The organism is Sagittula salina, assembly GCF_017813235.1.
GTDB classification, from domain to species: domain Bacteria; phylum Pseudomonadota; class Alphaproteobacteria; order Rhodobacterales; family Rhodobacteraceae; genus Sagittula; species Sagittula salina.
The window spans coordinates 1-57671 of sequence record NZ_JAGISH010000013.1 but is presented as its reverse complement, the minus strand read 5'-3'; the positions used below and the strand labels follow the sequence as shown (position 1 = coordinate 57671).

The 57671-nt window shown below is 66.6% G+C and carries 41 protein-coding genes and 4 pseudogenes (1 of these 45 running past the window's edge); 20 read left to right on the top strand and 25 right to left on the bottom strand.

Annotation, left to right across the window (positions count from 1 at the left end; genetic code table 11):
* Nucleotides 1-1941 carry the 5' portion of a calcium-binding protein gene (locus J5474_RS18645; RefSeq protein ID WP_209362912.1) on the bottom strand. 231 nt of this gene lie to the left of the window's left edge, so only the first 1941 of its 2172 coding nucleotides appear in the window; its start codon is at nucleotides 1939-1941; its stop codon lies beyond the left edge, outside the window.
* A gap of 810 nt (nucleotides 1942-2751) precedes the next feature.
* Between J5474_RS18645 and J5474_RS18640 the strand changes: the two genes are divergently transcribed.
* Nucleotides 2752-2958 (top strand): hypothetical protein, encoded by a 207-nt coding sequence (locus tag J5474_RS18640; protein WP_209362911.1) that lies wholly within the window; start codon nucleotides 2752-2754, stop codon nucleotides 2956-2958.
* A gap of 313 nt (nucleotides 2959-3271) precedes the next feature.
* Here the strand turns inward: J5474_RS18640 and J5474_RS18635 are convergent, their stop codons facing one another.
* From J5474_RS18635 to J5474_RS18620, 4 genes are all read right to left on the bottom strand, one after another.
* Complete coding sequence (locus J5474_RS18635; RefSeq protein ID WP_209362910.1) at nucleotides 3272-3487, bottom strand: hypothetical protein; 216 nt, start codon at nucleotides 3485-3487, stop codon at nucleotides 3272-3274.
* An 8-nt stretch (nucleotides 3488-3495) separates the two neighbouring features.
* Entirely contained in the window at nucleotides 3496-5697 is a 2202-nt protein-coding gene (locus tag J5474_RS18630) for a glycosyltransferase (RefSeq protein ID WP_209362908.1), read from the bottom strand.
* Nucleotides 5698-5774: 77 nt separating this feature from the next.
* Nucleotides 5775-6788 carry a hypothetical protein gene (locus J5474_RS18625; protein ID WP_209362906.1) on the bottom strand — a complete coding sequence of 338 codons (1014 nt, stop codon included), beginning with the start codon at nucleotides 6786-6788 and terminating at the stop codon, nucleotides 5775-5777.
* A 226-nt stretch (nucleotides 6789-7014) separates the two neighbouring features.
* The gene (locus J5474_RS18620) at nucleotides 7015-8445 is read right to left on the bottom strand and encodes an AAA family ATPase (protein WP_209362904.1); all 1431 of its coding nucleotides are present in this window, start codon (nucleotides 8443-8445) and stop codon (nucleotides 7015-7017) included.
* A gap of 475 nt (nucleotides 8446-8920) precedes the next feature.
* On the opposite strand from J5474_RS18620, the gene J5474_RS18615 reads away from it, so the two are divergent.
* Nucleotides 8921-9958: a replication initiator protein A gene (locus J5474_RS18615; RefSeq protein ID WP_209362902.1), complete on the top strand. Its 1038-nt coding sequence runs from the start codon at nucleotides 8921-8923 to the stop codon at nucleotides 9956-9958.
* Between the two features lie 250 nt (nucleotides 9959-10208).
* Nucleotides 10209-11279 carry a DUF2793 domain-containing protein gene (locus J5474_RS18610; RefSeq protein WP_209362900.1) on the top strand — a complete coding sequence of 357 codons (1071 nt, stop codon included), beginning with the start codon at nucleotides 10209-10211 and terminating at the stop codon, nucleotides 11277-11279.
* A gap of 43 nt (nucleotides 11280-11322) precedes the next feature.
* On the opposite strand, the gene J5474_RS18605 is transcribed toward J5474_RS18610, so the two are convergent.
* The 6 genes from J5474_RS18605 to gmd form a co-directional block, all read right to left on the bottom strand.
* Nucleotides 11323-12231 (bottom strand): FkbM family methyltransferase, encoded by a 909-nt coding sequence (locus J5474_RS18605; protein WP_209362899.1) that lies wholly within the window; start codon nucleotides 12229-12231, stop codon nucleotides 11323-11325.
* A 59-nt stretch (nucleotides 12232-12290) separates the two neighbouring features.
* On the bottom strand, nucleotides 12291-13700 hold the full coding sequence (locus tag J5474_RS18600; RefSeq protein WP_209362898.1) for a mannose-1-phosphate guanylyltransferase/mannose-6-phosphate isomerase: 1410 nt from the start codon (nucleotides 13698-13700) through the stop codon (nucleotides 12291-12293).
* The gene (locus J5474_RS18595; protein ID WP_209362897.1) at nucleotides 13697-14686 is read right to left on the bottom strand and encodes a class I SAM-dependent methyltransferase; all 990 of its coding nucleotides are present in this window, start codon (nucleotides 14684-14686) and stop codon (nucleotides 13697-13699) included. The genes J5474_RS18600 and J5474_RS18595 overlap by 4 nt, the downstream gene beginning before the upstream one ends.
* Before the next feature lie 74 nt (nucleotides 14687-14760).
* Nucleotides 14761-15699 (bottom strand): hypothetical protein, encoded by a 939-nt coding sequence (locus tag J5474_RS18590; RefSeq protein WP_209362896.1) that lies wholly within the window; start codon nucleotides 15697-15699, stop codon nucleotides 14761-14763.
* Nucleotides 15696-18293, bottom strand: coding sequence for a glycosyltransferase (locus J5474_RS18585; protein WP_209362895.1), 2598 nt, complete (start codon nucleotides 18291-18293; stop codon nucleotides 15696-15698). Before J5474_RS18585 ends, J5474_RS18590 begins: the two co-directional genes overlap by 4 nt.
* A 10-nt stretch (nucleotides 18294-18303) precedes the next feature.
* Complete coding sequence (gene gmd, locus J5474_RS18580; RefSeq protein ID WP_209362894.1) at nucleotides 18304-19332, bottom strand: GDP-mannose 4,6-dehydratase; 1029 nt, start codon at nucleotides 19330-19332, stop codon at nucleotides 18304-18306.
* A gap of 410 nt (nucleotides 19333-19742) precedes the next feature.
* Here gmd and J5474_RS18575 point away from each other — a divergent pair, with 410 nt between their 5' ends.
* Both J5474_RS18575 and J5474_RS18570 read left to right on the top strand, forming a co-directional pair.
* Nucleotides 19743-22850 (top strand): hypothetical protein, encoded by a 3108-nt coding sequence (locus J5474_RS18575; protein WP_209362892.1) that lies wholly within the window; start codon nucleotides 19743-19745, stop codon nucleotides 22848-22850.
* 25 nt (nucleotides 22851-22875) lie between these two features.
* A complete protein-coding gene (locus tag J5474_RS18570) occupies nucleotides 22876-24231 on the top strand; it encodes a sulfotransferase domain-containing protein (protein ID WP_209362889.1) in 1356 nt (451 codons plus the stop codon).
* Between the two features lie 88 nt (nucleotides 24232-24319).
* On the opposite strand, the gene J5474_RS18565 is transcribed toward J5474_RS18570, so the two are convergent.
* Nucleotides 24320-24976, bottom strand: coding sequence for a sugar transferase (locus tag J5474_RS18565; protein WP_245216576.1), 657 nt, complete (start codon nucleotides 24974-24976; stop codon nucleotides 24320-24322).
* Nucleotides 24977-25246: 270 nt separating this feature from the next.
* Between J5474_RS18565 and J5474_RS18560 the strand changes: the two genes are divergently transcribed.
* Complete coding sequence (locus J5474_RS18560; RefSeq protein WP_209362887.1) at nucleotides 25247-26260, top strand: NAD-dependent epimerase/dehydratase family protein; 1014 nt, start codon at nucleotides 25247-25249, stop codon at nucleotides 26258-26260.
* Between the two features lie 348 nt (nucleotides 26261-26608).
* On the opposite strand, the gene J5474_RS18555 is transcribed toward J5474_RS18560, so the two are convergent.
* The gene (locus tag J5474_RS18555) at nucleotides 26609-28738 is read right to left on the bottom strand and encodes a GumC family protein (RefSeq protein WP_209362885.1); all 2130 of its coding nucleotides are present in this window, start codon (nucleotides 28736-28738) and stop codon (nucleotides 26609-26611) included.
* A 157-nt stretch (nucleotides 28739-28895) separates the two neighbouring features.
* A complete protein-coding gene (locus tag J5474_RS18550) occupies nucleotides 28896-30215 on the bottom strand; it encodes a UDP-glucose dehydrogenase family protein (RefSeq protein WP_209362883.1) in 1320 nt (439 codons plus the stop codon).
* Between the two features lie 229 nt (nucleotides 30216-30444).
* On the opposite strand from J5474_RS18550, the gene J5474_RS18545 reads away from it, so the two are divergent.
* Nucleotides 30445-31416 (top strand): UDP-glucuronic acid decarboxylase family protein, encoded by a 972-nt coding sequence (locus J5474_RS18545; protein ID WP_209362881.1) that lies wholly within the window; start codon nucleotides 30445-30447, stop codon nucleotides 31414-31416.
* 192 nt (nucleotides 31417-31608) lie between these two features.
* Here J5474_RS18545 and J5474_RS18540 read toward each other — a convergent pair whose 3' ends face one another.
* Nucleotides 31609-33612, bottom strand: coding sequence for an acyltransferase family protein (locus J5474_RS18540; protein ID WP_209362879.1), 2004 nt, complete (start codon nucleotides 33610-33612; stop codon nucleotides 31609-31611).
* A gap of 298 nt (nucleotides 33613-33910) precedes the next feature.
* Here J5474_RS18540 and J5474_RS18535 point away from each other — a divergent pair, with 298 nt between their 5' ends.
* Nucleotides 33911-34177 (top strand): hypothetical protein, encoded by a 267-nt coding sequence (locus J5474_RS18535; protein WP_209362876.1) that lies wholly within the window; start codon nucleotides 33911-33913, stop codon nucleotides 34175-34177.
* Between the two features lie 13 nt (nucleotides 34178-34190).
* On the top strand, nucleotides 34191-34394 hold the full coding sequence (locus J5474_RS18530; protein ID WP_209362874.1) for a hypothetical protein: 204 nt from the start codon (nucleotides 34191-34193) through the stop codon (nucleotides 34392-34394).
* A gap of 30 nt (nucleotides 34395-34424) precedes the next feature.
* On the opposite strand, the gene J5474_RS18525 is transcribed toward J5474_RS18530, so the two are convergent.
* The 4 genes from J5474_RS18525 to J5474_RS18510 all read right to left on the bottom strand — a co-directional run bounded on the left by J5474_RS18525 (nucleotide 34425) and on the right by J5474_RS18510 (nucleotide 38647).
* The gene (locus J5474_RS18525; protein WP_209362872.1) at nucleotides 34425-35048 is read right to left on the bottom strand and encodes a sulfotransferase; all 624 of its coding nucleotides are present in this window, start codon (nucleotides 35046-35048) and stop codon (nucleotides 34425-34427) included.
* A gap of 64 nt (nucleotides 35049-35112) precedes the next feature.
* Complete coding sequence (locus J5474_RS18520; protein WP_209362869.1) at nucleotides 35113-36225, bottom strand: glycosyltransferase family 4 protein; 1113 nt, start codon at nucleotides 36223-36225, stop codon at nucleotides 35113-35115.
* A gap of 32 nt (nucleotides 36226-36257) precedes the next feature.
* Nucleotides 36258-37067, bottom strand: coding sequence for a sulfotransferase family 2 domain-containing protein (locus tag J5474_RS18515; RefSeq protein ID WP_209362868.1), 810 nt, complete (start codon nucleotides 37065-37067; stop codon nucleotides 36258-36260).
* Complete coding sequence (locus J5474_RS18510; protein WP_209362867.1) at nucleotides 37064-38647, bottom strand: lipopolysaccharide biosynthesis protein; 1584 nt, start codon at nucleotides 38645-38647, stop codon at nucleotides 37064-37066. Before J5474_RS18510 ends, J5474_RS18515 begins: the two co-directional genes overlap by 4 nt.
* Nucleotides 38648-38992: 345 nt before the next feature.
* Between J5474_RS18510 and J5474_RS18505 the strand changes: the two genes are divergently transcribed.
* From J5474_RS18505 to J5474_RS18475, 7 genes are read left to right on the top strand one after another with little or no spacing between them, the layout of a single operon-like run.
* Nucleotides 38993-40174, top strand: a complete 1182-nt coding sequence (locus J5474_RS18505; RefSeq protein ID WP_209362866.1) for a glycosyltransferase family 4 protein — start codon at nucleotides 38993-38995, stop codon at nucleotides 40172-40174.
* Between the two features lie 22 nt (nucleotides 40175-40196).
* Nucleotides 40197-41345, top strand: coding sequence for a glycosyltransferase (locus J5474_RS18500; RefSeq protein ID WP_342454066.1), 1149 nt, complete (start codon nucleotides 40197-40199; stop codon nucleotides 41343-41345).
* A 4-nt stretch (nucleotides 41346-41349) separates the two neighbouring features.
* Nucleotides 41350-42270 (top strand): sulfotransferase family protein, encoded by a 921-nt coding sequence (locus J5474_RS18495; RefSeq protein WP_209362864.1) that lies wholly within the window; start codon nucleotides 41350-41352, stop codon nucleotides 42268-42270.
* Nucleotides 42267-43823: an O-antigen polymerase gene (locus J5474_RS18490; RefSeq protein WP_209362863.1), complete on the top strand. Its 1557-nt coding sequence runs from the start codon at nucleotides 42267-42269 to the stop codon at nucleotides 43821-43823. Before J5474_RS18495 ends, J5474_RS18490 begins: the two co-directional genes overlap by 4 nt.
* Nucleotides 43820-44488, top strand: coding sequence for a sulfotransferase family 2 domain-containing protein (locus J5474_RS18485; protein ID WP_209362862.1), 669 nt, complete (start codon nucleotides 43820-43822; stop codon nucleotides 44486-44488). Before J5474_RS18490 ends, J5474_RS18485 begins: the two co-directional genes overlap by 4 nt.
* Nucleotides 44472-45746 carry a glycosyltransferase family 4 protein gene (locus J5474_RS18480; RefSeq protein ID WP_245216575.1) on the top strand — a complete coding sequence of 425 codons (1275 nt, stop codon included), beginning with the start codon at nucleotides 44472-44474 and terminating at the stop codon, nucleotides 45744-45746. Before J5474_RS18485 ends, J5474_RS18480 begins: the two co-directional genes overlap by 17 nt.
* Nucleotides 45743-46537 carry a sulfotransferase family protein gene (locus tag J5474_RS18475; protein ID WP_209362859.1) on the top strand — a complete coding sequence of 265 codons (795 nt, stop codon included), beginning with the start codon at nucleotides 45743-45745 and terminating at the stop codon, nucleotides 46535-46537. The genes J5474_RS18480 and J5474_RS18475 overlap by 4 nt, the downstream gene beginning before the upstream one ends.
* Nucleotides 46538-46552: 15 nt before the next feature.
* Here the strand turns inward: J5474_RS18475 and J5474_RS18470 are convergent, their stop codons facing one another.
* Nucleotides 46553-47689, bottom strand: a complete 1137-nt coding sequence (locus J5474_RS18470; RefSeq protein ID WP_209362857.1) for a glycosyltransferase family 4 protein — start codon at nucleotides 47687-47689, stop codon at nucleotides 46553-46555.
* Between the two features lie 466 nt (nucleotides 47690-48155).
* On the opposite strand from J5474_RS18470, the pseudogene J5474_RS18465 reads away from it, so the two are divergent.
* Nucleotides 48156-48665, top strand: a pseudogene (locus tag J5474_RS18465) (IS5 family transposase); the annotation flags it as partial.
* Between the two features lie 41 nt (nucleotides 48666-48706).
* On the opposite strand, the pseudogene J5474_RS18460 reads toward J5474_RS18465, so the two are convergent.
* Nucleotides 48707-49639, bottom strand: a pseudogene (locus J5474_RS18460) (IS5 family transposase).
* 385 nt (nucleotides 49640-50024) lie between these two features.
* Here J5474_RS18460 and J5474_RS18455 point away from each other — a divergent pair.
* The gene (locus tag J5474_RS18455) at nucleotides 50025-52799 is read left to right on the top strand and encodes a DUF4214 domain-containing protein (protein WP_209362855.1); all 2775 of its coding nucleotides are present in this window, start codon (nucleotides 50025-50027) and stop codon (nucleotides 52797-52799) included.
* Between the two features lie 40 nt (nucleotides 52800-52839).
* On the opposite strand, the pseudogene J5474_RS18450 reads toward J5474_RS18455, so the two are convergent.
* Nucleotides 52840-52959, bottom strand: a pseudogene (locus J5474_RS18450) (IS481 family transposase); the annotation flags it as partial.
* A 190-nt stretch (nucleotides 52960-53149) separates the two neighbouring features.
* On the opposite strand from J5474_RS18450, the pseudogene J5474_RS18445 reads away from it, so the two are divergent.
* Nucleotides 53150-53293, top strand: a pseudogene (locus J5474_RS18445) (IS5/IS1182 family transposase); the annotation flags it as partial.
* A 24-nt stretch (nucleotides 53294-53317) separates the two neighbouring features.
* On the opposite strand, the gene kdsA reads toward J5474_RS18445, so the two are convergent.
* The 3 genes from kdsA to J5474_RS18430 all read right to left on the bottom strand — a co-directional run bounded on the left by kdsA (nucleotide 53318) and on the right by J5474_RS18430 (nucleotide 55969).
* Nucleotides 53318-54148, bottom strand: a complete 831-nt coding sequence (kdsA, locus tag J5474_RS18440; RefSeq protein WP_209362853.1) for a 3-deoxy-8-phosphooctulonate synthase — start codon at nucleotides 54146-54148, stop codon at nucleotides 53318-53320.
* A complete protein-coding gene (locus J5474_RS18435) occupies nucleotides 54145-54933 on the bottom strand; it encodes a 3-deoxy-manno-octulosonate cytidylyltransferase (protein ID WP_209362850.1) in 789 nt (262 codons plus the stop codon). The genes kdsA and J5474_RS18435 overlap by 4 nt, the downstream gene beginning before the upstream one ends.
* Before the next feature lie 70 nt (nucleotides 54934-55003).
* Nucleotides 55004-55969, bottom strand: coding sequence for a KpsF/GutQ family sugar-phosphate isomerase (locus J5474_RS18430; RefSeq protein WP_209362848.1), 966 nt, complete (start codon nucleotides 55967-55969; stop codon nucleotides 55004-55006).
* A 160-nt stretch (nucleotides 55970-56129) separates the two neighbouring features.
* Between J5474_RS18430 and J5474_RS18425 the strand changes: the two genes are divergently transcribed.
* Nucleotides 56130-57506, top strand: coding sequence for a phosphomannomutase (locus J5474_RS18425; protein WP_209362847.1), 1377 nt, complete (start codon nucleotides 56130-56132; stop codon nucleotides 57504-57506).
* Nucleotides 57507-57671 lie beyond the last annotated feature (165 nt).

Sequence of the window (57671 nt, the reverse complement as noted above, 5' to 3'; positions counted from 1 at the left end):
CACATCGTGGCCGTCGCCGCCGTCCACCGTCGCCGCACCCGTGGTCAGCACGAAGACGTCATCGCCCGCGCCGCCCAGCAGCGTATCCGCGCCATCCCCCGCCACGAGGTAGTCCTCGCCCTCGCCGCCATCGAGCAGGTCGTCGCCGTAGCCGCCCTTCAGCGTGTCGTTCGCCTCCCCGCCGCGCAGGATGTCGTTGCCGAAGGCGCCGATCAGCGCGTCCGCCCCGGTGCCGCCCAGCAGCAGGTCGTCGCCCGCCGTGCCGCGCTGCTCGACGCTGTGGTCGATCACGATGCGCACCATGTCGTAGGGCATCATGGTCAGCCCGACGACGCCCGCGCCCAGAAAGTCGCCCTCCAGCCGGGTGATCAGCGCATCCACGTCGGTTTCCGTGGCAAAGTAGTAATCCTCCACGCCGCGCGGGTTGGCGACCAGCGGCAGGATGCTGTCGAAGGTCGGCAGGTAGGTCTGGAAGGTGCCGTTGGCCATCTCGCGCAGGTGGTTCTTGTTGCCCTCCTCGAAGAAGGCCAGCGTGCGCAGCTGATCGGCCTCCTCCCGGTCGATGACGCGGCGCCCGATGCGGTTCAGCCCCGCCTCGTCCGCCATGTCCGACAGCCCGTCGGCGGTGCTGGTGTCGATCGTCACCTGATCCACCGTGACCGACAGCGCGTCGTCCAGAAAGGGCTGGATGTTCAGGTCGACGGTGGCGCGGTCGAGATCGCGCAGGCTGACGAAGAGCACGTCCTGGTAGTCGCTGCTGAAGACGTTGACCTCGACCTTGCCGCCGCTGCCGGTGCTGTCGGAGGCGATGCTCTCGAACTCCGTCACGCGGCCGGTCTCGCTTTCCTGGGGGCGCAGGCTCTCGGACATCATCTGGAAGGCGGTGCCGCCGATGGTCAGCTCGATCTCGTCCACCTGCCGGTTGCCCGCGATATTGGACCCGGTGCGGTGCTGCAGCGGCCAGACAAAGGCATCTTGCACCCCCGCCTGCACCATGAATTCGAACATCTCCAGCAGGATGCCGGTGCTGGCGGCGCCCAGCTGCTCGTAGTTGCTGGCCAGCACGTTCCATTCGGTGATGTAGAGATCGACGTCCCGGCCCAGCAGATCGCTGAAATTGTCGCTCCGGTAGTCGAGGCTGCGGTGCTCCTGCCAGCTGTGTTCAAAGGCCTGACCGTCCGAATGATCCTGATTGTAGTAGTAATGCGCCACGCCGCCGTCGATGGCATCGAGCGCGCGCTGGTCGAGTTCCGCGAGGATGGCGCGGCTGGCATCCTCGAAGGTGCCCGTGCCCTTGAAGCTGCTCCCCGGCCCCTGCGGTTCGCCGATCTGGACGAGGATCTTCGGGTCGGCATCGATGCCGCGCGCCTGCACCGCCGCCATGGCGTCGAGCGAGGCGTTGATCACCCGGTTGGCGGCGATGCCGTATTCCTCCTCCGACATGGAGGAGACGAAGTCGCCGTCGGGATTGTCCTCCGGGTGCGCGCTGCGGTCGGCCCCCGCCACGTAGCGCCCGATGGAGTATTCGTTGCCGATCTCCAGCGACTCGATGACATCGCCGTAGTCGGTCAGCACCTTCTCCATGAAGGCCTGCACCTGTTTCGGGGGGATATCGGTCTTGGTCGGCAGCACCAGCGTAACCTTGACCGGGCCGCCGTCGGTGCCGCCGGTGCGCGCCCAGTCGAGCACGCGGGCGACCTCGTCGCGGACCTGTCCGTTCTGCAGGCGGGTGATGTCGATGACATTCTCGGTGGCGCCGCCGGGATAGCGGATATGGTTGATATCCAGCGTCTCGATCGCGGACTGGAAGCCGTCGGTGGGGCCCGCGTGGCCATGTTCGTCGATGTTGACGGCCTGCAGGGCGTTCGCGGCGAAATGGTCATCCTGCACGTGGCGGCCGGTGGATTGCAGATCGGTCAGCGATACGTCGTAATGCGGCATGGTCGTCTCCTGTGCGAGCGCCTCAGCCACTACACGGGGAACGTTCTTCTACCGGGTGCGCATTGCGGCAAATCCGGGCCGTTTCGTTAAGGTTCTAACAAACTGCCTTACCGGCTGGAGGCCTGCGGCGACACTAACCTACGGGCTGGCGGGGATGGGTAGGCCGCCCTTCCTCAACACACCTATAGTCTATAGTCCCGATAACACTGAACGATACTCCATCATTAATTTTTTCGAAACTTTTCGGCGATCTAATAAAGCGGGGAAGAGGAATATGGATGCCGAACCACGACTGGATAATTGAAGTGCTCTCCGACATGGGGGACTACGCGCGGGAGAACGGGCTGACACGAATCGGGCCGGGCACGCGCCTCATACTCGAGCTTGCGCGGCTCGACCTGATCGACGCATCTCGGGCCCCAAGGGACCCAAAACCCGAGGCTCCCGCGAACATCGTCAGGATGAGATCCCTCCCTTCCGATACTCCGGGCTGAGCGCGAGCCCGCATTGGCTTTGCCCGTCTCGGACATCCGATTTGAAAGTTATTGCATAAACCTTTGGTCCATCGGGATGGTGGTTCGGGCGCCGGTGGACGGTAGCCAAGGTGCTCTGGGGCCGGATTGTGATAATGACGGCGCCAGCGCTCGTTCAGGATCAGCTTGTCGAGCATTAGATCCGAGACCTCTCTCTGAAGCTGGCCGTTTTCTTGTTCGATTTCCTTCAGGCCTTTGACCCGCACCCGTCCGACGGGCGACCACCCCGGACTGCGGCCTCTCTTCGGGACATGCAAGATCGACCATGGAGTGCAGAATGCCAGGATACGCCGAGACCCGCCATCGCCCCGCCTTCCCGGATCTCGGTCCGGCGGGAGTGGGCGGAGAAGCCCGTCAGAACGGTCCTGCGGAGGGACGTGCCGATGCGCGGCTCCCGCCGAGATGGTGGTTCACGCCCGGGATCATCCTGGGCCTGCTGCTCTGGGTGCTGTTCGTCAGCCTTGCCCTGATGCTCATCGCCTGACCGCGTTCCCGACCGCGTCACCGGCCATCGGGCGATATACATCCTCCGTGCTCTGTCGGTTTCGCGCGCGAAACCGCACGCGCGGCAGGCAGGGTCCGGGACAGGATACCGGGCAGGCGGCGGCGACGGCAGGCGCGGTCCATTTCCAGCAATGCCTCCATCACGGCGGCAACGGGCGCATCGCGAAGGGCATGCGGCCCGGCGGCCCGGGCAGGGCGCGGCAGGGCAGGCCCCCGGCCCGGGCGGCGCGATCGACCGCGTCACAGAGCACCGCGTGCAGGATGACAAGCTCTTCGGGGTCGTGCAGCCGCGCCTAGGGCGTGCGCAGCAGGTCGTGGTAGGGGGCCTCCCTGCGACCGATCCAGCCCTCGTGACAGCCGCGGCACCGCGCCGGGAGCGCGGCGAGATAGGCGATCCGACTGCCATCGGAGCCGCGCAGCACCGGGCTGGCCGAGAGCGCCGTCTGCAGCGCGGAGCTGCCGCATTTCGGGGCGCTCACATGCAGCAGGATGCGCGGCGGTGGCCTCATGTGGGCACTCACGCGACCTGGCGCGCGTCGGAGAGACGCGCGGCAAGCGACAGGAGGGCAGCCGGGTCATCGGCCCAGTCGAGCGGCAGAAGCGCGCCGGGGGCGCCTTGGGCCAAGGCAGCGCGCAGCGCCTCCGCCTGACCGCCAAGGTCGAAGGTCATCACCGGCAGGCCGGTGGCCAGCGCCTCGTGTGTGGTAAAGGAAAACGTCTCTGGCCAGAGCGAGGGGATCAGCCAGCAGGTTATGCCGTAGCGGGCGGTCAGCGCGGCCAGGTCATCGACCGCGTAGCGGCCGTGATGCCGGGCGGTGGCGGGCAGCCTGTAGGCAGGGTCGAGGTCGCCCAGCAGCACAAGGCCCGCGCCCGCACCGGAGCGCGCGCAGGCCCGCCCCAGCACTGCGGCCACCCGTGCGCCCTTGTGCGGCGCGAGGTTGCCCAGAAGGCCCAGAACGGGCCTGCCCGACGAAGGCCGCGACACGGCGGGGACCGGAACGGGCAGGGCATGGGGGCGCAGGGCACAGTGGGCCTGCGGGTAGGTCTGGGTAACCAGCGCCTGCGCCGCCGCGCTGAAGCAGGTGACCTCGTCGGCGGCCCGCAGGAGCCTGCCCCAATGCGCCCGCCAGTCCGCCAGGGTCACGCACGCGCCATCAGGGCGGTGGGTCGTATGACGGACGGAGGCCCGCGCCGGATCGGGCAACCCCTGCCAGCGCTCGCCCTCCTCCAGCAGGATATGGTTCGGCGAAAGCGGGAAGTAGTCGTGCATCAGCACCGTCAGGCTGTCACCGGCGCGGCGCAGTGCCAGAAAGAACCCCGGCAGCGTCACCGGGTCCGGGTCGCCCACGGCGCAGGAATAGACCAGCGCGCGGCGCGTCACCGGTGCCAGCAGGCAGACCACATCCGCCCAGTCCGCCGTCTGCACCGCCGTCACGCCCGCCGAGCCATCGGCCCGCACCCCATGCAGTTCCAGCAGGAACCGGCAGGGTCCGCCGACGCGGATCACCAGCGCCGCGCCGACCTGCTGGAGATCGCGGGCAAGGCGGCGCTGCAGGTCGATCTCTGCCCCGCCGCCCATGGAATGCGCCAGCGTGACGGGCAGGGGGCCGGCGCGCATGACCTCCGCCCGGGCAAGCCCCAGCGCCAGCCGCGCCGAGGCCAGAGGATCGCGTTTGACGAACCCCTGCACCTCTGCGTCGAAGCCGGGATAGCGGCGCGAGATGACTTCGGAATTGCGCTGGATCAGAGCCTGTTTCCGGGTCGAGCCAAAGCTCTGCCCGCCCACATGCGCCACGTAAAGCGCGGGCGTGTAGACATGGGAGAAGCCCGCCGCGCGGGTCCTCTGGCACCAGTCGACCTCTTCTCCGTAGCCCGGGGCGAAAACTTCGTCGAAGCGCGGCACGACCTCCAGCGCCTGACGCGACAGCGCCATGCAGAACCCCACGCCGGCGGGCGTCGGCACCCAGGCGCGGGCGTTCAGCCCCGCAGCGATGCGGTCGATGGCCAGCGCGGCCTCCGGCGTGATCGGACTGGCTGCGCCCGCCTCCGGGACGGAAGCGAGTTCCGCATCGTTCGACAGCGGCGTGACGGACCCCACGGAGGCATCCTCCCACAAGGGGCGCAGCAGGCGCGGCGCCCAGTCCGGCGGCAGCAGCGCGTCGGAGTTCAGGAGCACCACGGGATCGTCCCAGGTCCGCGCCAGGTCGAGCCCGCGATTGACGCTGCCGACAAAGCCGAGGTTGGCGGTATTCTCGATCAGATGCGCAGGGTGGCGGGCGGCCCAGTCGCGCAGGAAGGTCCGGGTGTCGGCATGCGGAGAGGCATCTTCGACCAGCACGATACGCCAGGTCAGGTCGGTCTGCGCGACCCGTGCCAGCGCCTGCTGCAACAGTGCCGCATTGCCACCGGGCGGCGTGTAGACCGGCATGACCAGCGTCACCCCGCCACCGCGCGGCGGGCGCGCGGGAAGTTGTGGTTCGAACAGACGGGGATCGAAGAAACGCGTGTCGCGGCCGTGCAGGCCCAGCACCTGCTTCACCCGCGCGCGCGCCACGGGATCGCGGTGGCGGACCCAGCGCAGCGCCTGCGGCAGGCAGCGCGTCGCGCGCCACAGGAACCCCGGCAGAAGGCGCAGCCGGTCATGGCGCCGCGCCAGCCGGTCGGCCGGCAGGTGCCAGGCGGCATAGAGGGCAAAGAGACGGCGGGCGCGGTGATACAAAGGGGCGGCTTTCGGTGGGTCCGCCCCAGTCCTAACCCGCAATTTACCAAGAAACGGTTGCCGTGCCCCCGATTGCGTTATGCTTTCTGACGTGCCGCCAGCCAGACTTCGAGATCCCCGAGGAAAGCGTCGTCGACGCCACGCCCCTCCAGCAGGATCTGGTGTGCGCCCTGACGGCGCAGGTGAATGGGGGCCGGGGGTTTGGGCGCGGGTTTCTCGGGCTTCGGCTTCTTCGCGGTCTTCGCCATCAGTTCCATGCGGATCAGGCTTTGTTCCGCCTCCGGGTCATTCGGCTCGCCCGCCTCGATCGCCGCGCGCAGACGATCAGGCAGTTCCGCCTCCGCCTCCAGCGCCTGCGCCAGTTGCAGGCCCAACCGCTCGCCGATGGTCGCCGGGAACCGCAGGATGCCGTCGAGATCGCGCACCAGCGCCATGAAGCTGCGGATCTTCGAGCGCTTCGCCTTCGAGGCGCTTTCGTAAAGCGCCGAGAGCGCCGCCCCCTCGTCCTCGAAGGCACCCTGCTCGACCGCCTTCAGCGCGATGCGGGCGCGCTCGAAATAGCTGAGGCCCACGCGGATCTCGTTCTCCTCGATCATGGCGAGGTAGGACTGCGCCTGCTCGGCGGGGCGGCGCAGGAGGCCCAGCACTTCGGCAAAGCGGTCGGCATCCGCCTCCCCGCGTTCCCGGTGCAACTCCTTCAGCGCCATCACACGCCGCCAGCCGGAGATCAGCCCGTAGCGCGGGTGCGCATCCTCGCCGAGGTCCACGAGTTCAACCGGCGTCTGCTGGCCGCGACGCGCGATGCTGTCCATCAGCGCGCCCTGCTCCTCGGTCGGGACGCCGACGCGGTCGCGCACGAGGTAATCGGTCTGCACCTCCTCCAGCGGCACGGCGATCACCATCCGCCCTCCCTCGCGCGCGCGGCGCAGCGTCTCGGCCATCTCCTCGACCGCGGCCGTGGCGGAGGCCTCCCGCGCCACATCGGCAATGGGCGCGCGCATGGGGGCTGTGGCGGGAAAGGCGGATGTGACCTCCGGCGCGGGGTCGATGAAGGCCGGGTTGGCCGGGGTCAGGCGCTTGCGTTTGGCCATGTCAGGGTCTCCTGCGGGTAGGGACCAGTGTGGGAAACGTGGTCAAGAAAGTCTGAACGGAACGGGCGGTGGAGAGCGCCGGGGCGCTGCCCCGGACCCCGGAGTATTTGTAAAGCAGAGAAACGGGAAAGCTGCGTCTGTGCTTCTTTGCTTCCGAAATACTCCCGGGGAGCGCGCAAGCGCGGGGGGCGGAGCCCCCCGTCCACCGGGGTCACAGGCGCCCCCATCATTCAGCCGCCCGGGCGGTGGCCAGTTCGTCGCGCCGCCAGGCGCCCATGACGAGGCTTTTCACGGCGGCCCATGTGGCGTCGAAGGTTTCACGGCCGCGGGCGTAGGTCTCGCGGTTGAAGTCGCGGTAGTCGGCCTCGTAGATGCCCTGCACCTGCTCACCCGCCTGGCCGATCAGCGCGGTGAAGCCCTGCCGATGCGGGGAGAGGGTGGGGCCGAGGTAGCTCTGCATCAGTGCGGCGAGTTCCGCCTGCTGGCCGCTGTCGTAGCGGGTGATGAGCGCGCGCACCGCATCCCACTCGAACGCCAGCCCGTCGCGGCCCAGGGCGCGCGCGGCAATGTTTTCCGCCTCTTCGATGGAGCCGAAGGTGGCGTGCAGCATGTCGAAGAAGCGGCCCGTGGAGTCGAACTCGAGGAAGGAGGCGCCCAGGGGGACCAGCAGGATGTCCGCCGCCGCCAGGCCGTTGATCGTGAGGTAGCCGAGGGCGGGAGGCGTATCGAGGAAGATCAGGTCGTATTGGTCGAGGAGACCGTCCTCGTCGAGGCTGTCGGTGAGGGCATCCCAAAGCCGCCAGCCGCGCGCGTTCATGCGCCAGACGGGGATCTGGAATTCCGCCCAATAGAGATTCAGTTGCGCGCCGATGAGATCGATGTTGGGCCAGTGGGTTTTTTGCACGAGGTCGGAGGCCTTCACGTCGAGCGCGGCGGAAAGCGTGTCGTCGAGCGGCTGGGGCGCGTCGCCGCGGCTGACCCGGGCCTGATTGTCGGATTGCAGCGTGCGGGCGTAGTGACGCGCGAGCAGCGGAAAGACGGTCTGCCATTCGTCGGCCACCTTGCCACCGAAAATCGAGGTCATGGAGCCCTGGCTGTCGAGGTCGATCACCAGCACCTTGTAGCCGTCGAGCGCGGCGGACATGGCGAGATGCGCCGCCGTCGAGGTCTTGCCCACGCCGCCCTTGAAGTTGGCCACGGCGAGCATCTTGGCCGGCAGCCCCTCGGGGCGGTAGGGGCGGTAGTCCTTGGCCTTCGATCCCTTGGCCCCGAAATGGGCGCGCAGTTTGAGCACCTCGTCGAGGGTGAACCACTTAGCGCCGCCATTGGTCTCCGACAGGCCCTGCGGCAGGTCAGGGTTCTCCTTCAGCACGCGACGGAAATGGCCGGTCGCGACGGGGATCAGGTAGCGGGTGATCTCCCAGGTCGAAAACAGCCGGAGGGTCCGTTCGCCGTTCTCCTTCAGTCCGCGGCTTTCGAGATCGTGGCGGCCGGAGGCGCAGGCCTTGGCGATGCGCGCGAAGTCCTGCGTGGAGGCGGGGGCCTCAAGCTGGGTGGCGGCGATGTCGGGGTCGAGGCCGACGTAGGGCGGTTTCCCCGCATCCTTCGGGCCGGTTTTGTGGCCTGTTTTCTGACCGGTCTTCAGGGGGCTTTTCATGGCTCTGCTCGCTGTCCGCTCGCGGTGGGCCGGAACACCCGGAGACCGCTCTTTGCGCTTATGTACGCAGTTTCAAGTATGATACCCGAAAAGAGCGCACATGGAAGAGGAATGCGCACATGGTCGCGATTTTTCCATGATTTCAAGGGAGGGGATGAGGCAGCTGTGGCGATCGGATCACGGATGACCTGTTAGATCAAGGTTATCAGACTCGTTAAGAAGGATGCAGCCATGGAATTCTGCCCTGACTCCAAGAGGTTCAGAGTGAATTTTGAAGCCGCGCGACTCTGATCCCACGTTGGTCCGACTCTGATACCCCGATGATGTGACTCTGCTCCCCCGAAAAGCCGGGTCCGGGATCGGGCGGGGCGTAGACGCGGACTGTGGATAACTTTAGGGTGTCACTGAACCCCCGAAACCGATTCCGGAGCAACCGGAACGACAACAGGGGGGCAGGCAGTGAACAGGCAGATCCATGACCAGCGCGACAGCGGGGGGCACTTTCCCGCATTCCGGCAGCCCGCCCAGCCCCTCGGGGAGCGACTTCTTCCTTTGCGATTTCTTCGACGCGAGCCCCAAGGGCGATCTGGCGTCCATGGAGCATCCGATCTTCTCGCTCTCGACAAAGCCCGACACGCGGGTGCTGAGCTACGAACACAACGGCGCCGAGATCACCGTGACGCCCTCGGTCCGGGGGCGCGCGACCATCCACGACAAGGACATCCTGATCTATTGCGTGAGCCAGCTGATGGCGGCGGTGAACGCGGGCCGGGCAATCACCCGCAGGCTGACGCTGACCGCGCATGACCTATTGGTGGCGACCAATCGCGACACCTCTGGCGATGCCTACGCCCGGCTGAAGGAGGCCTTCGAGCGGCTGGCAGGCACGCGCATCACCACGAACATCGAGACGGGCGGGACCGAGACCACCCGCGGCTTCGGCCTGATCGAGGCATGGGAAATCGTGCGCCGCTCGCCTGCCGGAAAGAGGGGGGGCGGGCGGATGCTCTCGGTCTCGGTCACGCTGTCGGACTGGCTGTTCCGCGCGGTCGAGGCGCGTTCGGTCCTGACGCTCTCGCGCGATTATTTCCGCCTGCGCAAACCGCTGGAGCGGCGGGTCTACGAACTGGCGCGCAAGCATTGCGGGCGGCAGGCGGGGTGGCGGATTTCCGTCGCGGTGCTGCACAAGAAGGCGGGCAGCGCCGCGCCGGTGCGGGTCTTCCGCGCCGCCATGCGCAAGATGATCGCCGAGGGCAACCTGCCCGACTACGAGATGAGCGAGGAGCCGGGGGACATGATCCGCTTTGCCCGCAAGGGCGGCGTGGTCGAGGACGGCCCCGATCTGCCCCCCCTGGGCGCGGAGGTGATGGCGGAAGCGCGCAGGCGTGCGCCGGGCGCGGATGTCTACGCGCTGGAGGCCGAGTGGCGCGCTTGGTGGGCCGCCTCGGGCCGGGTGCCGCTGAAATCACCGGCGAAGGCCTTCCTTGGCTGGATCGACAAGCGGAAGGGGTGAGGCGTCCGGCTGAGAGCATGCCCGCCTTGGCCTGCGGCCTCTCCCCCCGAGGTATTTTCGAACCAAAGAAGCGGGGGCGCGCCCTTCTTTGGTTCTTCGGTTTCGAAATACCTCGGGGGAGTCCCGCAGGGACGGGGGCAGAGCCCCCATGCTCCCTTCGCCACGCGCGGCAGCGCACGGTGGTCCAAGGCGCTGTTAACGATCCGCACATACCCCTGTCGCAGACCCGCGTTTCAGGAGGTTTCCCGCCATGCCCGACGTCTCGGCCGTGCTGTCCCTGCCCTACCTGCTGCCCGCCCAGGCGCAGAAACACGTCACCCATAATGCGGCGCTGGCGATGCTCGACGTCGCGGTGCAGCTGGCGGTGATCTCACGCAGCGAGGTGTCGCCACCGCCGACGGCCGTGGATGGCGACCGCTATCTGTTGCCTGCGGGCGCCTCGGGCGACTGGGCCGGCCACGCGGACGAGATCGCGGTGAAAGACCAGGGCGCATGGACCTTTCATGCCCCCGTGGCGGGCTGGCGCGCCACCGTGCTCGACGAGGATGCGGTGGCGCGTTTCGACGGCAGCGCATGGCAGAGCGGCGAGGGCGCGCTGAGGGCCGAGACGCTGGGGGTGAACACCAGCGCCGATGCCACCAACCGCCTCAGCGTGACCGCGCCCGCGACGCTGCTGACCCACGAGGGCGCGGGCCACCAGCTGAAGATCAACAAGGCGGGTGTCTCCGACACCGCGAGCCTTCTGTTCCAGAGCAACTGGTCGGGCCGGGCGGAAATGGGGCTGGCCGGGACGGACGGTTTTGCCATCAAGGTTTCGGCCAACGGGTCGGCATGGACCACGGCACTGAGCCTCGACCCGGCCACGGGGGTGGCCTCGGGGGCCGCGGTGCAGGCTTCGGCCACGGATGTGACTGCGGGGCGGCTGGCGCGGGCGGATTACGCTTATGGGCGTGGCAACCTGCTGGGCACGGTCGGCCAGTCGGGCGGCACCCCCACCGGCGCGGTGATCGAGCGCGGTGCGGGCGCGGGCGGTGACTGGGTGCGGTTCGCGGACGGCACGCAGATCTGCTGGAGCCCCCAGTTCACCGTGAGCGTGAGCACCGCGGCGGGGGCGCTGTTCCGGTCCTCCGTGACCACCTGGACCTACCCCAGGGCGTTTTCGAACGTTCCCGCGCTGACGCCGGGGCGGCAGAACGCCACCACCACCCATTGGACCGTGGCGGGGGCGGCGACCACCACCACCGGCGAGGTCTGCGGATTCTCCTTCCAGTCGACCACCGGCCGGGCGGTGTCTCTGGTCGCGGTCGGTCGCTGGTTCTGAGCCTCGGGCCCAGTGCGGCTGGGGGTGCGGCTGGGAGTGCGATTCAGGCCGCCCGGGCCGACCCCAGCAGCGCCATCTGGCGGGAGACGAAGCCTTGCGTCTTCTCGTCGCTGGCGCTTTGGGACAGCCCCTCCAGCCGCGCCCGCGCCGCGCCCGCGTCGTAGTCCGCCAGCGTGTAGCCGAGCGGCCCGGAGAGGAAGGCGGCGGGGCGTTTCGTGGCCAGCACATCCTCCACCACCGCGGTCTGCACCGCCTCCGGCGTCAGCCGCGTCAGGTTCCGCCCGCCCAGCAGCCAGACATCGTAGCCCAGATCCATCAGCCGCGACCACAGCGCCTGCGGCGTGTAGCCGAAGCGGGTGCAGGCGACCTCGTTCGATTCCACGATCAGGTCGGGGGCCCCGGCGCGCTCCGCGATGGCCTCGAAGCCCGAAAGCGCCTGCAGTTCCGCCCCTTCGATGTCGACCTTGATGACCTGCGCCGCCTCGAAGCCGTTCATCCCGAGGATCTGCGCCATGGGGGCGGTGGGCACGCGCGAGGTCTGCTTGCCGCTTTCCGACAGCGCGCCCCAGGCGCTGTTCTCCGCGAATTGCGCCACGCCGATGCGGTCGGAGGCGGCCACATAGACCGGCCGGAAAAGCGCGCCGAAGCCATTGGCGCGCTGCGCCTCCAGCAGCAGGGCATAGTTCACCGAGCCCGCCTCGATGGCCAGCGTCGGCACGCCCATGGCGGCCGCAAACAGCGCGGTGGTGCCGATGTTGGCGCCGAAGTCGGCGTAGCGAAAGCCCTCCTCCCCCAGCACGCTGCGCAGTTTCGGCAGGTGGTAATGCACTGGGTTGCGGAAGGGCTTCTTGCGCACCGTTTCAAAGTACCAGTCGTGGTTGTCGCGATCGAGGGCGAAGACCACGCGCTGTCCCAGCACCTCGTGTTCGATGAATTCCACGTCGATCTTCATGATCCTGCCTTTCGGGTGGGGGAGAAACAGGGGGAAACAGGCCCTGTTCCGCCGAGGTTTCAGCTTCGGGAATAGACGTCCTCGTAGCGGACGATGTCGTCCTCCCCGAGGTAGGTGCCGGTCTGCACCTCGATCAGCACCATGGGCACCTTGCCGGGGTTTTCCATCCGGTGGACGGCGCCAAGCGGGATGTAGACGGACTGGTTCTCCGTCACGAGCTTCACGTCGTCGTCCACCGTCACCTTTGCGGTGCCGGCCACGACGATCCAGTGTTCCGACCGGTGGTGGTGCGACTGCAGGCTGAGGGCGGCGCCGGGGTTCACGTGGATACGCTTCACCTGGAAACGGTCGGCCAGCACCAGCGTTTCGAACCAGCCCCAGGGGCGGTGGTCGATGGGGAATTCCAGCGCCTGCTTGGCGCCGCGTTCCTTCAGCACCTTCACGGCGGTCTTCACGTTCTGCGCCTTGGAGATGTCGGCCACCATGACCGCGTCGCGCATGGCGACGGCGACCACGTTTTCCAGCCCGATGGCGACCAGCTCCTGATCGGGGGCCTCGGCGCGCAGCAGCGTGTTGCGGCACTCGAGCGCGGTGGCATTGTCGGACACCGCGTTGCCGTCACTGTCCTTGCCGGATTCCAGCCAGACCGCCTCCCAGCCGCCGAGGTCGGACCAGTGCCCGTCGAAGCGCACCGCCGAGAGGTTGCCCGCCTTCTCCATCACGGCGAAGTCGATGGAATCGTCGGGCACCGCCGCCCAGAGCGCGGGGTCGATGCGGGTAAAGCTGAGGTCTTCCTTCGCCGCCTCCATCGCGGCGGCGACGGTCTTCAGGATTTCCGGCGCATGGGTCTGGAAGGCGCGCACCAGCACGTCGGCGCGCGCGAGGAAGACGCCCGCGTTCCACAGGTAGCGCGGATTGGCAAAGAGGGTTTCCGCCCGCGCCTGGTCGGGCTTCTCGATGAAACGTTCCAGCGTCAGCGCGCCATGCGCCTCCGCTCCGGTTTCCAGCCAGCCATAGCCGGTTTCCGCCCGCGTGGGTTTGATGCCGAAGGTGACGATCTGCCCGGACTCCGCCGCCGCCACGCCCTGTGCGATGGTGGCGCGGAAGGCGTCCGCATCGGGGATCGCATGGTCGGAGGGCAGCAGCAGCACCATCCCTTCGGCGTCGCGTTCCAGCACGTCGATGGCGGCGGCGCAGGCGGCGGGGGCGGTGTTGCGGCCCTCGGGTTCGATCAGGATGCCAGCAGGGCGAATGCCCACGGCGTCGAGCTGCTCGGTCACGATGAAGCGGAACGGATCGCCGGTCACCACCAGCGGATCGGCGAAGCCAGCGCAGGCAAAGCGCCGCGCCGAGGCCTGAAACAGGCTGTCCTCGCCCAGCAGGTCGGCGAATTGCTTGGGGTAGGATTTCCGCGACAGGGGCCAGAGCCGGGTGCCGGAACCGCCGCAAAGAAGGACTGGATGGATCATGTGCTTGCCTCGACCGTTCTGATGATGCCCTGCTCCCTGGGTATCATGGCGGCGGGTTTGCGCGCCAGCTTCGACTCAGGGTTGTGGGCTCCCACCGGGTTGGGGTTGGCCCACATCTGCACGCCGTCGATGGCCAGTTGCGGGCGGCCGCCCTGCGGCGGCGCGATGGCGGGGCGGTCCATCTCCAGCTGCCAGCCGGCGGCAAGGAAATGCGCCTCCAGCGCGCCTTCGATGGCCCGGCTGTGGGTGCCGATCAGCACCCGGCGCACGTGGGTGGCGATGTCATCCATGTTGCCCGCGACGAAGTCCGCCTCCGCCCCCTGGATGTCGATGTGCAGGAGGTCGATGGGCTGCCCCTCCGACAGCGCGCCCAGCGGATGACAGTCGAGCACCTGCACCGCCGCGTCGGCCTCCGCCCGGGCCAGTGTCTCGGCGTCCGCGTCGAAGATCGCGGCCCCGCCCCAGCCCGGCGCGTCCTCGGCCGGAAAGATCGCGCGACCCGTGTTGGGCCCCGCCACGCCATGCACAAGGCGGAAATCATCCTGCGAAAAGCCGTTGAGCGCCAGTGCCGCGCGCGCCTGGTCCAGATGCGGCGCGCAGCCTTCGATGCCGATCAGCCGCAGCGCCAGCCCGCGCCTGCGCGCCGCCAGCCCGGTGTTCATCAGCCAGCAGCCCCAGCCACAGCCCAGCTCCACCACGGTGAACTGGCCCTCTGCCGCCTCGACGGCGTGCAGCGCGGCGGCCCATTCCGCGATGTCGGCGTGCCAGTTGCCCGGATCGGGCCGCCCCTCCAGCTGGCCCGACAGCGCGTCCAGCACCGGCGGGAAGACGGAGACCGGCACCTTCAGCCCCATGAAGTTGGTCAGCGTGCCGGGGGTCGGCGCGGGTGGTTCGGGCAGGGCGTGGCGGTCGATCACCGCCTCCGCGTCGAAGGTGGCATAGTAGTGATAGAGCGCCTCGTGCAGGGCGTGGCCGGTGGCGGGCATGTCGGGTCCTTGAACGGGGCTTGAACGGGGGCTTGGGGAGCGGGGGCTTGGGCAGGCTCTTGGGGGGGCAGGGATCAGGAGGCGCGGCGGGGCAGCGGATGAGCGCCCCGGTGTCGCCCCTCCGGGGCCTCATGGCGGCGCAGGAATTCCGGGGTGGCGCGGATGTGGTCCTCCAGCGCGGCGCGGGTCTCGAAGGCCTGAAAGCGCAGCATGTTGTCCTCTGCCGGTTCGCGGCCCAGCAGGCTGCGGAAGGCGTCCTGCACCACGCCGCGCGGCAGGCGCAGCCCCTCGATCAGCGCGAACAGCGCCGGGTCGTGGTAGCGGAAATCCTCCACCCGCCGACTGGCGTGGACACCGGCGCGGGCCAGCGTCTCGATCTTGCGGTCGGCGACGCGCTGCGCATCGACCTCGCGCACCACGGCGCGGATGCGGGCGGTGTCCGGTTCATGGCCCGGGGCGAGGTAGGCGGCGGCCTCGGACAGGACGCCGCAGGGATCGGTCACCAGATCCTCGTAAAGCACGCGCAGGATGCCCTCCGCGCGGGCGAAATCGGAGTCGACCCAGCGCTGGGTGAAGCCGAGGTAGCGGCTGAACTCGGCGGAGACGAAGACCCGGAAGCTGGCGGCGCTGTCCTCGCGGCCGTTGCGCACGGCGAGCTCGAAGTTAGACACCACCGAGGGCGCAAAGGCGCGGTACTGCACGAGGTAGCGCTGGCCGGGGATCTGCGGCGTGTTCAGCTCGAAGTCGTGATCCTTCGTCAGCGCGATGCGGTTCGCATTGGCGCAGGGCCGCTGGCCGCAGCAACGCGGGATGTCCTTTACCGAGGGTTTGACGTTGTAGAACTCGCAATAGCCGAAGGCGGGGCCGAAGTAGCCGGTGAGCAGCCGCACCAGCAGGTGATGCCCGCTGCGCGGCCAGCTGACCCCGGAGGCATGGGCGAAGGTGACTTGCGGGAACTGCGCGCTGATGCGGCTCTCCGGGCTCATGCTGCTTACGCTGCTCATGTTGCTCATGCGCGCGCCCTTTCCTCTGTGCGGTCCCGCTCCCGCCCGTCACGCCCGGCGAGGATCTCGCGCAGGCGGGCGGCGTAGCGGGCGCCTATGGCGTCCTCGGAAAACTCCGTCTGCACCCGGCGCCGCGCGGCCTGTGCCCGGCGGGACAGTTCCTGCGGGTCGGCCTTCATCGCGCGCATCTGGCGGGCGGCGTGGTCGATGTCGGGCTCCGCCCATGTCTGGCCGGGCGTGACAAAGATGTAGTCGTCGGGCTTCAGCCGGGTGAGTTCGTAATCCACCAGCCAGCAGGTGTCGGCATCGCAGAAATCCATGTTGCCGGAAAACGCCGTCGCCAGCACCGGCACGCCGAGGTTCATCGCCTCGATCATGCCGAACCCCCAGCCTTCGGAGCGGTGCAGCGAGATATAGGCGTCGGCACCCTTCTTCAGCTTCAGCAGGTCGGTGTATTTCATCGTCTCGTCGATCAGCACGATGCGGTCGTCGTCCTTCAGGATGGCGTCCACCGCATCCCAGACCTTCATCTGCACCGGGTCCATGACGCGGGCGCGGTTCTGCGTCTTGATGACCAGCCGCACGTCGGCCACGCCCTTGAACGCCTTGCGGAAGGCCGAAAGCACGCCCAGCGGGTTCTTGCGCTGCACAAAGGAAAAGCTGTCGAAGGTGGTGAGGAAGATGAACGGCCCCTCGCCTTCGGCAGACTTTTCGATGCCGGCCTTCGCTTCGAGGAAAGTTCGCGCCTGGCCCGCGTCGATCTCCGGCAGGGCCTCGAAGCTCATGCCGACGTTGGTCACGGGCTTGGCGGTATGCGGCTGGTAGATCGACACGCCGTAGTCGGTCGACACCCAGATTTCGTCCAGAAGGTCCATCGCCAGGTGATGACAGGCGGCGGGGCTGTCGAGCTCCCAGTAGAAATAGCCGATGTTGTAGGCCCCCTGCATCACGTCGGGCTGGTAGGCCACCGACAGCGGCAGGGATTCCGCGTTGATGTGAAAGAGGTTCACCCGCGCCAGCCGGTAGTCCGACACATCGCGTTCGGCGTTGAACCCTTCGGGTGCGGGGTTGTCGAGGCTGTAGTCCACGGCATTGAGCGTGCGCCCCGTTTCGCGCGCGAAACCCTCGAGCATGGCGATGGAGAGCCGCGTGGCCTGGCCCAGTCCGCTGGCCTTCTTTGCCGGGCCGATGACCTGGATGTCGACGGGCGGCTCGGAGGGTTTGGGCAGTCGGGCCAGTTCGATCCGGTGGCCTTCGGCGGTGACTGTGTCGAAGGCCATACGATCGAGGTCGAAGCCGCGGTGGCGCAGGATGCCGGCATAGGCCTGCCGCGTCAGCCCCGGTTGCGGCGCACCCAGACCGGCGCAGAACTCCGCCAGAAGCGTCGGGGCCTGCGGCGCCTCCGCGCGCAGGTAGCGCAGGGGGCCGAGGGGGGCGGGCACGGGGGCCAGCACCGCCTCGCGCAGGTCTTCGGGGATGTAGCGCAGCGTGTCGGGACGGTTCACGGCAAGGATCATCAGCGCGCAGGTCAGATCGCGGCGGCCAGCCTCCGTCTCCAGCGAGAATTCGGCGAATTCCGGGGTCTCGGCGTGCTGGCGCAGCATGAATTCCGAGATCGGCCAGGGCCGGGCCTCGAACGGGTCGGGCACGCGCAGGAGCGCCTGTGTCATGTCGGGCGTGACGAGGCAATCCTCGCAGCCCATGGTCTGCGACTGGTTCACCGCCCACCAGTAGGAGGCCCAGGCGAACCAGGCATCGCTGTTGAAGTCCATCGACTGCAAGAGCGGCTGCACCTCCAGCAGGAAGGCCCATGCCGCGCGGCTCAGGTGATGCTTCGCCCCCGGCATGACGACGGGTTCGTTGGCCCAGGCGATGGCATCGCGCGACAGCGGCACGCGCAGGCCGCGGCGCATGGGGGCATAGGCGCCAAGGTAGAACTTGTGAAAATGCGCGATGTCCTTGGGGGTGCGGTTCGGGTCAAAACTGCGGTCCACCCGGTTCCGGTAACGCACGAATTCCGTGTAGGCGCACATCGGCGCGGGCAGGGGACGGCCCGGGTCGAGGTAGTTATGAGCCCCGAACAGTTTCGCCGCGTGGCGGCCCAGCGGGCGCGGGACGATGGCGGGCGCGGGCGGGGCCTCTGACAGGCGGGACATGAGGTCGAGGCCGGCATAGAGCCGCTTTCGAAGCGCGCTGCCCGGCAGGACGCGGCCGGTGGCGTCGGTTTCGCACAGGCGGTGGTGGCCGAGGTGGGCGTCGTGTCCGCCGCCCATCAGCACCCGCAGCTCCACCGTGCCGCCATTGGCGCGGGCAAGCCGCATGATTTCCTCCGACAGGGGCACGGCAAAGCCGTGGCGGCCGTCGCCGACCCCGGCGGCTTCCAGATCCTGGCGGTAGATATTGGCGCTGACCTCGCAGATCCGCGCGCCCTGGACAAAGACCCCGACGCGGGGACGCAGGCGCGGGTCGGCGGTGGCCTGCACCCAGCCCATCAGTTCCTGTCCCGCGATGCCGTCGACGTAGCCGCGAAAGCCGCCCATCTTCTGTTCGAGACGGGCGCGCAAGTCGTGCACGCGTGCGGGTAGCAGGGCGCTGAGCCGCATTTGCCGCATGTCAGGCCGCTTTCTGCGTTGCCAGCGCGTCGTAATCGGCCCGCGCCATCATCTGCGCCAGTTGCTGCACGTCGACCTGCGGCGTCCAGCCAAGCGCGTTGCGCGCCTTCGTGGCGTCGCCGATCAGCAGGTCGACCTCTGCGGGGCGGTAGAACTTCGGGTTCACCTTCATCACCACGCGGCCGGTCTTGCGGTCGGTGGCGGTCTCGGCCTCCGCCTCGCCCTGCCAGTCGAGCGACATCCCCAGCGCCTCTGCCGCATAGGTGAAGAAGTCGCGGATCGTCGTCGTCACGCCGGTGGCCAGCACGTAGTCGTCGGGCTCTTCCTGCTGGAGCATCCGCCACATGCCTTCGACGTAATCGCCGGCAAAGCCCCAGTCGCGCTTTGCGTCCATGTTGCCCAGTTCCACCGCCGCGTTGCCGCCGCGTGCGATGTCGGCCAGCCCCAGCGTGATCTTGCGGGTGACGAATTCCTTCCCGCGCAGGGGGCTTTCGTGATTGAACAGGATGCCCGACGAGGCATGCATGTCAAAGCTCTCGCGGTAATTCATGGTGATATAGTGACCGTATACCTTCGCCACGCCATAGGGCGAGCGGGGGTAGAGGCGCGTCGTCTCGCGCTGCGGCACCTCCTGCACGAGGCCGAACATCTCCGACGTCGAGGCCTGGTAGAACCGCGTCTCGGGCGACACCGTGCGTAGCGCGTCGAGGATGCGCACCACAGCCATGCCGTCCACGTCCGCCGTGTAGATCGGCAGCTCCCAGCTGGCGCCGACAAAGCTTTGTGCCGCGAGGTTGTAGAACTCGTCCGGCATCAGCGCGCGGATGGTGCGGAAGATGCTGTTGGGCTCGCCCAGGTCGAATTCGTGCAGGTGGATGTCCCGGGTGATGCCCAGCAGGTCCAGCCGCGTGGTTTCAGGATGGGAGATGCGGCGCACGCCGCCGTGGACCTCGTAGCCCTTCTCCAGGAGCAGCTTGGCCAGGTAGGCGCCGTCCTGCCCGGTGATGCCAGTGATGAATGCCTTTTTCATGGGGCCTCCTGTTTGTGTCGCCCCCTTGTTCACCCAATCTCACTTAACCGGGCGTTAAACGGACCCGCATAATTTGAGTCACAAGCAAGATTTCCGGCGCGACCGGGAGGTCGGTTCCGGCACGGAGCGGGCGGGCAGAGGGCTGTCTGCCAATTGGCCACCACCTGGCTGCCAACTGGGCCGTCAAAGGGAAAGGAAACCGTGGTGAAGATCCCTGCAGACCCTGTCATGCGGCGCACACGCCCGCCGGATAGTCGCGTTTTCCGCCAGATTTTGCGCCGGAACAGAGACGAATCATGCGCCACCCGGTGGCCCCGCCATTGCGCCCCGTCACTGCCCCGTGAGTCGTCCCTGACACCTCGCACAACCCACCCGACACCTCCCGTTTCCCCCCGAAAGGACCGCGTTTCGTGATACCCCCCGCCGAGACACTCTCCGCCGCTGCCCGCAGAATCCTTGGTCCCGCGCGCCCCGTTGCCTCGCCGCCGGGCGGCTTCTCCGACGGGCCCGCTGGCCCCAGCCCGCTGCGCCGCGCGCCCCTGCCGGAGGGCTACGCCGACACCTGGGAGGACGTGGCCCGCGCCCGCGCGCTGTCGATCCTGAACGATCCGGCGCAGCATCATGCGCTCTATGGCCGCCAGCAGGGGCGGGCCGTTCTGGCGCGGATCACCGGGGACATCCGGCGCGTGGTGATGATTTCTCCCAGCCACCTGAAGCAATGCGGCATCGGCGAATACGGCCGTTACCTCGCGGGCGAGCTGGCCAGGCAGGTGGACCGGATCGACGTGGTGCGCACCACCTCCGCCGCGCTGGCGCTGGGGCGCGAGGGGCTGGAGGGCACGCTGGTCATCGTGAACCACGGCCCCGGCCTGTTCGACGGGCTGAATCCGCGCCTGAGCCAGGGCGAAAGCACCACGCGGCTCCTGCAGAACCTCGAGGTCATGCGCCGCGAGATGGGCGCGCTGCCGCTCATCATCCATCATTCGCTGCTGGATACCGACCATGACCTGCTGTTCTCGCGGCAGGGGCAGATCTGGCAGTCGGACATCCCGTCGATCGCCTTCATCAGCTCCGCCGGGCGGCAGTTCTTCCTGCCGACGCTGGAGCTGGGCGTCTCCCCGGTGCCGGTGCCGGAACACACTTACGTCGGCGACCGCGACGAGCGGCCCGAGGTGCTGGGATTTTTCGGCTTCTTTCAATACGGCGGCAAGGACTTCGACAGCCTTTTCCATCTGGCGCAGGAGATCCGCGGGCGGCTGGTGGGCTCGGTCGCCACCGGCAACACGGACGAGTTGACGCGCTTCGAGGAGGTGCTCGAAGACCTCGGCGTGCCGCATGACTTCGGCTCCGGCTGGGTGACGGATGTGGAACTGCTGGAGCGGCTGAAGGAGGCGGATTACTTCTACCTGCCGCAGAAGGATTACGACCACTGGAACAACTCCGCCACGGCGCGGTTCGTGGCGAACCTCGACCGGCCTCTGTTCCTGCCGCCGCATCACCCCTTCCTCGACATGGACGACGGGGCGATCTTTGCCTCGAAGGAGGATCTGCCCCGACTGGTGGCGCATTTCCGCGAGGGCGTGCATTACGATCAGGCGGTGGCGCGGGTGCGCGCCTTCCGTGAGCGCGCCGCCATGGCACGCACCGCCAGCGCCATCCGCACGGCGCTGCCCGCGCAGCAGGAAGCGGTGGGGCGGGTGCTGTTCGAAACGCCGTCGGTCTGCTCGGCCGAACGCTGTCTTGAGCTTTCTCAGGCGGAACAGTCTCTGTTTTGCGCCGCGCTTGGCGCCGATCCCGCGCGCCCCGAAAGCTTCCCCGCGCTGTTTCGCGCAGCCCAGGGGCGGCAGTTCTGGCGCAAGCATTACGAGCTGGGTGACCTGATCCACACCTCGCTGCTGGAGTCTGTGCATGCCATCTACCTCGCGCTGGCGAAACGCCCGGTGCGCTTTGACGAACTGATGCGGCTGCTCGCGCCCGAAGGGCCGCCATGGCAGCCGGGGCAGGTGCTGAGTGCGGCCATCCACCAGGCGCTGGAGGACAAGGCGGAACCCTTCCACGACCCGGAGATACTGCTGCTGGAGAACGGCGCCGTCACCGACTGGCGGGCGCAAATCGCGCCGGAGCGGATCGAGGCCTTTCTGGACGCCAAGACCGCGCGCCGCGCCCGCATCCTGCAGGCGGCAGGGCAGGGGGCGCACCCGGCGGTCAGCAACCTCGCCGAACTGCTGCTGATCCCGGCCGACGCGCTGGCGGACCGCCCCGCGCCGATCGACCTTTCGGCGCTGGACCTGCACGCGGTGCAGGCGGTCCGTCGCCCGGCGGATCGGTTGGCGCGGCTGGTCGCGGCGGCGGACGCCGCCGGGCTGCGTCTGGGAGAGGCGATGGTCTTTGACCACCTGCTGCCCCCGGAGGTTGAGCCGCGCGTGCGCGCCTACGTGCTGGAGGATTTCCTCTATTACGAGGGCGACCATTTCCTGCTGAACGCGATCCGGCGGATCGACAAGCGCGACCCCTTCGGGATCGAGATGGTCGTGCTGTCGGGCATGATGGCCAGCCTGGGGCGCGGCGCCGTGCTGGCGCATCTGCTGCACCGCGCCGAGGGGCGTATCACGGTGGGTGGATTCGACCCTGATACACCTGAAAACCGCAATTTCGAGGCGGAAGCACAGGCCGTGCGCCGCTTCATGGATGCGGCGCGCGATCCGCTTTCGGGGCTGATCGAGGCCCGTAACACCTATGAGGTCGCGCGGCGCAACAACGCCCGCTGGTGGCTGCGCGCCAAGACCGAGAGCGACGCGCTCTGGCAGGCCGCAAAGGGCGAGGCGGGCGTGCTGACGCTGCTATACGCCTACCTCGGCGAGACCGCCGCCGACCGCGGCGATCCGGCGCGGCGCAGGCTGGACCCGGTCTGGAGGATCGACGCACAGGGCCGTTTCCTGCCGCCCGTCGCCGACCCCGACGCGGGGCTTGTCCTGGCGCCGGGGCGGCGGCAAGCCATCACGCCGGACCTCGCGGGGGCCATGGCGGGGGCGGCGCGCGGCTTTCATGCGCCAGAGGTGCCGGGGGCCTGGACCGACGGCCCGGAGGGCCGCCTGCAGCTGGTCCTGCCCGATGGCCTGCCGCCGGGCGCGCGGCTGCATCTGGAACTGGGCGCCTTCGGGACGGCGGCGCTTGGCCAACAGCGTCGGCTGACGCTGGTGCTGCGGGACGCCGACGAACTGGCGCTGCCGCTGCTGGGCGAGGACGGGCCGCCGCCGCTGGCGGAATTGCAGTTCACGCTGGGCCGCGATCAGGTCACGGGGTTCGACATGCCCCTGCCCGAGGGGGCCGGGGGCGCCTGCGTGCTGCACCTCGCGCTCGACCGCGCGGCCAGTCCGTCGGAACTGGGCGTATCGGACGACGCCCGCAAGCTGGGCGTGCTGTTGCGCGCGCTGGAACTGGTGGCACCAAAAACGGACAGCGAGGCGGAAGGCGAGCCGGAAGATACCCCGCAAAACCCCTCGGTTGCGGCGGAATAGGCTCTGATATGAAACAGGCACGACTATGACACAGGCACGACGTTTCCTCATCGTGGTGGGGCTGCCCAAGTCCGGCACCACCTTTCTGTATGCCCAGGCCGCGCGGCGCCCCGACCGCTTTTGCCTGCCACGTGCCACGAAGGAGGTGGATTACTTCCGCCGGGGCCGCGATCTGGCGGAATATCTCTCGCTCTTCGAAGAGGGGGAGGACGACCGGGTGATCTTTGACGCCTCGCCGCTTTATATCGACGACGTGCGTGGCAGTGCCGCCAACATGCGCGCCGCTCTGGCCGGGCACGAGGTGAAGATCGTCGTCTGCCTGCGCGACCCGCTGGAGCGCGCCTATTCCCACTACCTGCACGACGTGGCGCAGAACCAGAAGATCGTCGGCCATGCCAACTACAGTTTCTGGTCGCCGTCCGTGCTGGCTAAATACCTCTTTCCCGTGGCGCCACGGGTGGAACACCTGATCGAGGCCTTCGGCGCGGAGAACGTGCATGGCTTCGCCTTCGGGGCAGATCTGGGTGAAATAGAGACTGTTATTCGCGATTTCGCGGGGCTGGAGGCGGGCTGGTCGCTGGACCTGACAAAGAACCCCGCGCCGGGTTTCACCGCGCCGCAGTGTTTCTATGACGGCGATCACGAATCCGAGGTGCCGCTGGGCGATGCGGTCTACCGCCTGCCCGCCGGGCATCTGCTGGTGGCGAACCGGCAGTTCTCGCTTTACCGGCGCGACATCGGCCGGGCGCTGGCGGAACAGCTGATGATGCGGCAGGCGGTGCTGACGCGGCAGGCGGACACGGGGCTTTTGCGTGCGGAGACCCGCGAGCGCATCTATCGCGACATGACCCGCGCGGCGGAGCTGTCGCGGATCGGCCTCACGCTCGACCCCGCACCGCGGGTGTTCCACGCCCAGGTGTCCGACAAGGTGCCGCTCGCGATCCTGAACCAGCTGACCCCGCTGACCAGTTTCGAGGAGGCGGTCAGCGCCATGTTCGGCTCTGATCTGCGGCGGACGATGAACACCATCGTGGAAATGCCACACGCCGGTCCCTCGCTGGCGCGCGACATGGCGCGCCTGCAACTGGCGCACATGCGCGACCCGGTGGAGCCCATGGGCGTGCCGGAGCTGCAGAACCGCATCATCGCCACGCACGGGCCGATCCCGCATTACATCGAGGGGCTGATGACCCGCGAGGTGGCGCGCGGCAACTACGACGGCGTGCTGACGCTCTTCGAAGGTTTTGGCGGGGCGCAGGCGCTGCTTTGGCCGATGGACCTGACGCGGTTCCTGCAACAGCGCGGAATCGTGCTGCCTGCCGAAGTGGCGCAACGCTTTCGCGCGGCCGGCATCCGGCTGCCACAGCCGACGGAGGCCTGAGGGAAACCTGAGGCGGCTGAGGACGGTGCGAAAACGACGAAGGGCTCGACAGCGTCGAGCCCTTCGGTTCATTCGCCAAGGGCGCGGCTCAGGCGCCTGCCCGCCGGAGCACCACGGAAAGCGTGCGCAGGAAGATCCATGTCTCCAGCGCGAAACCGGCGTTCTGGATGTAGTAGAGGTCCGCGCGCACCTTGCGGCAGGTGGCCTCCACCCCCTCGATGTAGCCCAGTTCGGTCTGCGCCAGCCCGCTGATGCCCGGGCGCACGGCATGCCGCTCGCGGTAGCCCGGCACCTCTTTGAGGAAGCGCAGCGCATGGTCGTAGTAATCGGGGCGCGGGCCGATCAGGCTCATGTCGCCCTTCAGGACGTTGAGTACCTGCGGCAGCTCGTCGATGCGCGACTTGCGCAGGATCTGCCCCAGCCGCGTGATGCGGTCGGTTTCCAGCGGATCGTCGGCGGCGCGGCTGACCTGCTGCACGTCGGTCATGGAGCGGAACTTCAACGCCGTGAAAGGACGGCAATCGCGGCCCATCCGCTGCTGCGTGTAGATCAGGCGGCCCTTGTTGTAGAAAGGGTTCAGCGCCAGAAGGATCAGGCCGACAACCAGGAGCGGCGGTAAAAGCAGCAGGCTCATGGTGATGTCGAAGGCGCGTTTCACGATGGCGAAGAGGAGGCGGGGTGGGGGACTCCGCTCCGAAGAGCTGTCCCGCATCATTGTGTCGTCCAGAATGCTACTGTCAAACATCCAGTTTCTCCGAAAGCTGCTCGTTGACGTGATTCATGAAGCGTTTGGGTAATCTCAATCGTTCTTAATATTGTGTTAAATGGTGCAAATGCAGCATCCCAGTCAACTGTCTTTCAGGGGCGTGTGCGGATATTTCACACGAACGACCTGTAGCTGACAGGATATCGCGCAAACCTTCGGCTTGCAGCCTCTTCCGCAATGCGCGAGACCGGAATTCGAGTTGGGGAGCGGCTGCCGGATTGCAGGCGGAGAGAAAAGGCGGGACGCAGGTTGAAACGAATCTTCATCACCGGAACCGCTGGGTTCATCGGTTTCCACCTCGCACGGTTGTTGCTGGAAGAAGGCCATCGCGTCGCTGGTTTCGACGGCATGACAGACTACTACGACATCACGCTGAAGCAGCGTCGTCATGCCATGCTGTTGCAGTCCCCGGGTTTCTCCACCACCGAGGCCATGCTGGAGGACCGCGCCGCGCTGGATGCCGCCATAGATGCCTTCGAGCCCGAGATCATCGTGCATCTCGCCGGGCAGGCGGGGGTGCGCTACAGCCTCGAGAACCCGCGCGCCTATGTGGATGCCAACGTCGTAGGCACCTTCAACGTGATGGAGGCGGCGCGCAGGCAGGGGGTGGAGCATCTGATGATGGCCTCGACCTCCTCGGTCTACGGCGCCAACGAAAAGATGCCCTTCGCCGAGACCGACAAGGCCGATACGCCGATGACGATCTACGCCGCGACGAAGAAGGCGACCGAGGCCATGGGGCATTCCTACGCCCATCTTTACGACCTTCCGACGACCATGTTCCGCTTCTTCACGGTCTATGGGCCCTGGGGGCGGCCGGACATGGCGCTGTTCAAGTTTGTGAAGGCCACGCTGGAGGGCGAGGCGATCGATGTCTACAATCACGGCGAGATGTATCGGGATTTCACCTATGTGGAGGATCTGGTGCGGGCCATCCGGCTGCTGATGTTCGAGGCCGTGCCGACACGGCCTGAGGGCGGCGAGGTCCCCGAGGGCGACAGCCTGTCCCCGGTGGCGCCTTTCCGGGTGGTGAACATCGGCAATTCGAAATCCGAGCGGCTTCTGGATTTCATCGAAGCGATCGAGGCGGCCCTGGGCCAAAAGACCACCCGCAACCTGATGGACATCCAGCCCGGCGACGTCCCCGCCACCTGGGCGGACGCGGGGCTGTTGGAGCGGCTGACTGGCTACAGCCCGCAGACTGACATGCGTGAGGGGGTGGAGCGTTTCGTCGAGTGGTACCGGGAATATTACCGGGTCTGAGTGACGCAACGCTCGGATACTCTCTGCCCCAGCCAAGCGCCTACCGCGGGCCTCCTTGGTTCCACCCGACAACCGGCCCATTCCCTGCGTTGGTGACCTTGCGCGAAAACGGCTGGCGAAGGGGAATGCATGATGTATCTGACCTGACGTGGCGGTGATCGGTGCCGAGAGCAGCGCAAGGCACTAGGGACGCGGCTGTGGGCGGAACGCCACCGTAGCGGCGGGTGTGGGGCTGGGTGATGAACAGCGACCACCAGAACCCGTCGATGCCGGTGTGCGACCGAATGGGCAAATTCGCGCCACGTAGGAAGGGGCCGGACGCTCTCGGCGACAGCCGGGGTCGGCCTGTCAGTTGTACGTGCCGTCTCTGTAGGATTCGTAGTAGCCGTAGGCACCGTCGTTGGAGTACCGCGCCAGCTTTCGGGTGTTCACTTGGCTCAGCACCAAGCCGGTTGGCTGTACGCCGACTAGAGAGAGCTGGCGGATGCTTTCCTTGACCTGGGTGATCGGCGTCCTGTTCCATAGCACATTAACCACCACTGTGTCGGCGTATTGTGCCAGAATACGCGCGTCGGGCACCAGCAGGATCGGCGGCGAGTCCACCACCACGAAATCGTATTGCTCCCGCATCGCCTGCAGGAAGGCGCGGAAGTGGTCGGAGGAGAACAGGTTCGCCGGGTTCACTGTCTGGTCGCCGACGGTAACGACGTCGACGTTCAGCCGGTCATCGTGATGCACTGCCTCGTCGAGCGAGATCCGCCCGGTGACCACGTCGGCCAGGCTGGTATGCTTCATGCCCGGAAAATACTCCGCTATCGCCCGGCGCCGCACGTCACCGCCGATCAGCAGGACGCGCTTGTCGATGCCGCTGAGCACTCCCGCGAGGGCGATGGCCTGGGTGGTCTTGCCCTCTCCGGGCACGCTGGAGGTGGAGAGGATGATCCGCGGCGGGTTGTTGATGTCTGCCAGAAGGATCGAGGTGCGCAGGTTGCGCAGCGCCTCCACCGGGCCGGAGGTTGGGTTGTCATTCAGGTAGTTGATCAGTTCCGGACGGCGCCGGATCGGCAGCACCGGCACTTGGCCCAGCACCATGATCCCGGTGGCCTGCTCAAGGTCGGAGGCGGTGCGGGCACTCTGCTGCATCAGCTGTTGCATCAGCACCAAGCCGGCGCCGAGGATCAGGCCGAGGAATAGCCCCATCGCCAGCAGCAGCGGCGGGTTCGGCGCCACCAGCGCGCCGGGGAGGGCCGGTTCCATGACGTAGCTGTCGGCCCGCTGGAAGCCGATCTGCAGCGAAGCCTCCTTCAGCCGGGACAGGAAGGTCTCGTAGAGCACGCGGGTTGCCTCTGCCTCGCGCTGCATCTGGTTCAGCTCGGTGAGATCGCGACTCTGCTGTTCGATACGCTGCTCGATCTCCGCCAGCGAACCCTGAAGCGCCGACCGCTGCATGGCGTCGCGCTCGAGGTCGCGGGTGCGCTGCTCGATCAGCGTGCCCGCGAGGTTGTCGAAGGTGGCCACGGCGTTCTCGTCGCCGTTCTCGACCTTCCCTAGGAGCCGGCGCAGCCGAGCGTCGTTGAGTGCCTCCGTCAGCGCCGCGCGGTCGCCGGCGTCGCGCAGGTCGCGCAGGCGTTCCGGCAGGTTGGCCTCGGGGGGGGCGGGAGCCAGCCGGTCGACCCGGCTGCGCAGGTCCTTGGCGCGCAGCACCAAGGCGTTGAGCGCCTCCTCATCGACCAGTTCGATGACCGAGCGGCGGTCCTTGACAGCCTCCTCCTTCTCGAAGAGCTCACCTTCTAGGTCGGAGACACGCTCCGAGAGCCAGTCGACGGCGAACTCGGAGGATTCGAACTTCGTCTCGATCTGTTCGCGGATGTAGGTGTCGGCCAAGGTGTTGGCGACCTCGGCGGAGAGGAAGCGGTCGTAGGAGGTCACCTGGATCTCGAGGATGTAGGTGCCCCGCCGGGAGATCGCCGCCACCGAGCGGCGCACCTCGTTGATGGTGCGCTCGCGGACCGCGCTGGTCGGCAGCGGGGCAGGGGGCTCCTGGCCAAGCAGCTCGCCGATCCAGAGCTGTACGTGCTCCTGCCAGGAGGGCGGGCGGAGCGCCAGGTTGAACAACGGAGAGTTCACTAGGTCGAGCTCGTCGACCACCGCGCCGATCATCTGTCGCGAGCGGATGATCTCCAGTTCGGTGTTGATCGCCGAGCTTTCGGTGGAAGCGCCGGAGACCAGGCTGGCCACGTCGATGATCTCGTTGCTCTGGATGTTCAGGGCGAGCTGGGCGCGCGCCATGTATTGCGGCGTCGCCAGCACGTAAGTATAGACCGCCGCCAGCAGCAGCGGGATCATCGCGATGGCAAGCACCGTCCAGCGCATCCTCCAGATCAGCCGCAGGCTGTTGAGCAGTTCGCCGTTGCCCTGCATCTCGCCGTCACCGCCGGAGGGCATGCCGGGTCGGGTCATCGTCCTGCCGTAGTTCATGTGCGGTTGTCCTGCTGGAGGAGCTGTCTGGCCACGGTTCGTCCTTTCAGAAAGCTCACGTTGTACACCACCGGGAGGCGCTCGTGTCAAAGACCTTATCGCATTGCCCCGGTGTCCGAAATCTCGGGGGATCCCTAGCTTGCGCGCGCCCCCGGGTTCAGGCGCCGAAGCCCTCGCGGCCGATGGCCTCGTAGGCGGCGAAGCCTGCGGCGCGGGCAGTGGCTGCGGCGTAGACGTTACGCAGGTCGGCCAGCCGCGGCGCGGCCATTGTGCCGGCCAGCCGGGGCAGGTCGAGCGCGCGGAACTCGTTCCACTCGGTCAGGATCACCAGCAGGTCGGCGCCCTTGGCGGCGGTGTAGGGGTCGTCGCACCAAGTCACCCCGGGCAGCAGGTGTTCGCCCTCGCGGCGGCCCTGCGGGTCGACCACGCTGACCTTCGCTCCGCCGCCCACCAGCGCCGGCACGATAGTTAGCGCGGGCGCGTCGCGCATGTCGTCTGTGTTGGGCTTGAAGGTCACACCCAGCACCGCCACCCGCTTGCCGTTGAAGCTGCCCGCGCAGAGGTCGGCCAGCTTGTCGATCATCCGTCGCTTCACGTCCTCGTTTACCTTGATCACCGTCTCGACGATGGAGATCGGGCTGGCGTGCTCCTGGCCGATGCGGGCCAGCGCCTTCGTGTCCTTGGGGAAGCAGGAGCCGCCGTAGCCGGGGCCAGCGTGCAGGAACTTGTTGCCGATGCGGCCGTCCATACCCATGCCCCTCGACACCGCCTTCACGTCGGCGCCGACCTTCTCGCACAGCGCAGCGATCTCGTTGATGAAGGTGATCTTGGTGGCTAGGAAGGCGTTGGCGGCGTACTTGATCATCTCGGCAGACTCGAGGTCCGTGGTGACGATGGGGAAGTCGCGCAGGTAGAGCGGGCGGTAGATCTCCGCCATGATCTTGGCGGCGCGGTCGGATTCGACGCCCACGACCACGCGGTCGGGCTTCATGAAGTCGTCGATCGCCGCGCCCTCGCGCAGGAATTCCGGGTTGGAGGCGACGTCGAAGTCGAGCGCCGGGTTGGCGGCAGCCACGACCTCGCGCACCTTTGCGTTGGTGCCCACCGGCACGGTGGATTTTGTGACGATGACCAAGTAGCCCTTCGCGGCCTTCGCGATCTCCTCGGCGGCGGCCATGACGTAGCTGAGATCGGCGTGTCCGTCGCCGCGGCGCGTCGGCGTGCCCACAGCGATGAAGACGGCTTCGGCACCCTCGATGGCCTGCGTGAGGTCGAGGGTGAAGCTCAGCCGCCCGGCCTCCACGTTTCTAGCCATCAGCGCGTCGAGACCCGGCTCGAAGATCGGCACCTTGCCCTGGTCCAGCATCTCGATCTTGCGCGGGTCCTTGTCGAGGCAGACCACCTCATGCCCGAAGTCGGAAAAGCACACCCCGGACACCAGACCGACGTAACCGGTCCCGATCATCGCGATTTTCATTGAATCTTCCTACCTTGCCAAATCCATGACTTCAAATCTCCCTCCGGGGTACGGCTCCACACCGCCGCCGTCATGTAGACGAGCGCCCGACTGCGGGTCAATCAAATTGCCCCGGAGCAAAAAAAGCTGGCGGAAAACGCCCCTTTGGCATGCAGAAGATCACAATGCTTGACGGTCCTGAGCCGGTCGGTCAGGTAGTCGGAAAGCATTTCGAGACGGAGACTTGTGGATGCCGCGCCTTTACGACAGTCGAAAACGGATCCTCGTCACCGGCGGGGCCGGCTTCTTGGGGTCCCATCTCGTCGACCGCTTGCTCAACCAGGGCCACGAGGTGCTCTGCGTCGACAACCTTTTCACTGGCACCAAGCGCAACATCGACCACCTGCACGACAACCCGCGGTTCGAGTTCATGCGCCACGACGTGACCTTTCCGCTCTTCGTGGAGGTCGACGAGATCTACAACCTCGCCTGCCCTGCCTCTCCGGTGCATTACCAGCACGACCCGGTGCAGACCACCAAGACCTCGGTGCATGGCGCGATCAACATGCTGGGCCTGGCCAAGCGCCTGCGCTGCCGCATCTTCCAGGCCTCCACCTCGGAGGTCTACGGCGACCCCTCGGTGCATCCCCAGCCAGAAACCTACTGGGGCAACGTGAACCCGATCGGCATCCGCTCCTGCTACGACGAGGGCAAGCGCTGCGCCGAGACGCTGTTCTTCGACTACCACCGCCAGCACGGGCTGGAGATCAAGGTGGCACGGATCTTCAACACCTATGGCCCGCGCATGCACCACGCTGACGGTCGCGTGGTCTCCAACTTCATCGTGCAGGCGCTGATGGGCGACCCGATCACCATCTACGGCGACGGCAGCCAGACCCGCAGCTTTTGCTACGTCGACGACCTAGTGGAGGGGTTCATGCGGCTGATGGAGAGCGACGCCGGGATCACCGGGCCGGTGAATCTGGGCAACCCTAGCGAGTTCACCATCCGCGAGTTGGCTGAGAAGGTTGTGACGATGACCGGCTCGGCTTCGCGGATCGAGCAGCGCCCGTTGCCGAGCGATGACCCGCTGCAGCGCCGCCCCGACATCACCCGGGCCCGCGAGGGCCTCGACTGGGTCCCGACCGTCGCGCTCGACGATGGGCTGGAGCGCACCATCGCCTACTTCCGCCGGCTGCTGCCCAAGCTGGGCATGGCCTGAGCCCTGCGGGCTGGGATGCCGCCGCACAGGTTACGGTCCCGAGCGCTGCGAGGGTCTGAACTGCGCCGCTTCCAAAATTCACCTTCAGCGCCCCGTCGGCGTCGTCCACGCAAAGCTGGACTGAGCCGGTCTCCGCCACAAGTTCTGCCATCCCTCCGGGCGTAGAGCGGCGCGTAGAAAGTAGCGGGTGTCTCAGCGCGGCTGGTCCCGCAGCGGCGCCAGCCAGTCGCGCTCGGCGGCCAAGGCGCCGAAATGGGCGGCGCCCTCCAGCGTCCAGTGGCCGTAGTCGTACATCGCCTTGCGGCCCTCGGGGGTGAGCACGGTGCAGCGCTGCGCGGCATCGTCGCAAAGCAGCTCCCGGCGCGACAGCAGCGGCTCACCGGCGCGCCCGGCGATCTGCGCCAGCACGGCATTGGTGCGCTTCGGCTTGCTCGATTCCGCCTTGTAGGCCCGGCCATTGATGGCGTCGGGCTCGGGTGTGGCGCGGTAGCGGTGGATGAACCAGTCGACGATCGGCAGCGTCCCCGGCGAGACGACCTCCGCGGTGTTGTCGACCAGCGCCACCCGCTTGCCCCGCTCCTGCAGCTCGGCGATAAAGCCGGGAAGCCGGGCGGCGTAATCGTCGGCATAGCGCGGCGCGATCAGCACCACGTCGGCAGCGGCGAAGTTCGGCGCGGCATAGAGCGTCCGGCGTTGGTCTTCGGGAAAGGCGGTGGCCATGCCGAAACGCGCGAACTGCATGCCGGGGAAGGCCTCGGCGTTCAGGTGGAGCGCGTTGAACAGGTCCTTGGAGTGCGAGTTGCCGACGATCAGCACGTGCAGCGCCTCGGGGGCGGTGAACCAGTTGCGCGTGCTCTCGTCACGCGAGGGGCCGCGCGCGGCCTTGGTGCCACGGATTTTCTCGTCGCCGGCCAGCTGGTCGAGGATCGACCATGACCGCGCGGCCAGTTTCTTGTTGTCCATCTCGTTGGCGCCGTAGAGTGCGACCAGGTCGCCGTCGCGTTCACGGACCAGCAGGTTGGTCTCCCGCACCAGCCCCGCGAAGCCGACCACCAGCGCCACCGAGACGAGCAGGGTGGCGGCCAGCGCTCGGTTGCCGACGTCGAAGCGGAAGCGGCGTTCGACCAGGTGGTAGCCGGCGATCGAGCAGGCGAGGGTCAGCAGCACCCAGGCCGCCCAGTCGAGCGGGCCGGGCAGGTCGACGGCGCACAGCCGGCCGAAGGCGAAGATCGGGAAGTGCCAGAGGTAGAGCGAGTAGGACAGCTTGCCGATGTAGACCACGGGCGGCAACGAGAGCAGTCGGGTGACCGGCTCGCTCGGCCGGGTGAACCAGAGCAGCACCATGGTGGCCAGCACCGTGGGCAGGCTGACCAGGCCCGGGTGGTCGACCTCCGGCAGGTGGACCAGAGCCATGCTGGCCAGTAGCACCGCCAGCGCCAGCGCCGGCAGTAGGCGGCCGAGGCCCCCCCAGGCCGGCAGGGCGCGCCCGGGCAGGCGGCGCGCCGCCACCGCTAGCAGCGCCCCGGCGAGCAGTTCCCAGGCCCGGCTCACCGGCGAGAAGAACGACAGGTCATGGTTCCACAGCGTGGTGGCCTGCGCCAGTATCAGGCTAGCCAGCAGCAGCCCGATCAGCACGCCGGCCACCAGCCGCGGCTGGCGCACCGGCAGCGCCATCAGCAGCAGCGGGAACACCAAGTAGAACTGCTCCTCAATGGCTAGGCTCCAAGTGTGCAGCATGGGCTGCATTAGGCCCGACTGTGCGCCGTATTCGCCTAGCCGGAAGTACCAAAAAATGTTGCTGACAAAGGCGAGCGCGGCCACGGCGCTCTCGGAAAAGCGGCGCAACTCGTCGGGTTGCATGATCGCCCAAGCAGCCACCGCCGAGGCCAGCATCACCATAAGCAGTGCCGGCAGGATACGCCGAGCGCGGCGCTGGTAGAAGCGCCAGAGGCTGAACCGGCCGGTGCGCTCGCGCTCGGCTAGCAGGATCTGGGTGATCAGGAAGCCCGAGATGACGAAGAAGACGTCGACCCCGAGGAAACCGCCCGGCAGCAGCGTGCCGCCGGCTATCGGTATCTTGAGGTGGTAGAGGATCACCGGAACCACGGCGATGGTGCGCAGCCCGTCGATCTCGGGCCGGTAGGAAATCGGGCTATGTGTGCTCATCTTCAATTTCAATGTAATCTGGAAATCCACGCCTAGGGTGGCCCCAGGGGCTACTTGAATAATTCCCTAGTGGCAATGTTGCGCAGTTCTTGCCTGAGCCGCCGGGACGGTGAAGGTGCCGTGTGTAGAGCAGGGAGGCCGGGTTTTCCCTGGATTTCAGTGATTTCCTGCACGACCGGCTTTGCCGGCGGGCCGAGACCAGGGTGGATTTGCGCTCATGTTGGCTCCGGCTGAGCGGGGATTTCTCGCCTGTTTACGCCGGGCTCTCGGAGGACATGCTGCGCGCGGCGAAAGTTGAGCTGACCCGCCGCGGCGTGGCGATAGCGGCGTGGCTATAAAGGCGGTCTACCTGATGCGCGACCCGGTGGAGCGGGCCTGGTGGGCGGTGTGCATGTACCGCAAGAAGCCGGGCAAGTTCCGCTACCAGCTGGCGCAGGTCGCGGGCGATTCGGAGGAGGCGCACCTGCTACAGGCGGTCGAGGGCGCCTCCTTAGCGCGCAACGGCGACTACCGCACGGCGGTGACGCGGTTGCGGGTTGTCTTCGCCCGCCGAGGAGCTGCATCTGGGTCTCTCCGAGACCCAGTTCACCCCTGAAGCAGTGGTCGCGGTGGCTGCCTTCCTCGACCTGCCGCTCGAGGCGCCGGACTTTGGCCGCAACATCAATCCTTCGCCGAAGTCCGTCAGCCTATCGGAGACCGCCCGGCGCCAGCTCGCTGAGCGCTTCCGCGACGCCTGTGCCTTCGGTGTGGAGACATTCGGCGCCGAGCAGGTCCGCACCTGCTGGCCAACGGCAAAAGCGCTGGGGATCTGAGCCCGGGGTCCAAGCAAGCAGTCCGGAAGATCAGGCGCGCCGGAACCCGCGCCGGAGGCGGTTCAGCACGCGGCCCAGCCGTCCGGGACGGGGGAGGTCGGCGGTGCGGTTGGCATGCCGGGGTGCGCGCTCGCAGATCTCGAAGCCCTGTGCCTCGAGGAACACCGCCAGCGTCTCGAAGGCGTCCTCCTGCTCCAGATCCAGCACATGGAAGCGGGCTGGGGGATTCTGCTTCAGGCGGGCGAAGGCCTCGTACTCGGTGCGCGCGTCGTAGTCGCTGCCGAATAGCGCCTCCAGCCGCGCGGTGATCGTCGGCCGCGGGCTGCCCTTGCGGTGGTTGTCGCGCGAGCGGTGCCAGTTCTCGAAGGACCGCAGGTTCAGCACGTAGATATCGTCGGGGTAGGCACGGCGCAGGATGTCGAAGATCAGCACAGGGCTCAGGTAAAGTTCCTCGGAGACGCTGAAGATGTCGGTGAAGCCGCGATAGTCTTCGTAACCGCGCAGCGGGTCTATGCCGGCCGAGGCATTGGAGACGATACGGCGGGCCAGCCGGCCCTTGTCCCAGTGCATCGCCGGGATGCCGTTGGCCTCGAGGAACTGGTTGATGCTGTTCGTGCCGCATTTGTTGGGGCCGACGGCGAAGATGCGTTTCAAGGCGATGGCTCCTCGTGTTGCGGCACCCGCGCCGCCCGGCGCGCGGGATCACCCGCAGGGTATGTCAGGGCGCGCTGTCGCGGCAAGCGGTGGCGGCGGACCGGTCAGGCCCGAGTCCCTCGAGGACTCGCTCGGCCCGCCGGTCCCAGGTGTATTCCCGTTCCAGAAGGTCCCGCCCCGCCGCGCCGAGCCGCTCTCGCAGCGGGGCGTCACCGGCAAGCCGGCGCAGGCCGGCGGCCCATGCCCCGACATCGTCGGGAGGGCAGAGGATGGCGGTTTCGCCGTGGGTCAGGATCTCGCGCAGGACCGCCATATCGGAGGTCACCACCGGCCGGCCCGCGGCCATGTACTCGAACAGCTTCAGCGGCGACATCCAGCGCGAGATGTCGCCGCCGCCGGAATGGCTGACCTGCTGCGCGTAGGGTGCAAGCAGGATGTCGCATTCCGCCTGGCGGGCGGCGACCTCGGCGTGCGGAATGTGGCCGTGCAGCGTCAGGTTCGGCAGCCCGGCGGTCTGGCTGCGCCAGCGCGCGATGTCGTCTTCGGTGCCGCCGTAGACCTCGAACCGGGTCTCGGGGACCGCCGGGGCGAGGGCGGCGATCATCTCCATGCCCTTGCCGGGGTAGAGGTGGCCGAAGTAGCCGGCGCGCAGCGCGCCGGCCTGCGCGCCGGCAGCGCGCGGCTTCGGTCCGGCCTCGGCGCCGTCGTGGGCCACCACCACCCGGGCTGCCTCGACGGCATATTGCGCCTTCAGGTCGTCAGCCAGCCCGCGCGAGATCGTCACCACCCGCCGTATGCCGGGGTCGTTCAGCAGGCTGCGCAGCACGCCGCTGGCGGTGCTGTCCGGCCTTGGCAGGCTGTGCAGTTCCAGAGCCACCGGCACCCCGAGGCTGCGCGCCTGCCGCGCCAGAAGGGCGTGCCGCGTGAAGACCAGATCAGGGCGATGGCGCACAACTTGGCGCCGGGTGTGCCACAGCAGCATCCGAAGCCGTAGCCTTTGCCAGGGCCAGCGCAGCAGCTGAAGGGTCAACCCGCCGTCGGAAGCCAGGGCGGGGCCGAACCCGGAGAGCACCACTGGATGGCCCTGGCGGGCGAAGGCCCGGCTCATGTTCATCACCTGGATGGCGTTGGCCTGGCGCGACGCGAAGTCGGAATTGCTGGCGTAGAGGATATTCACGCGCATCTCCTCGAAGCGGGGAACCGTCCGATTCAGGTCAGGTCGAAGGGCAAGGGGGTGCCGAGCGAGGCCAGCATGGCGTAGTCCTTCGCGTAGCGACCCCGCAGGATGGCCCGCGCCTTGCCGGAGATCTCCGGTGCGGGGGAGCCCCCGGACTTGATATTCTTCTGTCCGAGGCCCGCGAAGCAGGCGCGGATCTCGGGGTCGGCAGCGGCGATGCCGGCGTTCAGGGTCTCCACGAAGAAAAAGGTCTCGGCCAGACGGTTGCCGGCATCGTCGTGCAGAAAGTCCGCCTGGCTGCGAAAATGGGGGTTGGCCTCGCTGTCGGGCACCTGTGCGACGGCTTCGAGGAAGGATTCGAAGCTCATCCCGGCGTAGAACAGGTCACCGAATTTCAGAAAGCCCTTGGTGCGGCCCTCGACGAAGCGGCTGTCGGTAACCGGCTCGGGGGCGATCTTGTCTTTCCAGCAGGAGCGTACGCGGGCCAGCGGATCGCGCAGCACGGCAATGCGGCGGTAGTCCGCATAGCCCGGCAGGACCGCGTTGCGATCGACCAGCCGCTGTCGCTGCGCCATCCAGTCCTTCACCGCAGCGTCCTGAAGCGGGCTGAAGGCCAACCGTTCGGGCGGGATGGCAGCGATCAATTCGGAGGGAACAGGGACGTCGAGGTTGTCGATGAAGGCCGACTTGAGCGAGGAATTGGCGCATTTCGGGATCGCCAAGTACAGCACGCGATGCACCGGGTTGACGAGGATGTGCCCGCTGAAAAGGCGCTGGGGGGCCATCTGCCGCAGGACCTTTTTCCTCAGTCTTCGGGTCAACGATCGTAGGGTGAGGGTCACGGCTCGTCCTTTCTGCTGGTTGTATCCGAAGGCGGAGATTCGGGATCGGAGGGGAAGGGCCTTTCCATCTTGGAGTTTCTGCCCCCCGGTGCAAGATTGCCCTTTTTCTTGCCGCCGCCGTTCCTGCCGCCGCGCAGCTTCGTGACGAGGTTGACGAAGCGGCGCAGCACGCGGGCCAGTACCGGCTGGCGGCGCAGCAGGAACAGCACCGCGAGGTAGGGCAGCAGGCCCGCAAGTGACGCCAGCACGGCGGTTGCAGTCTCGGGCAGACTGCCGCGCAGCAGACTCAGGGCGCCCATGGCCGCCAGCGTGCCCGCCCCGGCGGCCAGCACGAAGGGCGCCAGCGCCCGCAGCAGCGCGGGCCAGCGCAGCCCACAGGGCCCCAGCGCGTAATGTGTCATGGTGACGAAGTGGCACCCGAGGGCCGTCAGCACCCCCCAGGCCACGCCCTCGACCCCGGCGATGCTGCCGCCGAGGTATCCAAAGGCCACCACCTCGACGACATAGGCTAGGTTGCGCGCGGCGTTGCCATAGACCCGGCCCGAGGCCATGTTGAAGGCGCCCGACACCTTGTAGGCCAGCCGGAAGTACATCCCCAGCGAAAGCACCTCGAGCAGCGGCACCACCTCCTGCCATTTCCGGCCCAGCAGGATCAGCACCACCTCGTCAGCCAGCAGGTACATCGCCGCCGAGATCGGCAGGATGACCAGCGCGGCGAAGGCATGCGCCATCAGGAAGGCCTCGCCGATGCCCTCGGTGCCGCTTTCGCGGCGCTTCTTGGAGAAGCCCGAGAACAGCACCTCGCGGAAGACCGAGCCGAGCAACGCGTTGGTCATGTCCATCAGCGCGTAGGCCCGGCTGTAGTAGCCCAAGGCAGCGGCCCCGAACATCGAGGAGACGATGGCATTGTCGCCCCGGCGCGCCAGGGTGGACATCATCTGCGTCAGGAAAACGCCGCCGCCGAAGCGGATCAGCCCGGCGGCCTCGGTGCGGTCGATGACGAGTACCGGCCGCACCGGGCGGCGCCGGAAGATCAGGATCGCGCGCAGCAGGTTCTGGACCAGGGTGCCGATGATCATCGACCAGTAGGAGTAGCCCTGCCAGGCCAGCACCGCCGCCACCAGCCCGTATCCCAGCGCGTAGGTCGCCACCTCGATCCCGGCCAGAAAGCGGTAGTCCATCTCCCGGGCGATCAGGTTGGTGGCGGGGTTGGTTGCTGCGGCGATCACGAAGGACAGCAAAGTGACCGGCAGCACCTCGACGAGTTCGGGGATGTTCATCCAGTCCGCCAGCAGGCCGCGGGCGGCGAAGATCACCAGACAGATCATCCCGGCGAGCAGCAGCATCAGCGTCATCGCGGTGCCCTCGATCCGTCGGGTCAGCCGCTCGCTCTGGATCAGCGCCGCGCCGACTCCGAAACGTACCACCACCTCTGAAAGGGCGACAATGACCTGCACCGCCGCGACCACGCCGAAGGCCTCGGGGCTGAGCAGCCGGGCTAGGATGATCACCAGCACCAGACGGGTGACCTGGGCGCCCAGCTTGCCGGCGAAAACCCAGAGGCCGGCCCGCATGATCATGGCGCGGTCCTGTGCGACACGGGCGCCGTCAGGACGGTGGGACGGGCAGGAAGGAACGGCCTGTGAAAGGGGACCATGGACAACCGGAAAAATGGAATGGGGTGAAGAAAAGCGGCGCCTGATCCTCGTGCAGGAGCGTTCGATTCGACGCGTTGCCTCTCGCGTCGCGACAGTAATCACGGGTTTATTGGCACTTCTGGCGGAAGTAAAGCGTGGGCCCGCTCCGAGTCCCCACCTTGACCTTCGGCGGGGCTTTCGGCATCAACATGGCAATTGGTTGAAAAAAGGTCTTGTCATGCATGTTTCGCCGCGAGTGATCGCTGCTTTCCGGTGCAGGGCATGACCATGCCGCGTGACCTTCCCACCCCCTACCGACCGCACGTTCTCTTTGCCGCCTATCAGACCGGACGCGGCTCCAACGGCGGCATGGAAAGCGCGACGCAGATCTTCGAGGCGCTGGCCGGGGAATGCGACTGGACCCTGCTGACCAACCGCGAGACCGCGCGCACCGCCCGCTGGCGTGCCGGCGGGGCGCGGGTCATCGTGCAACCCCTCTCGGATACCCGGCCGCGACCGCTGCGCGCGCTGCAACTCGGCCTGTGGTCGTTGCGACTGCGTGCGCTGGCGCGCGGCAGCGGCCCCGCGCCGGTCTCGGTGCTGCATTCCAACGACATCCGCGCCGCTCAGGCCCTGATGCCGGTGGCCCGGAACAGCGGCCTGCCGCTGTTGCACACGATCCGCGACACCAAGTGCCCCGGCGAGGCCTACGGCCCGCAGTGGCGGCGGTTGGCGCGGCAGGCGACGGGCATCGTCACGCTGTCGCGTGACATGGCCGCGATGGTCTCCGCCGCGCTGCCCGAGGCCGCCGGCAAGCTGACCACGGTGAACAGTCTCGTCGACCTCGAGCGCTTCCGCCCGGCGCCGGACCGCGCCGCGCTGAAGACGGAGCTGGGGCTTTCGCCGGACGAGCTTTCCGTGGGCATCGTCGCCGGGGTCTTCGCCAAGAAAGGCCAGCTCGAGTTCCTCTCGGAGGTGGCGCCCGGCCTGGTGGCGGCACAGCCCCGCATCCGCATCCACCTGCTGGGCGACTTCGACCCGGTGGGTAACGGCTACGCCCGCGCCTGCGCCGCCGCGGTCGAGCGCGCCGGGATCGGCGGGCACGTGCGCTTCCACGGCTTCAGCGACCGGGTCGCGGAATGGACCGCGGCCTTCGACATCGTGGTGGTGCCCTCGGTGCGCGAGGGCCTGGCACGCTGCATGATCGAGGCGATGGCCTGCGGCGTGCCGGTGGTCTCCACCGAGGTCTGCTCGGCCCGGGAGATGCTGGAGGAGACTGGCGCCGGCCGGGTGGTGCAGCAGGGCGATGCGGCGGGGATGGCGGCGGCGCTGCAGGATCTGGCGGCGGATCCGGAGGCGTGCGCCCGCGCGGGCAGCACCGGGCGCGCGGCAGCGGAACGCCTTTTCTCGCTCGGCACGCTGGCCGAACGCTGGCGCACCCTCTATTCTGCAGGCGGAGAAAAAACCTGAAAAGACTCGAAGGAGTGCCTTGGTGAGTGCCGAAAAGATGCCCGAAGTCCTCTTCTTCTTGCCCCGGCTCGGGGGGGGCGGTGCAGAGATGAATGCGGTGCGTCTCGCGCCGGGCCTGCTGGCGGCGGGCGTGCGCCCCGTCTATGCCGTGGGACGCGGCCCCGGCGGCTACGAGGAGTTCCTGCCCGAGGGGGTCGAAGTCGTGGTGTTGGACACCGGCCGGGTGAATTCCTCGCTGCTGCGGCTGCTGCGGGCGCGAGGCCCGCTGGCCCGGCTGCTCGACGCCCGCCGTCCCGACGTGCTCTGCCCGGTGATGGTGGCGCCGGCGCTGGCGGCGCTCGACGGGCTGCGCCGCGCCCGCTACAAGCCGCGGGTGGTGCTGTCGATCCAGAACTCGCTCAGCGTCTCGCACGAGCAGAGCCGCCGGCTGCGCGACCGTATCGAGCTACGGCTGCTCAAGCGCATGTTCCCACGCGCCGACGGCGTGATCGCGCTGTCGCACGGGGTGGCCGGGGAAATTGCCCGCCTGGTGCCGCAAATCGCGCCGGGCATACAGGTGATCCACAACGTCGGCTACCCGCTGCCGGCGCAGATCGCGGCGGCGCAGGCGGCGCCGCGTCCTGAGCCGGGTGGAACCGTGACCCTTCTAGCCTGCGGCCGGCTGACCCGGCAGAAGGACTACCCCACCCTCCTCGAGGCCTTCGCCCGGCTCGCCCCGGCGGAACGGGTGCGGCTGGAGATCCTCGGCGACGGCGAACTGAAGGAAACGCTGGAGGCGCAGTGCCGCCGGCTCGGTATTGCCGACCGGGTCGCCTTTCTCGGCTTCCGGCGCGACCCGATTAGCCACATGCGGCGCGCCGACGTCTTTGTACTCTCATCGCTCTGGGAGGGATTCGGTAACGTCCTAGTGGAGGCGATGTCGGTGGCCACCCCGGTGGTCTCGACCGACTGTCCCCACGGGCCCGGCGAGATCCTAACCGGCGGCGAGACCGGCCTGCTGGTGCCCCCGGACGACCCGGCGGCGCTGGCGGCGACGCTGCAGCGGCTGGTCGACGACCCGGCGCTGCGGCAGCGCATCGGCGTGGCCGGCGCGCGGCGGGCGCAGGACTTCGGCGCCGAGGCAATCGGCGCCGCCTACGCCCAAGCGTTCCGCAGCTATATAGAGGCCTGAGACCATGCTGCGGCCGAACTTTCTCCTCCTCGGCGCACCGAAATGCGGCACCAGCTCGCTGTTCAACTGGCTGGCGGCGCATCCCGGGATCGCCGGCAGCAGACGCAAGGAAACCTTCATCCTGATGGACCGGGAGAATCCGCTGCTCGGGCATCCCAACATCCACGACGACGGGCTGGCGGCCTTCGCGGCAGAATACGACGCAGTGTGCCGGGCGCCTGTGCGCATGGAAGCGACGACCCATACACTATTCCAGCGGACAGCTCTGCAGGCCGCGGTGCAATGGCCCGACCTGCGCGTGGTGGTGATCCTGCGCGAACCGGCGGCGCGGGTGCTGAGCTCGTTCTCCTACACCCAGAACAACCTCGGCCGAATTCCGGCCCGGGTCGGCTTTGCCGACTACCTCGCGGCGGTGCAGGCCGGTGCACCGCTGACCGGCATGGTGCAGCACCCAGCCAGCGCCTATGTGCTGGCCCGCGACCCCGAGTACAGCCGCTACGCCACTTGGCTGGCGCCCTGGATCGAGACCTTGGGCCGCGACCGGGTGCTGCCGCTACTGTTCGAGACCATGCGCAGCGACCCGGAAGGGACCCTGCGTGAGGTGGTGGATTGGCTCGGGCTGGAGCCGCTGGCGCTGGAACCGGGCGCGCTCTCGGCGCGCAACCGCACCGAGGCGGTGCGCTCGCCTGGCCTGCAGCGCGCCGCCCGCCGGCTGAACGCCGCGCTGCCGGTGCCGGGCGGGCTGAAGCGTGGGCTGAAGGCGGCCTACATGGCGGTGCAGGGCCGGGCGGCGCCGGCGCAGCGCGCCGCCCGCGACCGCGCCGCCTTTGAGCGGCTGCGCGAGGGCTACCGCGCGGATAACGCCCGTCTCGCCGCCCTCACCGGGCTCGATCTCGGGGCCTGGAGCGGGGAGCGGGCGGCATGAGCGAGGCCACGGCAAGCAGGACACCGCGATCCGGCCCGGTGGAGGCGCTGCGCGCGTTACGGGCGGAGAACCCCTTCATCACCATCAGCCCGGCGGCGCGGCTGGCGATCGTGATCTACTTCGTCGGCTGGCGCATCCTGCCGCTCTGCGCGCAGCTAACCGCGGAACATGACGTCGCCACCGCCCACCAGCTTCTGACCATCGCCTGTAAGATCCTGACCCAGGGCCTGCTGCTGGCGCCGATGGTTTCGACGCGGTTCTTCGGCGCCCGCATGGGCTGGCTGCACCCGCTGGTGCTGCCGGCCCTGGTCTCGGTACTGCTGACCACGCTGCAGAGCCCGGAAACCCTGCTGGCGCCGCTGTTGGGCTGGTTCGCCGGCTTCCGCGAGATCACCCACGAGCTCTATACCGGGATGCCGCAGGAGGTGCTCTACCGCGCCCAGTTCCGCGGCGCGGCGCTGACCGTTTTGTCGGTGATCTGCCTCTACGGCGGTTTCGCCGCCTCGCGGCTGCCGATCCGGCTGCGCCAGGACCGCCGGCGCGAGATCCGGCTGCACGGCGGGCTCTACGCCGCCTTCTTCGGGCTGTGCTTCGTCGTGGTGGTCTACTTCCTCGACCAGCAGGGTGGCATCCTGCGCCACATGGCCTCCTTCGCCTCCGGGCGCTTCGCCTTCCGCGAGTTCGCCGGCCCCTTCCTAGTGGTGAACGACTTCCTACCGGTGATGCTGATCCTGTGGTACCTCTACCGGCCGCAGGCGCTGCGCAACCCGGTGTTCCTCGGGGTCTTCCTCCTCTCCTGCGTCTTCCAGTTCATCGTCACCGGTAGCCGTTCGGGCATGTTCGTGCCGATCGCCACGCTGCTGGCGGCCTGGATGATGGTCACCCGCAAGGTGCCCGCTGTCCGCGCCATCCTGCTGGGCGTGACAGCGCTGCTACTGGTCGGGGTACTGGGCGAGATCCGGCGCAGTGGCAGCGATGGCCAAGTCGATTTCTCCAGCCTGGTCAACTTCGACTTGGTGGAGGCCCGGGATAAGGCGGAGGAAGAGCTCGAGGGGCGCGACCGCGACGCCTCGATGGCGGTCTTCGTTGCGGTGCCGCAGCAGGTCGGCCATCTCTGGGGCAAGACCTATGTCGCCGCGCTCGGCTTTTGGGTACCGCGCGCGATATGGAAGGACAAGCCGCGTGGCGCCGGGCCGCACACCGCCGCGTTGATCTACCGCGGACTCGACACGATGGAGGGCTATACCGGTGGCGGCATCCCGCCCGGCGGCGTGGCAGAGGCCTACTGGAACTTCAACATCATGGGAGTGATGCTGGTCTACCTGCTCTACGGCGGCTTCGTGCGCGTGCTGAGCGACTGGTACGCCGAGCGCTCGCGTCACCCGGTCCGCCAGCTGCTTCTGCTGGTGCTGATGTTCCAGTTCACCAGCCCGGCCACCTTCCAGATCGTCAACATGCTGCAGACCTCGGTGCTGATCTTCGTGCTGCTGGGGATCACCCGCCTGCGCAACCCCGTGCCCATGCCCGCCGCTCGGAGGAACCTGGCGACATGATCTACCCCGAGCTGCAATGCATCTTCGTGCATATCCCCAAGACCGGGGGGACCAGCGTGGAAAACGCGCTGGTCGAGATGGACGGCACGGTCACGGTGCATGCCCACGACCACCGTTCGCTCTGGGCGATCGACCCGCGGCGGCCGATCACCTCCTGGCTGGCGCCGCCCTCGCGGACCCTGCCCTACCTGCGCGAGGCGGCCCGCCTCACCCGCAGCGGAAAGCCCGGGCCGCGGGTCTCGCCCGAGGACTACGCGCACTTCCTCAAGGTCGCCTTCGTGCGCAATCCCTGGTCGCGCGCGGTGTCCTGGTACCGTAACGTGCTGCGCGATCCGCGGCACCGTGCCCGCCACGGGGTGACGCCGAAAACCGGGTTCTCGGAGTTCCTCGCGCAGCACGCCGGCCGCGGCATGCTGAAGCCGCAGACCTTCTGGCTGACCGACCGCAGAGGCACCCCCGGAGTCGACGTGATCGGCCGCTTCGAGTCGCTGGGCGAGGATTTCGCCGGGCTCGCCGCACGCTTCGGCCGCAGCACCGCCCTGCCGCACCTGCTGCACGGCCGGACCGAGGACTTCCGCAGGTATTACACCGACTCCGACGCGGCCTTGGTGGGGCGGGTTTACGCGGCCGAGATCAAGAGGTTCGGGTATGACTTCGATGGCTAACGAGGCCGCCTTCGCGGCTCCAATCCGGGCGGGCCGCGTGCTCTTTGCCCACGATCACCGCTTCATCCCGGCCGAGGGCGCGGTCTGGTCCGAGCAGCAGTTTGAGGCGGCGCTCTGGACGCGCTACTTGGCGCATTTCGAGGCGGTGACCGTGGTCGGCCGCCGCGGCGCCATGCCGGAGGGCCGCGGCACCGCCATGCTGGAGCGCTCCTCGGCACCCGACGTCGACTTCGCGCTGCTGCCGAACCTCTCCAGCCTGCGTGGCATGCTGCGCGCGCGCGGCCCGGCGCGGGAACGGATGCGCGCGCTGGTCGCCGACTGCGACGCGGTGATCGCCCGGCTGCCCAGCGAGATCGGCCTGCTGGCGGTGGCCGAGGCGCGCGCCGCCTGCAAGCCCTGGGCGGTGGAGGTGGTCGGCTGCCCCTACGACGGGATGAGCAACTACGGCAGCCTCGCCGGGCGGCTCTACGCGCCGCTGGCGATGCGACGGATGCAGCGCGCCGTCGCCGCCAGCGATCATGCCATCTACGTCACCCGGAACTTCCTGCAGGACCGCTACCCCAGCAGTGCGGTCAACACCACCGGGGTCTCGGACGTGATCCTCGAGAGCGTCGATGAGGAAGTGCTGGTGCGCCGGTTGATCCGCGAACAGCGCCACGCGCAGGCGGAGGAACGAGCGAGCGCGGCGCCGCTGCGGCTAGGACTGATCGGCACGCTGCGCGGCCGCTTCAAGGGTATCCAGTCGTTAATCGAGGCGCTCGCCGCTTGCGGCGACGCGCTCCCGGAATGGCAGCTGCACATCCTCGGCGGCGGCGACCCCGTCCCCTGGCAGGAGGCGGCGCGGGCCGCGGGTCTGGGCGAGCGGGTCCGCTTCGATGGCACCCTGCCCGCCGGCGAGGCGGTGTTTCGCTGGCTCGACGAGATCGACATCTACCTACAGCCCTCACTGAAGGAGGGGCTGCCGCGCGCCTTGGTAGAGGCGATGAGCCGCGGTTGCCCGGCCATCGCCTCCAGCGTGGCCGGCATCCCCGAGCTGCTGCCGCAGGAGGACCTGATGGCGCCGGGCGACGCCGCGGCGCTGGCGGAGCTGCTGCAGCGCCGACTGGACAACGCCGCTTGGCGGCGCGACCGGGCACGGCGCAACTGGGAGGTAGCCTGCTGCTTCCGCTCCGACCTGCTGGCCGAGCGCCGCGACCGCTTTTGGCGCCGTTTCGCCGCGGCCGCCCGGGCGTCCGCCCCTCGGGAGGCCGCGGAATGACTAGCGTTCCCGTCCTGCCCCGCGCCATGGTCGTCGGTCCGATGAAAGCGGGCACCTCTTGGATCCACGAGTACCTAGCCTGGCGCGGCGACGTCTGCTTGCCTGCAGGGGTCAAGGAAACCTTCTACTTCGACCGCTACCATCGTCGCGGCGATACCTGGTACGCCCGGCATTTCGCCCATTTCGATCCGGCCCGGCACGCCAGCGTACTCGAGGTTGCTCCGAGCCTGTTCCACGATCCCGGAGCGCCGGAGCGGCTGCGCGCCAGCCTCGGGCCGGTGCCGCTGGTGGTGACCCGGCGCGACCCGGTGGCGCGGGCGTGGTCGCACTACCAGCACATGCGCCGCAAGGGCTACACCACGGCGCCGCTGGCCGAGGCAATCAAGCGTTTCCCGGGCATCGTGGCAGCGAGCCGCTACGACGAGATGCTAGCGCGCTGGCGGGCGGCGCTGCCGGAGGCGCCCATCACCGTGCTCGGGCTCGAGGACTTGCGCGACGACCCGGCGGGCTACCTCGGCCGGCTCTGCGCTGCCCTTGAGTTGCCGCCGCGGCAGTCACCGCAAGACTTGGAGACCGCCAATGCTGCCGGCGTGCCGTCCTCCTTCCTGCTGGCCCGGGCCGGCTCCCTCGCCGCCAACACGCTGCGAGCCATGGGCGGTTACGAGCTGGTCAACCTCGCCAAGAAGGCGGGGCTGAAGGATGTCTTCTTCGGCAAGCCCTCCAGCGCCGGCGAGCGGCTGACGCCGAGCCCCGAGGAGCGCGCCCTCCTGGAAGCCCGGATCGGGAACTGAGCCGGCTCAGCCGGCTCAGCCGGTGCGGGCGGCCGGGGCGAAGGAGCCGACCTCGGCCAGCAGATCCCGGTAGGCGTCGATCACGATGCGCTCGTCATATTCCGCCTCAACTAGGGCGCGGCTGGCGCGGCCCATCGCTTCCCGCGCGGCGCGCGGCGCCTCGGCGAAGCGGGCCAGCGCCGCGGCCAGCCCGCGGGCGTCGCGCGGTGGCACTAGAAAGCCGTTGCGCCCCTCCCGCACCAAGTCGCGGCAGCCCGGCATGTCGGTGGTGATCAGCGGTCGGGCGGCGGCGGCGGCCTCGAGCAGAGAGCGGGGCGTGCCTTCCCGGTAGTAGGAGGGCAGCACGACGCAATGCGCCCGGCGCAGGTAGGGGCGCACGTCGTCGGTGCTGCCGAGGTAGTCGACGAGCCCCTCCGCCACCCAGGCGTCGATCTCGGTGCGCGGCACCCCGCTGCGGCTGTCGGCGTCGATCGGCCCGAGCAGCGCGAAGCGCAGCTGCGGGTGACTGTCGCGCAGCATCCGCGCCGCCTCGGCGAAGAGCGCCACCCCCTTGTCGCGCAGCATTCGCGCCACCAGCAGGCAGCGCAGCCCAGCGTCCTCCGGCGGCAGCGGCGCGGCGGGGAAGCGCTCTAGATCTACGCCGGATCCGGGCAGCAGCCGGGTGCGCGCCTCCGGCACCAGCCCGGCGGAGACGAAGAGCGCCCGATCATCACTGTTCTGGAAAAACACCCGCGGGGCCCGGGCGAAGGCCCCGCGGTAGAGCCCGCGGATCACCCGGTTCAGCATGCCCTCGTCGTTGAAGGCGGGCCCCAGCCCGGTGACGTTGGGCGCGAAGGGAATGCCGCGGCGGCGGCAGGCCAACCCGGTGTAGATGTTATTCTTGATGGTGTAGCTGAACACCGCGTCGGGCAACTCGGCCCCGAGTGCCCGGTCGACCGCCCGCAGCAGCGCCCATTCCGCCTTGGGATCGGTGCCATTGCGGTCCATCTTCAGCGGCAGGAAGCTGCAGCCCATCGCCTCGAGCGCGGGGGTATGCGCGTCGCGCGGCGCCAGCACGCTCAGCCGGTGGCCCTCCTGCTGCAGGGCGCGAATGAGCCCGGAGCGAAAATTCGCGATCTTGAAGCTGGTGTTGCCAGTGAGCAGCAGACGCATGGTGTGAAATCCGTTCCGTGACAATGTGGCGCCAACGCGGCGGCCCTCCTCCCCTTTTCCCTAGGGCAAAGTCCGCCGGGCAGCCAGACCAAGGCCGCCGTGGGATGGTATACGCTCCGCTCACCGGACGTTAACGGGGCTTTGGAATCTTCCGCAAGCTTGGGGGGGGCGGACAATCGTTCACGGGACGTGGTCGAACTCGAATACGGTAATCCCATCACACCGATAGCCGAGATTGTCCACGTGATTGAACTGTAGCGTAGCTGACTTCCCTTACAATGCGTCCACGAACCATGGAGCTATTCACTCCGCGCGGGCCGCTCGCGCCAGACGGGAAACCAGAATGCCCAAATCCAACCTACAGACACTCGTTTGAGTGAGAGACCAGCAGGGGCAGGTCAAGTCGCCTTGTCCGATCCGCGCTCGTTCCCTCTCGCGACATCATTTCGTGATGCACTGCCGGCCAGTAGATAGCACCGGCATTAAGTTCCTGAGTGATGGCAAAAGGCGACCCGCAAGCATGGGGTTCAGGGAGCACCGTCAATGGCGGAAGATCCACTTGGCCATGGACCCGGCCAAGTCCGATATCCGCGCCGTAGAGTTCACTCCCAAACGTGACGGCGGCAGCCCGGTCCTTCCGGAGCTGCTTGGCCAGATCCCCGAGGAAAAGCCGATCGGTACCGTGACCGCCGATGGTGCCCATGACACGCGGCGCTGTCATGCCGCGATCATCGAGCGCTAAGCCACGGCGAACATCCCGATCCGCAAGAACGGGCGACTCTGGAAAGAGAATGGTCCGGCAGCTGTGGCCCACAACAACATCCTCCGGGCGACGCGATACCATGGAAGAGCATTCTGGAAAAGCTGGGCTGGCTATCATCTCCGCAGCCGCGTCGAAGCAAGGAGGCGCTACCTGAAGTCTTTCGCAGAACGCATCGCGGCAAGAGACCCCGACCGCCAGACGGCTCTGTTGCACAAATTGGGTGATGGCCAAGGTTCCCCTTTCCCCGGACGGACTTATCCCACAGCTTCCGTGACGGGGATGCCGAGCGCTGTGTAGCCGTTGAGGACTGCGATGCGGACCTGAATCTCGGCAGCCTGGCGGTTGAAGTCCCGTGCCATGAGGCGCTGCCCCAGCAGCTTCACACAATGCATCTTCGTCTCGACTCGGCTCCGGCGGTGGTATCCGCTCCATCTTCGCCAAAAGGCTCGGCCGAGGTATTTCGAGGTTCGTAGGATTTCATTCCGCGCGGATGCACCGGCGGTGACGGTCTGCCACGGCCTGGCATTCTTCCGTGGCGGGATGACAGCGTGCGCGCCGCGATCCGCGATGGCATCGTGGCACTTGCGGGTATCATAGGCGCCATCTGCCGTAACGCTGGCGATCTCTTCATCTGCGGAGATCTGGCTGAGCAGATCGGACAAGACCGGTGCATCGCCGATGTGGCTCCCGGTGATCTCGACGGCGCGGACCTAAAGTGTTTCTTCGTCGATGCCGAGGTGGAGCTTGCGCCAGACACGCCGTTTCGGGCCGCCATGCTTGCGGGCGTGCCACTCGCCTTCGCCCTCGACCTTGATCCCTGCGCTATCGATCAGCAGGTGCAGTGGCCCCTTGGACCCACGATACGGAATGTTCACCGCGAGTGTCTTCTGGCGACGGGACAGCGTGCTGAAATCCGGTACTTTCCAGTCGAGCCCGACCAGCCCCAACAGGCTCTCGACGAACCCGGTCGTCTGCCGGAGAGCCATGCCGAACAGAACCTTCATCGACAGGCACGTCTGAATGGCGGCGTCGCTGTAGGTCTGTTGGCGGCCACGCCTGCCTGTCGGCGCGGACTCCCAGCTCATCTCGGGGTCGAACCAGATCGTCAGCGAGCCCCGGCGCTTGAGCGCTTCATTGTAGGTCGGCCAGTTCCTGGTCTTGTAGGTCGTGGGTATGGGTCTCCTCATGCATCCCAGCTACCATGCTGGATTCACGAGATGAATCCCTCACGGGTTTTGTGCAACAGAGCTCCGCCAGACAGCCGAAGTCCACATTCGTATCGCCCTCATGAACCGCTTCTCAGTCCTCGGCACCGCCAAGAACGTTCGCGTGGCATGACTTAGTGGGGAAAGGCGCAGTTGCGGCTCAAACCTGAGATCTGCAACAACGCCGCACTGCACGCTGCCAATCTGATCCCGCTTGAGCAACATCACTTACATCGTCCGGCTCATTCGGAAAAAATAATGAAAATATATTCTCAAACTCCAAAATCAGAACAAGTTATAGACCCCGCCTTGTCGACATTTAAAAATATAATACGGCGGAAAATATAATATCCTTGGAGTAACGGGCTTGCCGAAGTTATACATACCAACATGCGAGGTTGCCAGCGACAAGACGCCCCTGGAAACTTACAACGATTTGATGAATTTCCGAGGAGCCGTGGATCAGATAGGGGAGCGAAACGAAACTGGAGATATCGTAATAAGAACCACAAAGGACGGTAACTCATATAAGGTCGTGGACCCTGATTCATCCGACTACGACTCAATAACCTCATCGGGAATAAAGATTCAAATTCTTCCGAATGATAATCGAGAATATAGCCTTACCGCCTTGGGAATTGATTTAACGGGGAGCACAAACGAATCCAACAAGGTTCAAACCTTGATTGACAGGGCGGATGCAAACGGGGGGGGGGTAATTGTTCACCCCGGAGGGGTTGTTCAAGTCGCAGGAATTGAAGGAAGGGCTTCTGTCAGTCTTATTGGCGTTGGGGAGGATGCGACATACCAACGAGGAAATGATGCTGGCTTGGCGAACTCGGGAGAATCCGGATCTGCATCATTACGTCATATGTTCAGCTGGACGAAAGGAGAGGCGAGCGATATAAGGGTCGAAGGCCTCAAGTTTGACATCAACACAGTATCCATCCATAAGGATGGATCCCCTTTATCTGAAGGAGACCGCCTTCAGGGCGGTCTTGGAGACTACGCAGTAGCCTTGAATTTCCTAGATACTACTAATGGCAAAACCAAAAGTTTTCAAGAGGCGAGCGGGCTCTCACACAACATTCTAGTGCAAAATAATAATTTTTATGATAGTAATTTCGAAACCGCAGGTGATTGGACAATAAGCTCAATTGCCGCGAGGGGAATAAACGACTTAATATACACATCGAATACGCACTTCAACTGCCAAGCAAAACTTGCTGGAGCATCACTGTCTTCATTTCGTATCACGGCGACGGAAAATGAGTTTTACGATACAAGGGCCTATGCAATATCATGTGTCGTTAAGTCTCCAGATAACGCAACGGATGAGGAGCAATTATACATATCTGACATCAAAGTTTCCGACAACTATGCGTATAGTAGCAACTTTAGATCGCCTGCCCTTTATCTTGGGGACGACAACCCCAAAGGATCTGGCATTGTGATTATGTCCAATGTTAATGTCAGCAATAACTCCATATCATTTGATGCCGACGTTGGGCAAGGTAATTTCGCATTCGCGAAACTCAGGGGAATTGCTGACGGCGTTATTTTTGAGGGTAACGACCTGAAAACTATTGGGGCAACATCAGTTTCAGACGCAATCGGCATTGATGCGTCTATTGTGGAGCTCGAGGGTGGGGAAGGGTTTTCTATAAGGGGGAATAGGATAAATGCTGACTTAAAAAACTATGCCATACGGCTAATTGGTGACGGGGAGATTTCAGGAAACTATATCGATGGGGCCAATAGGGGAATAGAAACAAGCGGCGAAGACGTTCGCATCCTTGGTAATACAATTGATTCTATTGAATCCGTCTACGCCGACTTTGGTGAAGGCCAGGGTCGAATTAAAGCAACCGTTAGAGAGGCAGGTGAATTACTGGTTGAGGGGAACGTTGTGACAGGAAATGAAGGAAGAGGCACTGCAAGCAGTTACGTTTTTTTATTTGATGGAATAAAAGATCACGACTTATTGGAAAAGATTTCCGACCTCAATTACAAAGGCGAAAGCCTTATTTCCGCGTCTGGCGGAATTTTCTCAAAAGAAATCAACAAATCGGGTGAATCCAAAAGCTCTCCTAGCGTGACCGACTCTCCCATTGAAAATGAAATTTCCTCGCAGGAGAGTCTCGATGGATCCGATAAAAGTGGAGTATTGAAAATTTTTGAGTCAATGCTGAATCGCACTATATCGGATAAGTTCGAGAATCTTAGCGATAGTGAGGTGGCAAAGGTATTCACTGAAAGTCAGGAATTTCAGAATTCTTATGCTGATCTATCGAACGAGGACTTTATCACTCATCTATTCCGTAATATATTTTCTCGGGATCCAGCCCCATCTGGGCTGTCGGCCTGGACCGCCCAGTTAACTCACGGTGTATCTCGAGCCGAGGTGATAGTCTCCATCTCAGAGACGTCTGAGTATATATTCCAAGAAGGTATGTCTCGAGAGGAATTTTCCCTGAATTCAAATTCAGCCGATTGGAGCGGCGAGATCTATCGAATTTTTGGCGCCGTACTGGGACGAGAACCAAGTGTTGATGCACTTGAACGCTTGTCTGCAACTCTCGCTGAGGGACACTCATTGTCGGAAGTGATCGCGCAGGTAATCGCTTCTCCCGAGTTTTCTGACATCTATGGTGATAGTACGAATCCAGATTTCATAACCCTTATTTTTGAGAATGCCCTTGGCAGGCCCCCTTTGCAGTCTGGTCTAGATGCATGGACCGCCCGACTTACAGCAGGAGAAAGTCGTAGTGGTTTGGTGGAAGGCTTCATATACACGCCGGAATATGTACTTGGCTCCATCGACGACTTGGTAGCGTATTTGAATGCTCGGGATAAGGGTCACTCCCTCATATCTCAATCTGGTGACAGAACGTTGTCAGCTGGTTATGTGGAGGATGAATTTGTCTTCGTCGCGGGACAGGAAGGTGTGTACGAAACTAACGGCTTGGATCCTTGGGACAAACTAACATTGGAAGGCTTCGATTATACCAGCAATGCAGACGCCCTAGAACATTTCACGCAATATGGCAGCAATGTAGTTTTTTCCGATCAGGGGGTGACCATCGTTCTGAATAACTGGCACCTGGATGATGTGAATGTAGACATGTTTGACTTTTACTAGGTGTTCAGTACCGGCATCTGGTAGATTGGGTCGAGGATGAATCCGGCTCTGAAGTCCAGACTTTGCAGATGTATTCGTAGGGCGTGAGCCCGCTGAGGGTCTTGAGCCTTCGGGCGAAGTTGTAAGCAGCCATGAAGTCCGCGAGATGTGTTCGGAGCTTGGCCTGCCCCCCGCTGGTCCCTCGCTTATGACGAGAGTCTGCGGGTTTGATTGTGGTGCCCTGCTCCCCAACGTTGGACCGCCGGCCGCTGGATTTTCCCGGCTCTTTTCACGATGACGGGCTGGTGACGCCATTGGGATAATGCATGGCAATCGGGACGTTGTATCCGATCGCGCTGTGGGGTCGGTCTTCGTTGTATTCCTTGCGGAACTTAGTCGAGCGGTGCTTCAACAAGCTGAAGAACGTTCGCCGCGTCGCAACCCGCTACGACAAAACCGCCGAGAGCTTCCTCGGCTTCCTAGACATTACGTCCGTCCGCCTTTTGTCAACATGACCTTGCAATCACGGGGGGCGTCTCTCAGTGCTTTGTCAGCGCGTCGATCGCCTTCAGGCCCTTCAGGATGCAGCCGAGGTCCGCGACCGGCACCATGTTCGGGCCGTCGGAGGGCGCGCGGTCGGGGTCTTCGTGGGTTTCCATGAAGACCGCCGCAGCCCCTACAGCGAGCGCGGCGCGGGCCAGCGGTTCGACGTATTCGCGCTTGCCGCCCGAGGATTTTCCCATGCCCCCCGGCATCTGCACCGAATGGGTGGCGTCCATCACCACCGGGTAGCCGGTCTCGGCCATGATCGGCAGGGCGCGGAAGTCGCTGACCAGCATGTTGTAGCCAAACGACGTGCCGCGCTCGCAGAGCATGATGCGGGTGTTGCCGGTGGAGGCGATCTTGTCCGCGACATTGCCCATGTCGTGCGGCGCGAGGAACTGGCCCTTCTTGACGTTGATCGCGGCCCCGGTTTCGCCCGCCGCCAGCAAGAGGTCGGTCTGGCGGCAGAGGAAGGCGGGGATCTGCAGCACGTCGACCACCTCGGCCACGGGGGCGCATTGTGCTTCGGAATGCACATCGGTCAGAACGGGCACGCCGAATTCCTCGCGGATGGCGCGCAGGATCTTCAGCCCCTCGTCCATGCCAAGCCCGCGCTTGCCCTCGAGCGACGAGCGGTTGGCCTTGTCGTAGCTCGCCTTGAAGATCCAGGGCACGCCCGCGCCTTCGGCGGCTTCGGCGATCCGCTCGGCCAGCATGCGGGCATGGTCGAGGCTTTCCAGCTGGCAGGGGCCCGCGATCAGCGCGAAGGGGCGGTCGTTGCCGATGAGGACATCGCCCTTCGGGGCGGGAATGGTGACGGTCTTCATGCGATGCCTTCCTTCTTCAGCACGCTTTCGATGCGGGCGACGTCGACGGGGTTGTTGAGCTCCCAGAAGACGCGGCCCTGCGCCTCGACCGGCACGCAGGTCACCGGCGCGCCGTTTTCAAGGAAGCGCAGCTGTTCGAGCCCCTCGGCGCGTTCGGCGGGACCCTCGTCCCAGCCCATGTAGGCCTGCAGCGCGGCGGGGCGATAGGCGTAGACGCCGACGTGGTGCCAGACCTCCGGCGGGGTTTCGAGGTTGCCGACATAGGGCAGCACCTCCTTGGAGAAGTAGATCGCCGTTTTGTCGCGGCGCATGACGGCGGTGGTGCCGCCGACACGGCCCGCGTGGCGGTCCGAGACGAAGTTCGACAGGGTCTCGTGGTCGCATTTCAGCACCGGCGTGGCCATCTGGACCTCCGGGTTGTTCATGGCGGCGATCAGCGCCTCCACGAACCATGGCGGGGTCAGCGGCGCATCGCCTTGCAGGTTCACCACCACCTCCGGCGCCTCGGGCAGTTGCGCCACGCCTTCGGCGCAGCGTTCCGTGCCGTTGCGCGCCCTGTCGGAGGTCATCAGGACCTGCGCACCAAACCCTTCGGCGGCCTCGCGGATGCGATCGTCGTCGGTCAGGACAAAGACCGCGTCGGCGCCCTTCACCTGTTTCGCCGCCTCCCAGCTGCGCTGGATCAGGCTCTTTTCCGCGCCGGTGGCGCCCTTGAGCGGGACGAGCGGCTTGCCCGGGTAGCGGCTGGAGGCATAGCGAGCCGGGATCAGGATGACGGTCTTCATTACGGGTGCCCTACCTCTTGGATACATGAAGGCATGAGTGCTGCTCTGGCGTCAGGGTGAACCCGCCGCATTACGCAACGCCTGCGCGCAGCGCGTCGTGGATGTGGATGAGGCCGGTCAGCCGATCGCCTTCGGTGACCAGCAGGACGGTGCGGTTGTGCGCGTTCATCTGCCCCAGCGCCTCGAGCAGCAGCGTGTCGGGCGTGGTGGTCATCGGATTGCGCGTGGCGACCTCACCGGCGGTGTGGTCCATCAGCCCCGCCATGTTGCGCCGCAGGTCACCGTCGGTGATGATCCCCGCGAGGCGATCGCCCTCGACCAGCGCGGCCACGCCGAACCCCTTCTGCGACATGGTCAGCAGCACCTCGGACATCGGCGTATCGGCAGAGACCACGGGCAGCTCGCCGCCCTTGTGCATCACGGCCGCCACGCGCAACAGCTGCGCGCCCAGCGTGCCGCCGGGGTGGAAGGCCGCGAAATGCGACCGGTCGAAGCCACGGTGCCGCATCATCGCCACCGCCAGCGCGTCGCCAAGCGCCATGGTCATGGTGGTCGATGTGGTGGGCGCCATGCCGATGGCGCAGGCCTCCGGCGCGTCGGGCATCAGCAGCACATGGTCGGCCGCCTGGGCCAGGGTGCTGTCCGCCCGCCGGGTCATCGCCACCAGCGGCACGGAGAAACGCGCACAATGGGCGATCATGTCGGCCAGTTCCCGCGTCTCGCCCGAGTTGGAGATCAGGATCACCGCGTCCTGCGGCGTGATCATGCCGAGGTCGCCGTGGCTCGCCTCGCCGGGGTGGACGCATTGCGCCGGTGATCCGGTGGAGGCAAAGGTCGCCGCCATTTTCGCCGCCACATGGCCGGACTTGCCCATGCCCGAGACAATGATCCGTCCCGGCACCGACAGCAGCATGGCAACGACTGGCTCGAAACTTGCGGGCAGTTCCTCGGCCAGCCGGGTGAGCGCCGCAGCCTCGGTGGCCAGCACCTCGCGGGCAATCCGCGCGGCAGGGAGTTCGGGAGAGGGTCGGGACATGAAACGCCTGGGGCTATGCAATGGTCGCCCGTGAATAGCGGGCGGGCGGGAGCTTGTCCAACGCTGCGCAGGGGCAGGGGTTACCCTTCCTTCACTTGTCCCCGCGTAGAACATGGTTAACACCTCGCCATGACGCGGGCACGGATCGAAGGAGAGACCGATGGCACCGAAATTCGGCACGAGCGGCCTGCGCGGCCTGGTGGTGGAGCTGACCGAGGATCTCGTGCGCGATTACACCGCCGCCTTCCTCGTGGCCTGCCCGCATGGCGGGGCGGTGCATGTCGGGCGCGACCTGAGGCCCTCCTCGCCACAGATCGCGGGCTGGGTGCTGGATGCAGTGCAGGACGCAGGGATGCGGGCGGTCGATTGCGGCGCGCTGCCAACGCCCGCGCTGGCGCTGTCCTCGCTGCAGGCGGGTTGCGCGGCGATCATGGTAACCGGGAGCCACATCCCCGCCGACCGCAACGGGCTGAAGTTCTACGTGCCCACGGGCGAGATCACCAAGGATGACGAGGCGCGCATAAACGCGGCCCTCGGTCAGCGCGTGCAGGGCAGCCGGGGCGCGGCAGAGACGAAACAGGCGCTCGACGACTACGTCGCGCGCTATGCCTCCGCCTATGGCCGCGCGCTCGACGGTCTTACCGTCGGCGTCTACCAGCATAGCTCTGTCGCGCGGGACGTGATGGTCACGGTCTTCGAGGGCCTCGGCGCCCGCACCGTGCCGATCGCGCGCTCCGAGGTTTTCATCCCCGTCGATACCGAAGCGCTGGACCCCGACACGCAGGCGCTGTTCGCCGGCTGGTTCGCGGAGCACGGGCTGGGTGTGCTGGTCTCCACCGACGGCGATGCCGACCGGCCTATGGTGGTCGATGACGCGGGCCGGGTTGTGCCCGGCGACGTGCTTGGCGCCCTGACGGCGCGGGCGCTTGGCGCGCGGGAGGTCTGCACGCCGGTGTCCTCGAATACCATGGTTTCAGAGATGGGTTTTGACCGGGTGGCGCTTACGCGGATCGGCTCTCCCTTCGTGATCGCCGCGATGGAGGACGCGCTTGCACAGGACCCGGAGGTAAAGGTCGTTGGCTACGAGGCGAACGGCGGCTTCCTGCTGGGCTTTGCCGCGCAGGGTCCGAATGGCCCGCTGGCGCCGCTGATGACGCGCGACTGCCTGCTGCCGATGATCGCGCCGCTGGCAGAGGCACGGGCAAAGGGCCTGACGCTCGCGGGTCTGGTCGATGCGCTGCCGCAACGCTTCACCGCGGCTGATCGCCTGCAGGGGATCGCAACGGAAAAATCGCGCGCCCTCCTCGCGGAACTGTCGGCCTCAGCCAAGGCGCGGCAGGCGTTTTTCGGCGAAACAGAGACGCATCTGAATGAGACCGACGGTCTGCGCCTGACCTTCGCGGAGGGCCATGTGATCCACCTGCGCCCCTCCGGCAACGCGCCGGAATTCCGCTGCTACGCCGAGGCCCGCAGCCGCGAGGCCGCCACGGCCCTGATGCGGCAAACGCTGGAAACGGTGGCGCAAAGACTGGGGTGAAACACCCCCCGGCCGTGGCGGAAGACGACGGGAGCGCAGCGAGGGGTCTCCCCTCGCGCTCCCCGCGGTATTTGCGAACCAAAGAAACGGGCGTGCGCGTCCCATCTTCTTTGGTTTCCAAATACCGCGGGGGTCCGGGGGCGGAGCCCCCGGCGGGGGGGGGGG

Excerpts from the sequence above, each read along its gene's own strand:
- J5474_RS18435 (WP_209362850.1), bottom strand. The coding sequence starts at position 54,933 with ATGAAGACCGTCATCCTGATCCCGGCTCGCTATGCCTCCAGCCGCTAC.
- J5474_RS18510 (WP_209362867.1), bottom strand. The coding sequence starts at position 38,647 with ATGATCATGCGGGCCGGCCTCTGGGTTTTCGCCGGCAAGCTGGGCGCC.
- J5474_RS18605 (WP_209362899.1), bottom strand. The coding sequence starts at position 12,231 with ATGAAGATCGACGTGGAATTCATCGAACACGAGGTGCTGGGACAGCGC.
- J5474_RS18470 (WP_209362857.1), bottom strand. The coding sequence starts at position 47,689 with ATGCGTCTGCTGCTCACTGGCAACACCAGCTTCAAGATCGCGAATTTT.
- J5474_RS18430 (WP_209362848.1), bottom strand. The coding sequence starts at position 55,969 with ATGTCCCGACCCTCTCCCGAACTCCCTGCCGCGCGGATTGCCCGCGAG.
- J5474_RS18610 (WP_209362900.1), top strand. The coding sequence starts at position 10,209 with ATGCCCGACGTCTCGGCCGTGCTGTCCCTGCCCTACCTGCTGCCCGCC.
- J5474_RS18615 (WP_209362902.1), top strand. The coding sequence starts at position 8,921 with ATGACCAGCGCGACAGCGGGGGGCACTTTCCCGCATTCCGGCAGCCCG.
- kdsA (WP_209362853.1), bottom strand. The coding sequence starts at position 54,148 with ATGAAGACCGTCACCATTCCCGCCCCGAAGGGCGATGTCCTCATCGGC.
- J5474_RS18480 (WP_245216575.1), top strand. The coding sequence starts at position 44,472 with ATGACTTCGATGGCTAACGAGGCCGCCTTCGCGGCTCCAATCCGGGCG.
- J5474_RS18590 (WP_209362896.1), bottom strand. The coding sequence starts at position 15,699 with ATGAGCAACATGAGCAGCGTAAGCAGCATGAGCCCGGAGAGCCGCATC.
- J5474_RS18635 (WP_209362910.1), bottom strand. The coding sequence starts at position 3,487 with ATGAGGCCACCGCCGCGCATCCTGCTGCATGTGAGCGCCCCGAAATGC.
- J5474_RS18505 (WP_209362866.1), top strand. The coding sequence starts at position 38,993 with ATGCCGCGTGACCTTCCCACCCCCTACCGACCGCACGTTCTCTTTGCC.
- J5474_RS18555 (WP_209362885.1), bottom strand. The coding sequence starts at position 28,738 with ATGAACTACGGCAGGACGATGACCCGACCCGGCATGCCCTCCGGCGGT.
- J5474_RS18640 (WP_209362911.1), top strand. The coding sequence starts at position 2,752 with ATGCCAGGATACGCCGAGACCCGCCATCGCCCCGCCTTCCCGGATCTC.
- J5474_RS18495 (WP_209362864.1), top strand. The coding sequence starts at position 41,350 with ATGCTGCGGCCGAACTTTCTCCTCCTCGGCGCACCGAAATGCGGCACC.
- J5474_RS18595 (WP_209362897.1), bottom strand. The coding sequence starts at position 14,686 with ATGCCCGCCACCGGCCACGCCCTGCACGAGGCGCTCTATCACTACTAT.
- J5474_RS18585 (WP_209362895.1), bottom strand. The coding sequence starts at position 18,293 with ATGCGGCTCAGCGCCCTGCTACCCGCACGCGTGCACGACTTGCGCGCC.
- J5474_RS18475 (WP_209362859.1), top strand. The coding sequence starts at position 45,743 with ATGACTAGCGTTCCCGTCCTGCCCCGCGCCATGGTCGTCGGTCCGATG.
- J5474_RS18570 (WP_209362889.1), top strand. The coding sequence starts at position 22,876 with ATGACACAGGCACGACGTTTCCTCATCGTGGTGGGGCTGCCCAAGTCC.
- J5474_RS18490 (WP_209362863.1), top strand. The coding sequence starts at position 42,267 with ATGAGCGAGGCCACGGCAAGCAGGACACCGCGATCCGGCCCGGTGGAG.
- J5474_RS18545 (WP_209362881.1), top strand. The coding sequence starts at position 30,445 with ATGCCGCGCCTTTACGACAGTCGAAAACGGATCCTCGTCACCGGCGGG.
- J5474_RS18600 (WP_209362898.1), bottom strand. The coding sequence starts at position 13,700 with ATGATCCATCCAGTCCTTCTTTGCGGCGGTTCCGGCACCCGGCTCTGG.
- J5474_RS18620 (WP_209362904.1), bottom strand. The coding sequence starts at position 8,445 with ATGAAAAGCCCCCTGAAGACCGGTCAGAAAACAGGCCACAAAACCGGC.
- J5474_RS18625 (WP_209362906.1), bottom strand. The coding sequence starts at position 6,788 with ATGGCCAAACGCAAGCGCCTGACCCCGGCCAACCCGGCCTTCATCGAC.
- J5474_RS18565 (WP_245216576.1), bottom strand. The coding sequence starts at position 24,976 with ATGTTTGACAGTAGCATTCTGGACGACACAATGATGCGGGACAGCTCT.
- gmd (WP_209362894.1), bottom strand. The coding sequence starts at position 19,332 with ATGAAAAAGGCATTCATCACTGGCATCACCGGGCAGGACGGCGCCTAC.
- J5474_RS18425 (WP_209362847.1), top strand. The coding sequence starts at position 56,130 with ATGGCACCGAAATTCGGCACGAGCGGCCTGCGCGGCCTGGTGGTGGAG.
- J5474_RS18550 (WP_209362883.1), bottom strand. The coding sequence starts at position 30,215 with ATGAAAATCGCGATGATCGGGACCGGTTACGTCGGTCTGGTGTCCGGG.
- J5474_RS18485 (WP_209362862.1), top strand. The coding sequence starts at position 43,820 with ATGATCTACCCCGAGCTGCAATGCATCTTCGTGCATATCCCCAAGACC.